This is a genomic window from Candidatus Methylomirabilota bacterium, from assembly GCA_035764725.1.
In the GTDB taxonomy this organism is placed as follows: Bacteria; Methylomirabilota; Methylomirabilia; order Rokubacteriales; family CSP1-6; genus DASRWT01.
Map to the genome: position 1 here is coordinate 56,534 of DASTYT010000049.1, position 47,204 is coordinate 103,737.

General features: G+C 70.8%; 45 protein-coding genes and 1 pseudogene (1 of these 46 cut by a window edge). 29 read left to right on the forward strand and 17 right to left on the reverse strand.

Annotation, left to right across the window (positions count from 1 at the left end):
- A protein-coding gene (gene phoU / locus VFX14_08535) for a phosphate signaling complex protein PhoU (protein HEU5189722.1) crosses the window boundary here: on the forward strand, positions 1–394 show its 3' portion. The gene continues 263 nt to the left of window position 1, outside the view; 394 of the gene's 657 nt are visible here — the last part of the coding sequence; its start codon lies off the left edge, out of view; its stop codon occupies positions 392–394.
- Between the two features lie 34 nt (positions 395–428).
- The gene (locus tag VFX14_08540) at positions 429–1,460 is read left to right on the forward strand and encodes a TIGR00730 family Rossman fold protein (GenBank protein HEU5189723.1); all 1,032 of its coding nucleotides are present in this window, start codon (positions 429–431) and stop codon (positions 1,458–1,460) included.
- A 25-nt stretch (positions 1,461–1,485) separates the two neighbouring features.
- On the opposite strand, the gene VFX14_08545 is transcribed toward VFX14_08540, so the two are convergent.
- Complete coding sequence (locus VFX14_08545) at positions 1,486–1,701, reverse strand: hypothetical protein (protein HEU5189724.1); 216 nt, start codon at positions 1,699–1,701, stop codon at positions 1,486–1,488.
- A 49-nt stretch (positions 1,702–1,750) separates the two neighbouring features.
- Between VFX14_08545 and VFX14_08550 the strand changes: the two genes are divergently transcribed.
- The 4 genes from VFX14_08550 to VFX14_08565 all read left to right on the forward strand — a co-directional run bounded on the left by VFX14_08550 (position 1,751) and on the right by VFX14_08565 (position 6,934).
- The gene (locus VFX14_08550; GenBank protein ID HEU5189725.1) at positions 1,751–2,638 is read left to right on the forward strand and encodes a DMT family transporter; all 888 of its coding nucleotides are present in this window, start codon (positions 1,751–1,753) and stop codon (positions 2,636–2,638) included.
- A 9-nt stretch (positions 2,639–2,647) separates the two neighbouring features.
- Entirely contained in the window at positions 2,648–4,369 is a 1,722-nt protein-coding gene (locus VFX14_08555) for an NAD+ synthase (protein HEU5189726.1), read from the forward strand.
- A 236-nt stretch (positions 4,370–4,605) separates the two neighbouring features.
- Positions 4,606–6,525, forward strand: coding sequence for a GspE/PulE family protein (locus tag VFX14_08560; protein HEU5189727.1), 1,920 nt, complete (start codon positions 4,606–4,608; stop codon positions 6,523–6,525).
- Positions 6,526–6,577: 52 nt separating this feature from the next.
- Entirely contained in the window at positions 6,578–6,934 is a 357-nt protein-coding gene (locus tag VFX14_08565) for a hypothetical protein (protein ID HEU5189728.1), read from the forward strand.
- Between the two features lie 69 nt (positions 6,935–7,003).
- Here the strand turns inward: VFX14_08565 and VFX14_08570 are convergent, their stop codons facing one another.
- The 4 genes from VFX14_08570 to VFX14_08585 are packed head-to-tail and all read right to left on the reverse strand — an operon-like array spanning position 7,004 to position 11,463.
- Positions 7,004–8,758 (reverse strand): ABC transporter ATP-binding protein, encoded by a 1,755-nt coding sequence (locus VFX14_08570; protein ID HEU5189729.1) that lies wholly within the window; start codon positions 8,756–8,758, stop codon positions 7,004–7,006.
- A complete protein-coding gene (locus VFX14_08575; protein HEU5189730.1) occupies positions 8,755–9,858 on the reverse strand; it encodes a glycosyltransferase family 4 protein in 1,104 nt (367 codons plus the stop codon). The genes VFX14_08570 and VFX14_08575 overlap by 4 nt, the downstream gene beginning before the upstream one ends.
- Positions 9,859–9,874: 16 nt before the next feature.
- Positions 9,875–10,954, reverse strand: coding sequence for a DegT/DnrJ/EryC1/StrS family aminotransferase (locus tag VFX14_08580; protein ID HEU5189731.1), 1,080 nt, complete (start codon positions 10,952–10,954; stop codon positions 9,875–9,877).
- Positions 10,954–11,463, reverse strand: a complete 510-nt coding sequence (locus VFX14_08585; protein ID HEU5189732.1) for a flavin reductase family protein — start codon at positions 11,461–11,463, stop codon at positions 10,954–10,956. Before VFX14_08585 ends, VFX14_08580 begins: the two co-directional genes overlap by 1 nt.
- A gap of 123 nt (positions 11,464–11,586) precedes the next feature.
- Here VFX14_08585 and VFX14_08590 point away from each other — a divergent pair, with 123 nt between their 5' ends.
- The 9 genes from VFX14_08590 to VFX14_08630 all read left to right on the forward strand — a co-directional run bounded on the left by VFX14_08590 (position 11,587) and on the right by VFX14_08630 (position 22,288).
- Positions 11,587–12,717, forward strand: a complete 1,131-nt coding sequence (locus VFX14_08590) for an Mrp/NBP35 family ATP-binding protein (GenBank protein ID HEU5189733.1) — start codon at positions 11,587–11,589, stop codon at positions 12,715–12,717.
- An 8-nt stretch (positions 12,718–12,725) separates the two neighbouring features.
- Complete coding sequence (locus VFX14_08595; GenBank protein HEU5189734.1) at positions 12,726–13,352, forward strand: LON peptidase substrate-binding domain-containing protein; 627 nt, start codon at positions 12,726–12,728, stop codon at positions 13,350–13,352.
- The gene (locus VFX14_08600; protein HEU5189735.1) at positions 13,345–14,064 is read left to right on the forward strand and encodes a PDZ domain-containing protein; all 720 of its coding nucleotides are present in this window, start codon (positions 13,345–13,347) and stop codon (positions 14,062–14,064) included. The genes VFX14_08595 and VFX14_08600 overlap by 8 nt, the downstream gene beginning before the upstream one ends.
- A gap of 121 nt (positions 14,065–14,185) precedes the next feature.
- Positions 14,186–15,316: a C4-dicarboxylate ABC transporter gene (locus tag VFX14_08605; GenBank protein HEU5189736.1), complete on the forward strand. Its 1,131-nt coding sequence runs from the start codon at positions 14,186–14,188 to the stop codon at positions 15,314–15,316.
- 78 nt (positions 15,317–15,394) lie between these two features.
- Positions 15,395–16,069 carry a TRAP transporter small permease subunit gene (locus VFX14_08610; protein ID HEU5189737.1) on the forward strand — a complete coding sequence of 225 codons (675 nt, stop codon included), beginning with the start codon at positions 15,395–15,397 and terminating at the stop codon, positions 16,067–16,069.
- The gene (locus tag VFX14_08615) at positions 16,066–18,126 is read left to right on the forward strand and encodes a TRAP transporter large permease subunit (protein HEU5189738.1); all 2,061 of its coding nucleotides are present in this window, start codon (positions 16,066–16,068) and stop codon (positions 18,124–18,126) included. Before VFX14_08610 ends, VFX14_08615 begins: the two co-directional genes overlap by 4 nt.
- 61 nt (positions 18,127–18,187) lie before the next feature.
- The gene (locus tag VFX14_08620) at positions 18,188–19,456 is read left to right on the forward strand and encodes an amidase (GenBank protein HEU5189739.1); all 1,269 of its coding nucleotides are present in this window, start codon (positions 18,188–18,190) and stop codon (positions 19,454–19,456) included.
- 43 nt (positions 19,457–19,499) lie between these two features.
- On the forward strand, positions 19,500–21,257 hold the full coding sequence (locus tag VFX14_08625; GenBank protein HEU5189740.1) for a carbamoyltransferase C-terminal domain-containing protein: 1,758 nt from the start codon (positions 19,500–19,502) through the stop codon (positions 21,255–21,257).
- Positions 21,254–22,288 (forward strand): class I SAM-dependent methyltransferase, encoded by a 1,035-nt coding sequence (locus tag VFX14_08630; GenBank protein HEU5189741.1) that lies wholly within the window; start codon positions 21,254–21,256, stop codon positions 22,286–22,288. The genes VFX14_08625 and VFX14_08630 overlap by 4 nt, the downstream gene beginning before the upstream one ends.
- Here VFX14_08630 and VFX14_08635 read toward each other — a convergent pair.
- Genes VFX14_08635 through VFX14_08670 form a run of 8 tightly spaced genes read right to left on the reverse strand, consistent with a single transcriptional unit; the run spans position 22,282 to position 28,046 of the window.
- Positions 22,282–23,229 (reverse strand): D-2-hydroxyacid dehydrogenase, encoded by a 948-nt coding sequence (locus VFX14_08635; protein ID HEU5189742.1) that lies wholly within the window; start codon positions 23,227–23,229, stop codon positions 22,282–22,284. The two genes, VFX14_08630 and VFX14_08635, sit on opposite strands and share 7 nt — an antisense overlap.
- Positions 23,226–24,212 carry an NAD-dependent epimerase/dehydratase family protein gene (locus VFX14_08640; protein HEU5189743.1) on the reverse strand — a complete coding sequence of 329 codons (987 nt, stop codon included), beginning with the start codon at positions 24,210–24,212 and terminating at the stop codon, positions 23,226–23,228. The genes VFX14_08635 and VFX14_08640 overlap by 4 nt, the downstream gene beginning before the upstream one ends.
- An 18-nt stretch (positions 24,213–24,230) precedes the next feature.
- Positions 24,231–24,476, reverse strand: a complete 246-nt coding sequence (locus VFX14_08645) for an Lrp/AsnC ligand binding domain-containing protein (GenBank protein HEU5189744.1) — start codon at positions 24,474–24,476, stop codon at positions 24,231–24,233.
- Complete coding sequence (locus VFX14_08650) at positions 24,476–25,408, reverse strand: creatininase family protein (protein HEU5189745.1); 933 nt, start codon at positions 25,406–25,408, stop codon at positions 24,476–24,478. Before VFX14_08650 ends, VFX14_08645 begins: the two co-directional genes overlap by 1 nt.
- A 2-nt stretch (positions 25,409–25,410) precedes the next feature.
- Positions 25,411–26,847 (reverse strand): lysophospholipid acyltransferase family protein, encoded by a 1,437-nt coding sequence (locus tag VFX14_08655; protein ID HEU5189746.1) that lies wholly within the window; start codon positions 26,845–26,847, stop codon positions 25,411–25,413.
- Positions 26,848–26,883: 36 nt separating this feature from the next.
- Positions 26,884–27,261 carry a DUF488 family protein gene (locus tag VFX14_08660; protein ID HEU5189747.1) on the reverse strand — a complete coding sequence of 126 codons (378 nt, stop codon included), beginning with the start codon at positions 27,259–27,261 and terminating at the stop codon, positions 26,884–26,886.
- Positions 27,262–27,268: 7 nt separating this feature from the next.
- On the reverse strand, positions 27,269–27,610 hold the full coding sequence (locus VFX14_08665; protein ID HEU5189748.1) for a YbjQ family protein: 342 nt from the start codon (positions 27,608–27,610) through the stop codon (positions 27,269–27,271).
- Positions 27,611–27,632: 22 nt separating this feature from the next.
- On the reverse strand, positions 27,633–28,046 hold the full coding sequence (locus VFX14_08670) for a RidA family protein (protein ID HEU5189749.1): 414 nt from the start codon (positions 28,044–28,046) through the stop codon (positions 27,633–27,635).
- A gap of 46 nt (positions 28,047–28,092) precedes the next feature.
- On the opposite strand from VFX14_08670, the gene VFX14_08675 reads away from it, so the two are divergent.
- Positions 28,093–29,361, forward strand: coding sequence for an acetyl-CoA hydrolase/transferase C-terminal domain-containing protein (locus tag VFX14_08675; protein ID HEU5189750.1), 1,269 nt, complete (start codon positions 28,093–28,095; stop codon positions 29,359–29,361).
- On the opposite strand, the pseudogene VFX14_08680 reads toward VFX14_08675, so the two are convergent.
- Positions 29,351–29,533 (reverse strand): annotated as a pseudogene (locus tag VFX14_08680) (Rdx family protein). The gene VFX14_08675 and the pseudogene VFX14_08680 overlap by 11 nt on opposite strands.
- 117 nt (positions 29,534–29,650) lie before the next feature.
- On the opposite strand from VFX14_08680, the gene VFX14_08685 reads away from it, so the two are divergent.
- Positions 29,651–30,607: a nucleoside hydrolase gene (locus VFX14_08685; GenBank protein HEU5189751.1), complete on the forward strand. Its 957-nt coding sequence runs from the start codon at positions 29,651–29,653 to the stop codon at positions 30,605–30,607.
- Complete coding sequence (rbsK, locus tag VFX14_08690; GenBank protein ID HEU5189752.1) at positions 30,586–31,509, forward strand: ribokinase; 924 nt, start codon at positions 30,586–30,588, stop codon at positions 31,507–31,509. The genes VFX14_08685 and rbsK overlap by 22 nt, the downstream gene beginning before the upstream one ends.
- A gap of 6 nt (positions 31,510–31,515) precedes the next feature.
- On the opposite strand, the gene VFX14_08695 is transcribed toward rbsK, so the two are convergent.
- Both VFX14_08695 and VFX14_08700 read right to left on the reverse strand, forming a co-directional pair.
- The gene (locus VFX14_08695; GenBank protein ID HEU5189753.1) at positions 31,516–32,646 is read right to left on the reverse strand and encodes a glycoside hydrolase family 3 N-terminal domain-containing protein; all 1,131 of its coding nucleotides are present in this window, start codon (positions 32,644–32,646) and stop codon (positions 31,516–31,518) included.
- Between the two features lie 35 nt (positions 32,647–32,681).
- Positions 32,682–33,494: a BtpA/SgcQ family protein gene (locus VFX14_08700; protein ID HEU5189754.1), complete on the reverse strand. Its 813-nt coding sequence runs from the start codon at positions 33,492–33,494 to the stop codon at positions 32,682–32,684.
- A 25-nt stretch (positions 33,495–33,519) separates the two neighbouring features.
- Here VFX14_08700 and VFX14_08705 point away from each other — a divergent pair, with 25 nt between their 5' ends.
- The gene (locus tag VFX14_08705; protein ID HEU5189755.1) at positions 33,520–34,806 is read left to right on the forward strand and encodes an MFS transporter; all 1,287 of its coding nucleotides are present in this window, start codon (positions 33,520–33,522) and stop codon (positions 34,804–34,806) included.
- Positions 34,803–35,912, forward strand: coding sequence for a patatin-like phospholipase family protein (locus tag VFX14_08710; GenBank protein HEU5189756.1), 1,110 nt, complete (start codon positions 34,803–34,805; stop codon positions 35,910–35,912). The genes VFX14_08705 and VFX14_08710 overlap by 4 nt, the downstream gene beginning before the upstream one ends.
- A gap of 4 nt (positions 35,913–35,916) precedes the next feature.
- Here VFX14_08710 and VFX14_08715 read toward each other — a convergent pair whose 3' ends face one another.
- On the reverse strand, positions 35,917–38,745 hold the full coding sequence (locus tag VFX14_08715) for a fused MFS/spermidine synthase (GenBank protein ID HEU5189757.1): 2,829 nt from the start codon (positions 38,743–38,745) through the stop codon (positions 35,917–35,919).
- A gap of 87 nt (positions 38,746–38,832) precedes the next feature.
- On the opposite strand from VFX14_08715, the gene aroQ reads away from it, so the two are divergent.
- The 9 genes from aroQ to VFX14_08760 form a co-directional block, all read left to right on the forward strand.
- Positions 38,833–39,348, forward strand: coding sequence for a type II 3-dehydroquinate dehydratase (gene aroQ / locus VFX14_08720; GenBank protein HEU5189758.1), 516 nt, complete (start codon positions 38,833–38,835; stop codon positions 39,346–39,348).
- Positions 39,341–40,408: a sigma-70 family RNA polymerase sigma factor gene (locus VFX14_08725; GenBank protein ID HEU5189759.1), complete on the forward strand. Its 1,068-nt coding sequence runs from the start codon at positions 39,341–39,343 to the stop codon at positions 40,406–40,408. Before aroQ ends, VFX14_08725 begins: the two co-directional genes overlap by 8 nt.
- 7 nt (positions 40,409–40,415) lie before the next feature.
- Positions 40,416–41,939, forward strand: a complete 1,524-nt coding sequence (locus VFX14_08730; protein HEU5189760.1) for an acyl-CoA carboxylase subunit beta — start codon at positions 40,416–40,418, stop codon at positions 41,937–41,939.
- A 31-nt stretch (positions 41,940–41,970) separates the two neighbouring features.
- On the forward strand, positions 41,971–42,720 hold the full coding sequence (gene cobS, locus VFX14_08735; GenBank protein ID HEU5189761.1) for an adenosylcobinamide-GDP ribazoletransferase: 750 nt from the start codon (positions 41,971–41,973) through the stop codon (positions 42,718–42,720).
- Positions 42,721–43,368, forward strand: coding sequence for a histidine phosphatase family protein (locus VFX14_08740; protein ID HEU5189762.1), 648 nt, complete (start codon positions 42,721–42,723; stop codon positions 43,366–43,368). It begins immediately after the preceding gene.
- Positions 43,365–44,918 carry an ABC transporter substrate-binding protein gene (locus tag VFX14_08745; protein ID HEU5189763.1) on the forward strand — a complete coding sequence of 518 codons (1,554 nt, stop codon included), beginning with the start codon at positions 43,365–43,367 and terminating at the stop codon, positions 44,916–44,918. The genes VFX14_08740 and VFX14_08745 overlap by 4 nt, the downstream gene beginning before the upstream one ends.
- 120 nt (positions 44,919–45,038) lie before the next feature.
- Positions 45,039–45,491, forward strand: a complete 453-nt coding sequence (locus VFX14_08750) for a prepilin-type N-terminal cleavage/methylation domain-containing protein (GenBank protein HEU5189764.1) — start codon at positions 45,039–45,041, stop codon at positions 45,489–45,491.
- Positions 45,488–46,966: a hypothetical protein gene (locus VFX14_08755; GenBank protein HEU5189765.1), complete on the forward strand. Its 1,479-nt coding sequence runs from the start codon at positions 45,488–45,490 to the stop codon at positions 46,964–46,966. Before VFX14_08750 ends, VFX14_08755 begins: the two co-directional genes overlap by 4 nt.
- Positions 46,967–47,055: 89 nt before the next feature.
- The coding region (locus VFX14_08760) for a leucine zipper domain-containing protein (protein ID HEU5189766.1) at positions 47,056–47,204 on the forward strand (149 nt) is incomplete at its 3' end.

Sequence of the window (47,204 nt, forward strand, 5' to 3'; positions counted from 1 at the left end):
CGATCTCGAGCGCATCGGGGACCAGGCGGTGAACATCGCCCAGCGGGCGCTCGAGCTCCACCAGGAGCCGCAGCTCAAGCCCTACGTGGACCTGCCGCGGATGGCGGAGATGGCCCAGCGGATGGTCAAGGAGAGCCTGGACGCCTTCGTGACCCGGGACACCGAGCTGGCGCGACGGATATGCGGCGAGGACGCTGCGGTGGACGCCCTCAAGGAGCAGATCTTCCGTGAGCTCCTCACGTTCATGATGGGCGACCCGCGGACCATTCCCCGGGCGCTGCGCCTCATCCTGATCTCGCGCTTCATGGAGCGCGTGGCCGACCACGCCACCAACATCGCGGAGATGGTGGTCTACATGGTCGAGGGCAAGATGGTGCGGCACACCCTGGCGTAGCGGCCTTCCGAGTCGCCGAATGTATACTCTGACCGTGAGTGCGGATCGACGCTATCAGCTCCAGTCGGAGCAGGGGAATCGTGCCGTCGACGCTCTCCTCGAGCAGCTCCGGGTCCCCGAGAGCTCGTGGCGCCTCTACGCCGAGATGCTCATCACCGTCCTCAAGATGTTCGAGGACGGCGCGGGGGTGGCGGACCTCAAGATCACCAGCGCCGCCCTCAAGGAGATGCGCTACGGCGTCAAGGTGTTCGCGCCGTGGCGCAGCGTGCCCAAGGTGACGGTGTTCGGCTCCGCCCGCACGCTGCCGGAGCACCCTGTATCCCGCCAGGCCGCGGCGTTCGGCCGCCGCATGCGGGAGGCGGGCTGGATGGTGATGACGGGGGCGGGGAGCGGCGTGATGGGCGCGGCCCAGGAAGGGGCGGGGCGCGAGCGTTCGTTCGGGCTCAACATCCGTCTGCCCTTCGAGCAGGAAGCCAATCCCTGGATCGCCGACGATCCCAAGCTCATCACGTTCAAGTACTTCTTCACCCGCAAGCTCTTCCTCGTGCGCGAGGCGCACGCGATGGCCTACTTCCCCGGGGGCTTCGGCACCGCCGACGAGGTGTTCGAGACCCTCACCCTCATCCAGACGGGGAAGGCCGCGCTGGCGCCGGTGCTGCTGGTAGACTCACCGGGCGGCAAGTTCTGGGAGGGCTTCGAGGACTTCATGCGCGAGTACATGGCCCGCGACGGCATGATCTCGCCCGAGGACCTGGCCCTCTACCGGCGCACCGACGACGTCGAGGCCGCGGTGGCCGAGTGCGAGCGCTTCTACCGCGTGTTTCACTCGCAGCGCTACGTGGGCGAGCGGCTCGTGTTCCGGCTGCGCCGGCCCCTGGAGGCGTCCACGGTGACGAAGCTCTCCGGGGATTTTTCCGACATCCTGAGCGGTCCCATCGAGCAGACGGAGGGACCGCTGGATGGCGAAGGGGGCGAGCTACCGGGGCTGCCGCGCCTCCGGCTGCCGTTCAACCGGCGCAGCTTCGGGCGTCTGCGCCTCCTGATCGACGCGGTGAACCAGGGCTAGGGATCGGCCGCCCCGTCCCGCCCGGCTACTCCTCCTCCGGCCGCTCCTCGGTGTACTGGCAGGCCGCGCACGCCCACGTGCGCAGCAGGGTCACGCGCTGGGAGTCGCGCCGCAGCGTCCAGGGGATGAGCTTGCGCGCCCCGCAGCGCGGGCATGCTTCGGTCTTCTGGCCCGGCTGCACCTCGAACGGGAGCCACGCGACTTTCCGGGGCAGCGGTGAGGGCTTCGCGGGTGGCGTCATGCGCGCGAGTATACCGTAGCGGCGGCGCCGCGGGCTATCATCGCACGCCATGTCTGCGGACCTGGTCCTCGTCGTCGCCAACGTGGTCTACGCCACGTCGTACGCCGCCACGCGCCTCACCCTGGACCATGTCCCACCCGCCACCCTCGCCCTGATCCGACTGGTGATCGGGGCCCTCGTGCTGATCCCGCTGGCGGTGGCGCTCCGGCCCGCCGCGGCGGCGCCGATCAGGCGCGCGGACCGCTGGAGCATCCTGTGGATGGGTGTGCTCGGCTTCGCGGGGGCCTTCGCGTTCTCGCACTGGGGCATCGCCCGCTCCACCGCCACGAACGCGGCGCTGCTCATCACAGTGGAGCCGATCTCGCTGATCCTCCTCTCGCCGTGGGCGCTGGGCGAGCGGCTCACGCGGCGGGAAGGACTGGGGGCGGCGCTGGCCCTGGCCGGCGCGGCGGTGGTGGTGGTCAACGGCATTCCCGGCCTCACCGCGGCGCTCGTGCCCCACTGGCGCGGGGACCTGTTGCTCATCCTCGCCGGCCTCGCCTACGCCGCGTACTCGCTATTCGGGCGGGGCGTGCTCGCCCGGCATCCCGCCATCGCGGTCACCGCGTGGTCCATCGCGTGGGGCGTGGCGGCCATGCTTCCGCTGGCCGCGCTCGAGTGGTCGGCGGGCGCCGAGCTCCGGCTCAACGGGCCGGCGATACTGGGGGTGCTCTACCTGGCCGTCCTCATCACGGCGCTGGGCTACCTCGCGTGGAACTGGGCGCTCGAGCGGGTGCCCGCGCCCCGCGCCGCTATCTTCCTCAACATCCAGCCGCTGGTGGGCGCGCTCCTGGGTGTCTACTATCTGGGCGAGCCCCTGACCGCGTTCACGGTGGCCGGCGGCGTGCTGATCCTGATCGGTCTGACTCTCACCGTCAAAACGCCGGGGAGAGGCTAGAATAGCGGCATGAGACGGGTCCGGGTCGCCCTTGCCCAGGTCAACCCCACGGTGGGGGCGGTCGAGTCGAACGCGCGCATGGTGATCGCGTGGATGGACCGCGCACGGGCTCTTGGGGCGGACGTGATGGCATTCCCGGAGCTGGTGCTCACCGGCTATCCTCCCGAGGATCTGGTCTTCAAGCCCGCCTTCATCGAGGCAAATCTGCGGGCGCTCGCCGACGTCGCCTCCCACAGCAAAGGCCTTACCGCGGTGGTGGGCTTCGTGGACAAGCGCGACGACATCTTCAACGCCGCCGCCATGCTCCACGACGGCGCGCACGTGGGGACCTACCACAAGCAGTACCTGCCGAACTACGGCGTGTTCGACGAGAACCGGTACTTCCAGGCCGGCACCGAGAGCCCGGTGTTCGCGCTCGGCGACCGCGTGCTCGCGGCCAACATCTGCGAGGACATCTGGTATCCCACCGGCCCGACCACCGTGCAGGCGCTCGCCGGCGCGGATCTCGTCATCAGCATCAACGCCTCGCCGTTCCACGCGGGGAAGGCGAAGTTCCGCGAGAAGATGCTGGCGACGCGGGCCGCCGACGACCTCGTGTGCCTCGCCTTCGTGAACACGGTGGGCGGGCAGGACGAGCTCGTCTTCGACGGCCAGTCGTTCATCTTCGACGAGAAGGGCGAGCGGGTGGCGCGCGGCCGCGCCTTCGAGGAGGACCTGGTCGTCGCGGACCTCGAGCTCGACAATGTGTTCCGCGCTCGGCTGCACGATTCCCGCCGCCGCAAGGAGAAGCTGCGGAGTGAGGGATCGGCGCGGCGCATCGCGCTGCCGCCCTTGGCCCCGCGCCCGCAACCCCCGCTCCCGCCGCGTGAGACTCCCGAGATCGGGCGGCTCGAGGAGACCTACCAGGCCCTGGTGGTGGGGTTGCGCGACTACGTGCGGAAGAACGGCTTCCGCCACGTGGCGGTGGGGCTCTCCGGCGGTATCGACTCGGCGCTGGTCGCCTGCATCGCGGTCGAGGCCCTGGGCGCCGCCAACGTGACCGGGGTGACCATGCCCTCGCCGTATTCCTCCGCGGGCACCCGCCGCGACGCGGCGCGGGTGGCGAAGCATCTCGGCATCGAGTTCCTGCGCCTTCCCATCACCGGCGTGTTCGCCGCGTATCGCCGCGCGCTCGCCAAGCCGTTCAAGGGCCTCAGGGAAGACGTGGCCGAGGAGAATCTTCAGGCCCGCATCCGCGGCAACTACCTCATGGCGCTCTCGAACAAGTTCGGCTGGCTCATCCTCACCACCGGCAACAAGAGCGAGATCGGGGTCGGCTACTCCACACTCTACGGCGACATGGCGGGCGGCTTCGCCGTCATCAAGGACGTGCCGAAGACGCTGGTCTACGAGGTCTCGGAGCACGTCAACGCGCGGGCCGGCCGGGAGCTCATCCCGCGCAGCATCTTCGAGCGGGCGCCCTCCGCCGAGCTGCGTCACGGCCAGACGGACCAGGACTCGCTGCCCCCATATCCCGTGCTCGACGCCATCCTCGAGGCCTACGTGGAGGGCGACCAGAGCCTGCCCGAGATCGTCGCCCAGGGCTTCGACGAAAGCACCGTGCGACGAGTCATCGCGCTGGTCGACCGGAACGAATACAAGCGCCGGCAGGGTCCCATCGGCATCAAGATCACGCCGCGCGCGTTCGGACGCGACTGGCGACTGCCGATCGTGAATCAGTTCAAGGAGTAGCCGTCGGCGACGTGTCGTGTCCGCGCGCATTGACAGTGTCCCCGAAAAGTGTCAGCCTGCAACAAAACTGGTCGCAACAATTCCTGTAGATCCGGCCGAAGTGAGGCCGCCCAGTCCAGTCAATCCATAGCATTTCCAGCCAGTTGACCGACCTTGCAGAGACTGCGTGGCATGGTACACGCCTTGCTACCCACCTCGTGGCGTTGCGGCAAACTCCCTAGAGAAAAGGCGGGTCCGTGAGCACAGACCAGCAGATCCCCGAAGTCGCGCCGGAGCAAGAGCCCGCCGCCGCGGCGCCGGAGCGGATCACGGTCGGTCTCGACAGCCTCCAGGACACCATCGCGCGGCTCGCCAAGCAGTTCGAGAACGCGCCTCGCCGCCGAGCCACCGACCATCCTCCCAAGCGCTACACTTCGAAGTTCGAGTACCTCGTCGAGCAGCAGCTGATCAGCCAGCAGGATCTCGACGCGGCCATCGCCGAGGCCAAGCGCGCCGCGACGCACGTCGACCTGATCCTGATGCAGCAGTACAACATCAGCAAGGCGCAGATCGGCCAGTCTTCCTCGGTGTTCTACCGGGTGCCGTTCATCGAGTTCGACGAGCGCCTCGTCATCTCGCCCGACCTCGTGCGCGAGATCAAGGTCGAGTACCTCAAGAAGAACTACTGGATCCCGCTCAGGCGCGAGGGGGGCGCGGTGGTCGTGCTGGTGGACGACCCCCACGACCTCGCCAAGGTCGACAGTGTCGAGCGGGCGCTCAAGAACCAGAAGGTCAAGCTCGCCGTCGGCTTCCGCAGCGACATCCTCCGCTTCATCGCGATCGCGAGCGGCGAGCAGGCCCCGCGGAACCCCAGCGCCACCGCCGAGTCCATCCAGGACATCATCGGGACGCTCAAGGCCGAGGACGACGGTTCGAGCGCCGCCGCCGACGGCCACGACGTCGCGGAGGTGGACGAGAACGACAGCGCGATCGTGCGGCTGTCCGGCCAGGTGATCCTCGCCGCCTATCAGGCGCGCGCCTCCGACATCCACATCGAGCCGTACGGGCCGCAGAAGGACACCATCATCCGGTTCCGCGTCGACGGGAGCTGCCAGGAGTACATGAAGCTGCCCGGGGCGTTCCGGCGGCCCCTCGTCGCCCGGATCAAGATCATGTCGCGGCTCGACATCGCGGAGCGGCGCAAGCCACAGGACGGCAAGATCAAGATCGCGCTCCCCGAGCGGGAAATCGAGCTGCGTGTCGCCACCATCCCCACCGCGCTGGGGGACGAGGACGTGGTGATGCGCATCCTCGCCTCCAACGAGCCGATCCCCATCGACAAGCTCGGGATGAACGAGCGGAACCTGGGCGAGATGAAGCGGATCTCGCAGCGTCCCTACGGGCTCATCCTCTGCGTGGGCCCCACCGGCTCCGGCAAGACGACCACGCTCCACTCCGTGCTCGGCTTCATCAACAAGCCGGACCGGAAGATCTGGACCGCGGAGGACCCCGTCGAGATCACCCAGTACGGCCTCCGCCAGGTCCAGGTGAACCCCAAGATCGGGTTCAACTTCGCCGCCGCCATGCGCGCCTTCCTCCGCGCCGATCCCGACGTGATCATGGTCGGAGAGATGCGCGACGAGGAGACGGCGTCGGTGGGCATCGAGGCCTCGCTGACCGGCCACCTCGTGCTCAGCACCCTGCACACGAACAGCGCCCCCGAGACGGTGGTGCGCCTGGTGGACATGGGCTGCGACCCCTTCAACTTTTCCGACGCGATGCTCGGGATCCTCGCCCAGCGGCTGGTCAAGCGCATCTGCGACGGATGCAAGGAGCCCTATCAGCCGACGCCCGAGCAGTTCGAGGAGGTCGTCCTGGCCTACGGCCGGGAAGAGTGGGAGACGCTCGGCATCAAGCACGACGGAGGCTTCAAGCTCTACCGCGGCCGCGGCTGCGACAAGTGCGCCAAGACGGGCTATACGGGCCGCGCCGCCATCCACGAGCTACTCGTGACCTCCGCGGAGATCAAGCGCCTCATCCAGACGCGGGCGCGCGCCACCGAGATCCTGACCGTCGCCCGGGAGGGGGGCATGACCACCCTGCTCCAGGACGGCATCAGCAAGGCCCTCGCCGGCGTCACCGACGTGAAGCAGGTCAAGGCGGTGGCGAACGCCTGATTCGCCCAGCTCGAGTGCAGGGAACGCAGCTCAACCCCAAGGAGATGTCGCGATGGCGAACATGGAAGGGGCCGCGTGGCCGGAGACGCGCGCCAAGGTTCAGAAGTGGATCGAGGACGGCCAGTACCTCGTGGGTCTCATCCCGGCCCTCGTCGAGGAGAATGAGCGCCTCCGCGCGTCGCTGGACTCGAGCGAGAAGGAGTTCGAGCGGCTCCGTCAGGAAGTCGCCAGCCTCCGCGGCGAGAGCGAGCAGTACCGCAACGAGCGCGAGGACGTGGCCGACGCCCTCAACAAGTTCATGAACGAGATGCTCCAGCTCGTGAACGAGGTGGCGCAGAAGTTTCGGACCCCCTCGCAGCGCACCAAGAGCCCGTTCGAGCGGGAAGGCTCCATCTCCCACCGGCCGTAGCGCGGGCGACGCGATGCCGCGCGCCCTCCGAGGCCGTCCGGGCCGGGTTCCCCCGCTCGGGCCGGATGGCTATCGCGAGGGCGCGGCGTCGAGCATCTGCAGGGCCGCCAGTCGGCGGTAGATTCCGTCCTCCCGCGCCATGAGCTCCTCGTGGCGCCCCACCTCGGCGATCCGACCCCCGTGCACCACCACCACGCGATCCGCGTTGCGGACGGTAGCGAGGCGATGCGCGATAACGAGCACCGTGCGCCCCTTCGTCAGCTCCGACAGGGCCTGCTGGACGAGGAACTCGCTCTCGGCATCGAGGTCCGAGGTGGCCTCGTCGAGGAGCAGGATGGGCGGGTCCTTGAGGAAGGCGCGGGCGATGGCGATGCGCTGGCGCTGCCCGCCGGAGAGCTTGACCCCGCGCTCCCCGACCTGCGTTGCATAACCGCTTGGAAGTCCGGCGATGAAGTCGTGGGCCTGGGCGAGGCGCGCCGCCCGTTCGATCTCCTCGCGAGTGGCGTCAGGCTTGCCGTAGCCGATGTTGTAGGCGAGCGAGTCGTGGAAGAGGAAGGTCTCCTGGGTCACGATGCCCATGAGGGCGCGCAGCGAGCCCACCGTGATCTCGCGGATGTCCCGTCCGTCCACCGTCACCCGTCCGCGGGAGGCGTCGTGGAAGCGGGGCAGGAGGTCCAGCAGGGTGGTCTTGCCCGCCCCCGACATGCCCACGAACGCCACGAGCTCGCCTTTGCGCACACGCAGCGAGATGTCGGACAGGGCGTCGGACTCCGCGCCGTGGTAGCGGAAGCTCACGTCCTCGAGCGCGATGGCGTCGTGGAAGCCGTCGACCACGCGCGCGCCCGGCGCGTCGGCGATGGCGGGCTCGGTGTCGAGGATCTCGAACACGCGCTCGACCGAGCCCATGGACTGCTGGACGGTGTTGGCCATGCGGGAGAGCTGGCGCACCGGCCCGTAGAGCAGGACCACCGCGGTAATGAACGAGAAGAACTCGCCCGTGGTGATGGCGCCCGCGAACACCCGGTAGCCGCCGTACCAGAGCGCGCCCATGATGCTGAGCGCCCCCAGCACCTCCATGAGGGGCTCGGCGAGCTGGTCGGTGCGATGGTCCTTGAGGGTCAGGCGGAGGAGCTGGTCGTTGACGCCGTCGAACCGCTGCTGCTCGAGGCGCTCGCGGCCGAAGGCCTTCACGATCTTGGTGCCGGTGAAGGACTCCTGAAGCACGACGTTGAGCTCGGCCACTTTCTCCTGGGAGCGCTTGTTGATCTTGTAGAGCTTGCGGCCCAGGGCCCGGACCGTCACCGCCACTGCGGGGAACACCGCCACCGCGATGAGGGCGAGCACCCACTCCCGCGCGAACATGACGGCGAGCAGCGCGACGATGGTGCCGAGTTGCCGCACCGCCATCACGAGCACGGTGGAGGAGAGGCGGGCGAGCCGGTTGACGTCGGTGATGACGCGCGCCATCAGCTCGGCCGAATGGAGCGACGTGAAGAATGCCAGCGGCATGCCCTGGATGTGCGCGTAGACTTCGCGACGGATGCGCGCGATCACCCGCTCGCCCACCGAGGCCATCAGATAGGACTGGCCGAAGCGCGCGGCTCCCTTGACGAGGTACACGGCGAGGAGGGCGAGGGGGATCAGCCTCAGCATGAGGAGATCGCGGCGGCCGAAGATCCCGTCCATGGCGGGCTTCACCAGCCAGGCGATCATGCCCTCCGCGGCGGACACCACCAGCGCGAGCACCGTTCCCACGGCGAGGATGCGCCAGTGCTCCCGAAGATAGGGCACGAGGCGGCGGAGCAGGCGCGCGTGGCCGGTCATGGCGCGTCGCCTTCGGCCTGCGCCACCAGACGCGCGTAGAGGGCCTCCGTGCGGTCCAGCTTGGCGGTGAGCGAGAACTGCGCCTCCACGCGCTTGCGCCCGGCCCGCGCCATGGCCTTGGCCCGCGCCGGGTTCTCCAGCATGCGCAGGATGGCCTGGCCGAGGGCCTCCGGGTTCCGCGGGGGCACCAGGACCCCCGTCTCGCCGTCGACGATCAGCTCGGGCATGCCCTCGAGGTCGGTGGCTACCACCGGTGTCTCCACCGCGAGCGCCTCGCGGATCGAGCCGGTGAGCCCCAGCCCCGCGTAGGAGGCGTCGACCACGAGGTCGCTCGCGGCGAGGATTTCCGGCACGTCCTCACGGTGACCGAGCATGGTGACTCCGGCGAGGCCGCGCGCCCGCGCCTTGTCGCCGAGGCTCACGATGCGGGCGCGCGGCGCCCCCACGAAGAGCAGCCGTGCGTGCGGCGCCTCGCGGTGCACCCGCACCATGGCGTCGAGCACGTCGTCGTTCCCGCGCCACGAGCGGATGCCGATCTGGGTGACGAGGACCTCACCGGCGGCGAGGCCCAGCTCCCGCCGCACCGGGGCGCCGTCCACACCGGGATGGAAGCGCGTGATGTCGGTGCCGGAGTGGATCACCTCGATCTTCTCCGCGGGGACGCCCGTCGCCACCAGCCGTCGCTTGATCGACTCGCACACCGCCACCACCGCGGTGACTCGCGGCGTGGTGTAGCCGAGCCGGTTCCAGCGGTCGAGGGGAAAGCTCACGCCGCGGTTCAGGATCAGGACGGGAATCCGCGCGAGCAGTCCGGCGAGGAGCGCGAGGGTCCGCGCCTTGCCCTTGTGGCAGTGGACGACCTGGATGCGGTGCTCCCGGAGCAGCTGGGCGAGTGCGAGGACGCCGCGAAGATCCAGGGCGTGCCGCATGGACAGGGCGGCGTAGGGAACCCCCGCGGCGTGGCACTTCTCCGTCCAGATCTCGCTCGGGCGCGTGGCCACCACCACGTGATGGCCGCGCGCGTGGAGCCCCCACGCCAGCTCGCGCAGCTGGATGGCCGCTCCGGTGAAGTAGTCCGGCTTGGGGTAGAGCTGGAGGATCCGGAGCGGCGTGGCCCTACCCTCGGAAGAACTCGCGGACGGCCGCGACGACCTCGTCCGCCTCGTCCTCGGTGTGGCCCGCCGAGATCGGGAGCGTCAGGATGTGCCGGACTATCCGGTCCGTGACGGGAAGATCGGGCGCCTTGAGGTGAGCGACCGCGGGCTGGCGGTGGCATGCCACAGGGTAGTGGATGCCGGTGGCGATGCCACGCTCCTTCAGGTACTTCGCGAGCTCGTCGCGGCGCGGCGTGCCCACCACGTAGAGGTGGTACACGTGCCGCGCGCCGGGCCGCTCGGTCGGCAGGCGAAGATCCAGCCCGGTGAGGCCGGCCACGTAGCGCGCGGCGAGGCGGCGGCGCTGGTCGTTCATGGCGTCCAGCCGACGCAGGAGCACGCGGCCCACCGCGGCCTGGATGTCGTTGAAGCGCAGGTTGAAGCCGACCTCGGCGTGCACGTCCTTGTTCAGCCGGCCGTGGTCGCGGATCTGGCGGCACCGCGCCGCCACCGCGTCGTCGTTGGTCACGATGAGGCCACCGTCGCCCATCACGTTGAGATTCTTCGACGGGTAGAAGGAGAACACGCCGGCGCGGCCGAACCCCCCGACCTTCTGGCCCTGCCACTCGGCGCCGTGAGCCTGCGCGCAATCCTCCAGCAGCCAGAGCCCGTGCTTCTCGCACAGCGCCTGGATGCCGGCCAGATCCGCGGCCTGCCCGTAGAGGTGCACGGGAACAAAGCCCACGGTCCTAGGGGTCACCTTGGCGGCGGCATCACGCACGTCCACGGTATAGGTGTCGTCCACGTCCACGAACACCGGCGTGGCGCCGGCGAAGCAGATCGCCTCCACGGTGGGAAACGCGGTGTGCGCGGGCACCAGGACCTCGTCGCCCGCTCCCGCGCCGAAGGCCTTCGTCAGCATCCAGATCGCCGCCGTCGCGCTCGAGGTCAGGATCGCGTGCTTGGAGCTGTTGTACGCGGCGAACTCATCCTCGAACGCGCGGCACTCGGGACCCAGGATGTACTGGCGGGAGTCGATGGCCTTGAGCACGGCCCCCTTGATCTCGTCGTCGATGGGGGGGCGGGAGAGCGGGATGGACATCAGCGCGAGCCTCCTGGAGTCCTCAACCGATTGTAGCGGCCCCGGTAATAGAGCAGGGGCTCGGGACCCTCATCGGCGCGGGATGACGCCGCCTCCACCTGGCCGACGAAGATGGTGTGATCGCCCCCCGGGTAGGCGTGGGCCGTGGAGCACTCGAGGTGGGCGAGGGCATCCGAGAGCAGGGGCAGACCCAGCGCGCCGTCCTTGTGCGCCACGCCCTGGAATTTTTCCGCCGCCGTGGAGGACTTGGTCGCGAACCGGTTGGAGAGGGCTTCCTGGCCCACCTCGAGAATGTTGATGGCGAACCGGTCGGCGTCTCGTAGGGTCTCGTAGCTCTGGGCGTTGTGCGCCACGCAGACCAGCACCAGGGGTGGGTTGAGAGACACCGAGGTGAAGGCGCTGGCGGTGAGCCCGGCCGGACGGCCCGCGGTATCCCGGGTCGTCACGATGGTCACTCCGCTCGCGAAATGACCGAGCACACGCCGGAAGTCGTCTGCGCCTAGCACCATGCTTTTCTAGCAGGTCCCGGCGATTTTTTCAACTTGCGCAAGGGCTTGGACGACAGTCGGACCGGCGTCCTCCTTGACGGTCCCCGACGTTCGCCCCTATGATGAGCGAGGGATGGTGAGACCATGAGCGCGCAGGGAAGCCCGTCGGTCACTGAGGCCGCGGTCCTCGAGGCACTCCGGGGAGTGAAAGATCCCGACGGGGGTAAGGACGTCGTGGCCCTCGGTCTCGTCCAGGACCTCCGCATCGGTCCGGGAGAAGTCACCTTCACCCTGGCGTTCGCCGGGCAGTCCCCGCAGGCCAAGGTGGCGCTCCACAGTGGGGCCACCCGTGCGGTGAGCGCGCTGCCCGGAGCGGGGAAGGTGAACGTGAAGATGGGCACCGCGGCGGGGGCCCGCCCCGCGCAGCCCGGGCACGCTCACGGCCAGGCCCAGGGGGGCGCACCCGCTCCTCAGCGGTCCGCCGAGTTCATTCCAGAGGTCAAGCACACGATCGCGGTCTCGTCGGGCAAGGGCGGGGTGGGGAAGTCCACGGTGGCGGTGAACCTGGCTCTCGCGCTGCGCCAGGGCGGCGCGGTGACCGGACTGGTCGACGTCGACGTCTACGGGCCGGACGTGCCGCTCATGATGGGCACGCGCGGGCGACCGGGCATGTTCGACAACAAGATCATCCCGGTCGAGGCGCACGGCGTGAAGATCATGTCCATCGGCCTTCTCGTGGACGAGCGGGAGGCGCTCGTCTGGCGCGGGCCGATGATCCACTCCGCAGTCCAGCAGTTCCTCCGCGACGTGGCCTGGGGCGCGCTCGACTACCTCGTGTTCGACATGCCGCCGGGGACCGGCGACGCGCAGCTCTCGCTCTCGCAAGTGATTCCGCTCGGCGGCGTGGTCATGGTCACGACGCCGCAGGACGTGGCGCTGCTCGACGTGCGCAAGGGGCTCGCGATGTTCCGGAAGCTCAACGTGCCGATCCTCGGCATCGTGGAGAACATGAGCTACTTCGTGGCGCCTGATACCGGTACGCGCTACCCCATCTTCGGGGAGGGCGGCGGCGCCAAGATCGCAGACGAGTTCGGCGTGCCGCTGCTCGGCCAGATACCGCTGGAGATGGAGACGCGGCGCGGCGGCGACACCGGGGTGCCGGTGGTGGTGGGCCAGCCGAAGTCCGCGCAGGCCGAGGCGTTCCGCGCGATCGCGGCCGCGGTGACCGCCCGCGTCGAGGCGCTGGCGGGGCTCGAGCTGCCGCGCCTCGGCTGACGCGGGTCGTGGCCTCCCGGCAACACCTGCCGATCTTCCCGCTTCCCGACCTCGTCCTGTTTCCGCACACGCTCCTGCCGCTGCACATCTTCGAGCCGCGCTATCGCGCGATGACCGCGGACTGTCTCGGGCGGGATCGCCGGCTCGCCATCGTGGGCCTCAAGCCGGGCTACGAGCCCGACTACCACGGGCGACCCGCCGTCTACCCGGTGGCGGGAGTGGGTCGCATCGTGCAGTGCGAGCGGCTGGCGTCCGGGCGCTTCAACATGGTGCTCCGTGGCGAAGGCCGCGTGCGGATCGCGCGCGAGCTCCCGACCGACACCCTCTACCGGATCGTCGAGGCGGAGGAGATGCCCGAGGTGGGGGCGGAGCGCGAGACGGTGCCTCCGATGGTCGAGCTGGCGCGGAAGACGTGCCGTCACATTCTCCACGCGGTCAAGCGCGCCACGCCCGAGATGGAGGCCGCCCTCGGGGAGCAGGTGGCGCCCGCCGTGCTGTGCGATCAGATCGCCTCCGCCCTCGTCCCAGTGCCCGAGGCGCGGCAGGCCCTTCTCGAGGAGGCGGACGTGGAGCGTCGGCTGCGGCGCCTCCTCACCGAGCTGTCCACCCTCCTCAAGCAGCTCAAGGATGGGTGAGCGGCGCCGGACGCGCGCGCGAGGGCTGCTCCTCGGCGCCCTCGTCCTGGCGCTCCTCGTCGGCGTGCTCCCGGCCAGCGCGGCGGAGCGGTCGGGCTGGCTCGGGGTCCGCATCCGCGATCTCTCGGAGCAGGAGATGGACGAGATCTCGAGCCGTCACGGCATCCGGGAGGGCTTCGGCGCCATGATCGTGGAGGTCCTGAAGGAGACGCCCGCGGAGCGCTCCGGTCTCCGAGCGGGTGATCTGGTGGTGGCCTTCCGCGACCGGCCGGTGGTCGACACGCGCGCGCTCGTGCGGTTGATCGGCGGCTCGGCGGTGGGCGAGACGGTGCCGCTCACCGTGCTCCGCCGCGACGAGGGCCGGCGGCAGCTTCGCGTACGCCTCGCCGCCATGCCGGACGCGGTCGCCGCCGACCGCATCGCGGGCGATCTCGGATTCTTCGTCCGTGAGCCCGAGGGCCAGCCTGAGCTCGGGGGCGCGCGGCCGCCGACCTTGCCCACGGTCACCGGTGTCCTCCCCGGCAGCCGCGCCGCGGGCGCGGGCATGCGGGTGGGGGACGTGCTCCTCGAAGTGGACGGCAAGGTGATCCTCACCTACGAGGCGCTCCGGAGCGCCCTGCTCGGCTGGACCCCCGAGCGGTCGTTGCCGATGGTGGTGCGCCGCGACGGCGAGCGCGTCGCGCTGCTGCTCCCCGGCACCACAAATCCTTGAACCGTCCCCCCTAGGTTACGGTTACAATACCGCCGGCTCACGCCACCGGATCGGCGTGTTCTCGCTCCGTGTGGACCTCTCTGTCCCGGACCAGGGTACCCACTCAACGAGGAGGGGCGACATGAAGAACGCGCAGGCCACCGTCGACAGTCCCCGCCGCAGGTTCCTCACCGGCTCCGCCACCGCCGCTCTGGGCGCGGCTGCGCTGGGCTTCCCCAGCGTCGTGAAGGCGCAGGGCCCCACCCACTTTCGCTTCCAGAGCACGTGGCCGCAGAAGGACATCTTCCACGAGTACGCGCTGGACTTCGCCAAGAAGGTGAACGACATGACGGGCGGCGATCTCAAGATCGAGGTGCTGCCGGCCGGGGCCGTGGTGCCGGCTTTCGGCCTGCTCGACGCGGTGTCCAAGGGCACGCTCGACGGCGGCCACGGGGTGCTCGTGTACCACTACGGCAAGCAGACCGCGCTGGCCCTCTGGGGCTCCGGCCCCGCGTTCGGCATGGACGCCAACATGCTGCTGTCCTGGCACAAGTACGGCGGGGGCAAGCAGCTCCTGACCAAGCTCTACCAGTCCATCGGGGCCAACGTGGTGTCGTTCCCCTACGGGCCGATGGCGACGCAGCCGCTCGGCTGGTACAAGAAGCCCATCACGAAGGCGGACGACTTCAAGGGACTCAAGTTCCGCACCGTGGGCATCTCGATCGACGTGTTCCAAGGCATGGGGGCGGCGGTCAACGCGCTGCCCGGCGCCGAGATCGTTCCCGCCATGGACCGTGGCCTGTTGGACGCCGCCGAGTTCAACAACGCCACCTCCGACCGGGTGCTCGGCTTCGCCGACGTCTCCAAGGTCTGCATGCTGCAGAGCTACCATCAGAACGCGGAGCAGCTCGAGATCAGCTTCAACAAGGGGAAGTTCGACGCGCTGCCCGACAAGATGAAGGCGATCGTCGAGAACGCGGTGGAGGCGGCCTCCCAGGACATGTCGTGGAAGGCCATCGACCGCTACTCGAAGGACTACATCGAGCTGCAGACCAAGGACAAGGTGCGCTTCTACCGGACGCCGGACTCCGTGCTGCAGAAGCAGCTCGAGATCTACGACCAGGTCGCCGACAAGAAGTCGGCGGAGAACGCGCTCTTCAAGGAGATCATCGAGTCGCAGAAGGCCTTCGCGGCGCGCGCGGTGAAATGGGATCTCGACACCAACGTCAGCCGGCGCATGGCCTACAACCACTACTTCGGCAAGAAGAGCTGATCGCCCCGTGACATCTCGTCCCGCCCGCCCGCGTCGTCCGGCCCCCACCGGACGGCGGGGGCCGCGGCGCCGCGCCTGATGCCCTTCATCCACTTCGTCGATCAGATCAGCTACTGGTCCGGCAAGGCCTTCGCCTGGCTCATTGTGGCCCTGACGTTCGTGGTCTCGATCGAGGTGTTCAAGCGCTACATCCTGAACGCGCCCACCGCCTGGATCTTCGACTTCAATAACATGCTGTACGGCACGCTGTTCATGATGTGCGGCGCGTACACGCTGGCCCTGGCCGGCCATGTCCGCGCCGACTTCGTGTACATCTATATGAAACCCCGGGGCCAGGCGAGCCTCGACCTCATCCTCTACTTCCTCTTCTTCATCCCCGGGATCCTCGGCCTGATCTACGCCGGCTACGACTTCGCGGCGATCTCGTGGCGCATCGGCGAGCACTCGACGGTGACGGCGGAGGGTCCGCCTGTCTACCACTTCAAGTCGGTGATCCCGCTTGCCGGCCTTCTCGTGATGCTCCAGGGCCTGGCGGAGATCGTCCGCTGCGTCGTGTGCATCCGCACCGGCGCCTGGCCGGCGCGGCTCGAAGACGTCGAGGAGATCGACGTCATCGAGACCCAGCTGAGCCAGAGCGCGTACGTGGACGAGGAGTCGCGGCGGCAGGCCATGGCCGGCGCGCACGCGATCGACGAGGCGGCCCGTCATCGTACCGTGGTCGACGACACCGAGCGACAGAGCCGGACCCCATGAGCGAGCCCTGGCTCGGGCTCACCATGCTGGGGCTCATCGTGGTGGCCATCATGATGGGCTTCCCGACCGCCTTCACCCTGATGGGCCTGGGGATGATCTTCGGCTATATCGCCTTCTGGGCCCCCGGCCAGCACTGGTACGACAACCGGATCTTCGACCTCGTCGTCCAGCGCACGTACTGGGTGATGACCAACGACACCCTGCTCTCGGTGCCCTTATTCGTGTTCATGGGCTATATCATGGAGCGGGCCGCGCTCGTGGACCGGATGTTCCACGCGGTTCAGCTGGCGTTCCGCCGCGTGCCTGCCTCGCTCGCCGTCACGACACTGCTCGTCTGCGCGTTCTGGGGCATCGCCTCCGGCATCGTGGGCGCGGTGGTCGTCCTCATGGGTGTGATCGCGATGCGGCCCATGCTCAATGCCGGCTATGACGTGAAGCTGGCGTCGGGGGCCATCACCGCGGGCGGCACGCTCGGCATCCTCATTCCACCGTCGGTCATGCTCATCGTCTACGCGGCGGTGGCGGGCCAGTCCATCGTCAAGCTCTACGCCGCCGCGATGCTGCCCGGCTTCTTCCTGACGTTTCTCTACCTCGTCTACATCCTCGGTTGGGCCATCATCAATCCCAAGATCGCGCCCAAGCTGTCGCCCGATCAATACCGGGTCACAGTGCCCGAGTACCTGAAGGCCCTCGAGCCACGCCCGGGCGGCAGCATCGTGCCGGGTCTGCTGCGGGCGGCGTTCCGTCCGGGTGTGGGGCACTATCGCTCGATCGTCCAGGATGTGTTGATCGCGTCCGTGCCCGTCCTCCTGACGGTGGGCACCCTGACGGCGACCTGGTGGTACGTGGTGATCTACAACGCCCCCGAGGCTGGCGCCGTCGCGGTGGCCCCGGCGCCCTCCCCGGCATCCAACCCGGCCTCCGTCAAGGTCGCGGCGCCTCCCGCCGCGCCCCAGGCCGCCAAGGACGACAAGCCTCAGGAGCTCGGCGCGGCCGCCACCGAAGAACAGCCCGAGGAGCTGGGCTCGGCCGGTGATGCGACGGAAGGCACGAGGGCGGCGAAAAGCGAGGGACCACCCGAGGAGATGTCGTCCTTGCGTGACCCCACCCTCGTTTCCAGCGCGGGGAAGATCCCCGCGCACTTCTACGCCTGGTTCTGGGGGATCACCGCGGCGTTCGGCGTGCTCCTCCTCGTCTATTTCGCGCGGATGGACGGCGAGCAGCTGATGATCCTGCGGGAGCTCTGTATCGCGGTGGTCCCGCTGGGCGTGCTGACGGTGGTCGTCCTCGCGGTGATCCTGCTCGGAATATGCACCGCCACCGAGTCGGCGGCGATCGGCGCGCTCGGCGCCATGTACCTGGCGGTGATGGCGCGCTTCCAGCGGCCGGTCCTCTGGTGGAGCCTGGTGGGCCTGATCGGCGGCATCGCGCTGGGATGGTACGAGGGCGAGAACTGGGCCTCTCTCCTCGTGGCGGGCTCGATCGGCGGAACGCTCGTCGGCACGGTGGTGCCGGGACTCTGGTACCTTCGCACGTCCCGGGAGCTACGGCTCAACATGAAGGAGTCCACCTTCCTCACCGCGAAGACGACGGCCATGGTGTGCTGGCTATTCGTGGGCTCCGGTCTGTTCTCCGCCGTCTTTGCGCTGCACGGCGGGCAGGGGGTCATCGAGCGTTGGGTGCTCTCGATGAATCTCTCCCCCTTCGGCTTCATGTTCCTCGCCCAGGTCATCATCTTCGTGCTGGGCTGGCCGCTCGAGTGGACGGAGATCATCGTGATCTTCTGCCCGATCTTCATCCCGCTCCTGAGCCATTTCGAGATCGACCCGATCCTGTTCGGCACCATGGTCGCGGTGAATCTCCAGGCCGCGTTCCTCTCGCCGCCAGTGGCGATGTCGGCCTTCTACCTCAAGGGCGTGTCGCCCAAGCACGTGACGCTGAACCAGATCTTCGCGGGCATGATGCCGTACATGATCATCGTGTGCATCTGCCTGGCCTTCATGTACATCTGGCCAGGCATGACCCTCTGGCTGCCGGAGTTCCTCTACGGCAAGTGAACCGTCCGCCCTCCACGCGCTGAATGCCGCGGACGCGGCCCGCCTCATCCGCGAGGGCAGGATCACCTCGGCGGAGCTCATCAGCGATTGCCTCGCCCGCGTGGCGAAGGTCGACGGCGAGGTGCAGGCCTGGACATTCCTCGATCCCGAGCATGCGCTCGCCCAGGCCCGCGCGGCCGACGACGCACGGCTCAGCGGCGCGCCCACCGGGCTCCTCCACGGGATCCCAGTGGGGATCAAGGACATCCTGGACACGGCGGACATGCCGACCGAGAGCGGCTCGGTGCTCCACGCCGGGCGCACTCCCTCGCGGGACGCGCACGCGGTGGCCCGGCTGCGCGCCGAGGGCGCGGTGATCATGGGCAAGACGGTGACGACGGAGTTCGCCGCCCGGGCGCCGGGCAAGACGCGCAACCCCCACAACCCGGCCCACACGCCCGGAGGCTCGTCCAGCGGCTCGGCGGCGGCGGTGGCAGCAGGCATGGTCCCGCTCGCGCTGGGTAGCCAGACCGGCGGGTCGACGATCCGACCGGCGTCCTACTGCGGCGTGTACGGGTTCAAGCCGACGCACGGCCTCGTCTCCCGGGGCGGGATGTTCCAGCTCTCGCGGAGCCTCGACCACGTGGGTCTCTTCGCGCGCGCCATCGAGGATCTGGCCCTGCTCCTGGAAGTCGTGGCCGGGCACGACCCCGGTGATCCCGACACGCGGCCCCGGCCCCGCGTGCCCTTCCGCGCGGTGGCCGCGGAGGCGCCGCCGATCACGCCCCGACTCGGCTTCGTGAAGACGCCCCGCTGGGGTGACATGGACGACGACGCCCACGAGGCGTTCGGCGAGCTGTCCAACGCCCTCGGGGAGGGGATGGTCGAGGTCGAGCTCCTCGCCGACCAGGCCTGGGAGTGGCATCGGCTCACCATGGACGTCGAGCTCGCCATCAACCTGGCGCGCGAGTGGGAGCACGGGCGTGACCGGCTTTCGGCCTCGCTCCGCGCGCGAATCGAGAGCGGCCTTGCCGCGCGGGCTTACGACTACCTCCGCGCGCGGGCGGCGGTGCCCGCGCTCCTGGCGAGCGTGACCGACCTGTTCGAGCAGCAGTTCGACGCCCTGCTGACCCCGGCGACCTTCGGCACCGCGCCGGCGGGCCTCGAGTCCACCGGCGATCCGGCCTTCTGCTCGGTATGGACTCTGCTGGGCGTCCCCACGCTGAGCGTTCCCCTCATGCGGGGGGCCAACGGGCTGCCGCTGGGCGTGCAGCTGGTGGGGCCGCGCGAGGGCGACGGCCGCCTGCTCCGCACCGGCCGCTGGCTGGTCGAGCGCCTCACGCGCGACTGATTGCCGCCGGGCCGCGCCGGGGCCCCTTGATACAATGGCGCAGATGATCGTCCTCGGCATCAACGAGACTCACTGCGCGACCGCGGCCATGCTGCAGGACGGGCACATCATCGGCTGCGCGTCCGAGGAGCGCTTCTCCCGCCTGAAGAACGACGCGGGCTATCCGCGCCGGGCCGTGGACGCCCTCCTCGCCGAGCTCGGGATCGCCCCATCCGAGATCGATCTCGTGGCCCTGGGCGGCGCCCGCGCCGCCTCCCGGGAATGGCTCAACCGGGTGCTGCACGACGAGGTCTACGCCCGCGAGTACTACGGCGTGGCCTGGCCCTCCCCGCGGCGGGCCCTCGCCAAGAAGGTCCGCAAACTCGGCGCCCGCTTCGGCCTGATGGACGCGGCCCGCGGCAAGTTCGGCATCCCGCAGCGTGAGCGCCTCGGGCTGGTCACCGACCACCTGGGCATCGCCGCCGACCGCATCGTCTGCCTCGATCACCACGCGTGTCATGCCGCCGCGGCCTACTTTGGCTCGGGCTTCGGAGGGCGGGAGGCGCTGGTGCTCACCAACGACAACTCCGGTGACGGACTGTGCGCCACCGCCTCCACCGGCCGGGGGCTCGAGCTGACGCGGCACGAGGCCACGGCGAGCGCGCCGGGCTCGCTGGGCGCGTTCTACTCGTTCGTGACCCTCGCGCTCGGGATGAAGTTCGGTGAGCACGAGTACAAGGTCATGGGGCTCGCTCCCTACGCGCCGGAGAAGTATGCCGCGCGGGCGGAGGCCGCGCTGCACGAGGTGTTCGGGATGGAAGCCGGCCGCCCCGCGCGCTTCCACTGGCGAAAGCCCGGCGAGCGCTACGGACTGCTCGTGCGCGCGACCCTCGGGCTGCGCTTCGACTGGGTCGCCGCGGGGGCCCAGCGCCTGCTCGAGGGTGTCCTGCTCGAGTGGGCGCGGCTCATGCACACGCGCCATGGCGGCGGCCGCGTGGCGCTGGGCGGCGGCGTCTTCATGAACGTGAAGGCCAACATGCTCCTCGCCCAGGAGGACTGGGTAGAGGACCTCTTCGCCTTCCCCTCGTGTGGCGACGAGTCGAACGCGGTGGGCGCGGCCTACCTGGGCTATCTCGCGGAGTGCCGGCGCCGGCAGCTTCCCGCCGCGCCCGCGCCGTTCGGCCCGGCCTATCTCGGCCCCTCGGTCAACGACGCCCACGCCGAGACGGTGATCCAGGAGCGCGACCTCCACGCCCGCTACAAGGTCGCGTTCCACGACCGCATCGAGGAGCGCATCGCGGAGCTCCTGGTCACGGACGGTGTGGTGGCGCGGTGCGCGGGGCGCATGGAGTTCGGCGCGCGCGCTCTCGGCAATCGCTCGATCCTCGCGAACCCCGGCGATCCCCGTGTCGTCGGGCTCATCAACCGGATGATCAAGAATCGTGACTTTTGGATGCCCTTCGCCCCGACCGTCCTCGCCGAGCGCGCGGCCGACTACCTGGTGAACCCGAAGCGGCTCGCCTCGCCGTACATGATGCTCGCCATGCCCACGACGGCGGCCGGGCGCGCCGCGCTGCCCGCGGCCATCCATCCCCAGGACGCGACGGCGCGGCCCCAGATCCTCGAGCGGGACTGGAACCCCGAATACCACGCGGTGATCCGCGAGTTCGAGCGGCGCACCGGGACGGGAGCCGTGCTCAACACCTCCTTCAACCTCCACGGCGAGCCGGTGGTCGCTTCCGCCGCCGATGCGGTGGACACCTTCGAGCGATCCGGCCTCCCGCACGTCGCCATCGGACACTGGCTGATCTCGAAGAAGTGAGCGCGCCGGGTCCGCACGCGCGCGCGCCCCGCACCGTCGACTCGCCCTGCTTCCTCTGCGGGACGGCGACCGCCGATCCGGTCTGGCAAACCGACGACCGCGCCTTCGCCGTCCCCGGCTCCTACACGGTGGCCCGCTGCCGCGCCTGCGGGTTCCTCTATCAGCGCCCGCGGGTGGCCGACGACGACCTCGCCGCCTGCTATCCCGATCGCTACCCGCGCCATCCCGAGCCCTCGCCGCGCGTGCCCCTGAAGGGCTCGTCGGGACGCCGCCGGGCCGCGCGGTGGGCCCTTGCGGAGGGTCTCGGCTATCGCGGCCTCGCCCCGCCGCGCGCCGGCCTCCTCACGCGCATGCGCGGGCGCTGGCTGCTCCGACGGATCCGATGGGACTGCCCACCGTGGACGGGGCAGGGACGCTACCTCGACGTGGGATGCGGCTCGGGCGGCGCGCTCGGCGTGGCGCGGGCGCTGGGCTGGCGCACCGCGGGGATCGAGGTGGATGCGGAGGCCGCCGCCCGCGCCCGCGGCTTCGCTGACGAGCTCCACGTGGGCGACGCCTTCGGCGCCCCGTTCGAGGGGGGCCGCTTCGACGTCGTGAGCGCATTTCACGTGCTCGAGCACGTGCCGGACCCCGTGGCCCTGCTCCGCCGCATGCTCGCGTGGCTGGCCCTGGGCGGGCTGCTCATCGTTGAGGTCCCCAACGCGGGCGGCCTGGGCGCCGCGCTGTTCGGGCGCGCGTGGTCGGGCCTCGAGCTGCCGCGCCACCTGTCCCACTTCACGCCGGCCAGTCTCGAGCGCGCGGTGCGGGCGGCCGGCGGGCGCATCGTGTGGCAGCGCCAGCAGGCCAAGCCCCGCCACTATCTCTGGAGCCTGCGCCTCCGGCTGCGAGATCGCCGCCGCGAGCGGCTCGCCCGGGTGACCGAGTGGCGCCCGGCTTACGGTGTGATGAAGCTCGCCCTCGAGCGGGCCCTGCCCCTGGTGGCGAGGGCCGGCCGCGGCGAGGCGATCCGGATCGGGGTCAGGCCTCAGTAGCCTCGCCCGCGGTCGGCCACGTGGCGCAGCGCGCGGCCCGCCAGGTAGCGGCGCAGGTTGTCGGCGAAGATCGGTGCGATCTCGGCGGGTGTGCTCGGTCCCGAGATGTGCGGTGTCACCACCACGTTGTCCAGTCCCCAGAACGGATGGCCGGGCGGCAAGGGCTCCTCGCTGAAGACGTCGAGCACGGCGCCCCCGATGGCGCGCGCCTCCAGCGCGCGCAGGAGGGCCGCCTCATCCACGACCGCGCCCCGCGCGAGATTGATCAGCCAGGCGCCCGGCTTCATGGCCGCGAGCTGGGCGGCGCCCAGGAGCCCCCGGGTCGCCGGAGTGAGCGGCACCGTCACCGCCACGAAGTCGGCGTCGCCGAGCACGCGGGTGAGGGCGGCGGGACGCACCACGCGATGCGCCTCGGGCGCCCCGCGTCCGCTCCGGCTCACGCCGATCACGCGCATGTCGAACGCGCGCCCGAGACGGGCCACCGCGCGCCCGATGTCCCCGAGTCCCACCACGCAGAGCGTGCGGCCGCGGAGTCGCGTGGGATCCGTCGGCTTCCAGTGGCGCGCGCGCTGGAGCGCTCGGAAGTGCTCCATCTTCTGGGTAGACCAGAGCGCCCAGCCGATCGCGTACTCGGCCATCCAGGGGCCGAAGATCCCGGCCGCCCGGGTGATCACGATGTCGTCACGGAGGCCGGGAACGAGGAAGCGCTCGACGCCCGCACCCATGACCTGGATCCAGCGGAGCGCGCGCGCCTGCGGCAGGAGATCGGGCGGGAAGCCCCAAGCATAGAGGATCTCCGCGTCCGCCACGTGCCGGGTGGCGGCCTCGGGCGTCCCACACACCGCCACGATGAGCGACCGTCGTGGCGGATGGATCAGCGCCGCGTAGGCGTCGGCCTCGTCCGGGTGATAGACGAGGATGAGGCGGGGGGCGGCGCTCACGCGCCGAGCTTGGCGAGGAGCCGATCCTCGAACGTGAAGTCGACGGGGCGATCCGCCATGCCCTGCGCGCGGTACCAGTCGAGGGTCTGCCGGATGGCGCCGGCCAGCGTGTAGCGGGGGCGGATGCCGAGCTCGTTCCGGAGCTTGGTCGTGGAGTGCACGGCATGGCAGTCGTAGACGAGGTTCTGGCCGAAGACGAGCCCCGGCCTATCGAAGGCCTTGAGCAGCGCCGGATCGAAGTGACGGAAGGTCACCGGGCGCCCCATGGCTTCGGCGATCAGCTCGACGAAACCCACCTGACTCACCACATCCTCGCCCATCACGTTGTACGCCTGCCCGTACGCGCGCGGGTCGCCCAGCATGGCCGCCATGGCCTCGCCGAGGTCGGCCACGTGGCCGAACTGCCGCAGCCAGCCGCCGTGGCCTGGCACGAGGACGGGCCGGCCGCGCGCGAGGCGGTCCATGAAGAAGGTCTCGTTGTTGCGGGTGTTGAGGGGGCCCATCACGTGCGTCGGCCGAACGATCGTGACCGGCCATCCCTCGCGGCGGTGGCGTTCGAGGAGCGCGTTCTCTCCGGCGATCTTGTGTCGTGCGTAGTCCCCCCAGTACTCGCCCCGCGGCGTGTCCTCGGAGTAGGGGATGGGCAGCGCGTGGTCGTAGACGCGACAGGTCGAGACGAAGAGGAGATGCGGCCGCCCCCGCAGCGCGCGCAGTAGCGCCTCCACGTCCTCGCCCAGCGTGGGCGCGTAGGTCACGTCCACGACGCCGTCGAAGGCCTCGCCGCCGAGGAGGCCGGGCAGCGCGGCGTGATCCTTGCGATCCCCCGCGATGACCCGCGCGCCCGCGGGCAGGCGCTCCGGATGGCGGCCCCGGTTGAACACGGTGACGGCGTGGCCGCGCTGTTGCAGCGACTGCACGAGGTGCAGGCTGATGAACTCCGTCCCACCGAGCACGAGCACCCGCATGACGCGGGATTTTAGCACGCGGCGGGGAGCAGCCGCTCAGCCGATGGCCACCGCCACGCACGTCGTGGTGCGGGTCACGCCGTCGACGGTGCCGATCGACTCGGTCACCAGGTTGCCGATGGCGTCGAGGGACGCGCCGTCCACGACGGCAATGAAGTCGTAGGGACCGGTGACCGCGTCCATCGCGACCACCGTGGCCTTGGTCCCCTTCACCTTGGTCAGCGTCTTCTTCACGTTCTTGGTCTTGCCGGCGGCAGTCTCGATCAGCACGTAGGCCTTCATCACGCGTCTCCTTTCTCGGGGCGGCGGGTTCCCCACCACGCGGCGAACACACCCGCCGCGACCGCCGCGCCCACGACGGGCCAGAAGTTCGTGCGGAGGAACGGGAGCGTCCAGAAGGGCGAGCGGCGCTCGTGGGGCTTCACCGTGCCGTCGAGCAGCCCGTTCACCAGGCCGAGGCCCTCGGCGAGCAGCACCGCGCTGGTCGCCCGAGCGAAGGCGGGATTGGCCAACGCGGGATGCCCGACATAGCCCTGGCCGCCATTGCGGAGGGGATAGTTCGGCAAGAGCCGTCGCGGCAGCGAGTAGCGCGCGGCGGGCAGGTCGCGATAGTGGCTCGCGACGAGGTCGGGGCGCAGCCACAGCATGAGGGAGGTTTCCCAAAGCCCACCGTGCGCGTCGTCGGCGAAGGCGGCCCGCTCCTCCGCGGAGAGCTCGCGCCCGAGCGCCTCCTCGATGGCGGGAACATAGCGCCCGCGCAGGAACTGCCACGCGAGATAGCCGCTGACCGAGGCCATGGTCACGCGATGCCGGCGCGACACGATCGCGGAGGCCTCCTCGAGCGCGACGAGGTGTCCCGGGCCGCCATGGCCGTTGGCGACCACGATCCAGCGAAAGCCCGCCCGCGCCAGCGAGGCGCCGTAGTCCACCACCGCGTCACGGACCACCCGCTGGCGGATCCGGATGGTCCCGACAGTGTCGAACGTGAACGAGCCCAGGTGCAGCGTGGGCGCCAGCACCGCCGCCCAGCCGGGCCGGCCGGCGGTGACCCGCTCCGCGAGCGCCTCGGCGAAGTGGCGCGCTGCGAAGGCGTCCACACCCACTGGCAGATGCGGCCCGTGCTCTTCCAGCGGGCTCACGGGGAGCAGGACGAGGGTGCGGTGGCGATCCAGCGCGTCGAGGGTGGGCGTGGACATCTCTTCCAGCCGGTGCACGGTCAAAAGCTGCTCCCCCTGGTCGCGGCGAGGTAGTCGTTCTTGGCGCGCTCGAGCTCGGCGATGATCTCACGGCGCTCGTCGAGCAGCCTCGAAGCGGCTTGATGGCGGACGAGCCCCATCGCGCCCAGGCGGATCTGGCTGCGCAGCCGGCCCACGCCGCCGAGGTAGCGGTAGGCGAAGAGTCCCGAGAGCGGCAGTGAGATGGCGAAAGCCGCGGCCCAGAGCGCGCCCATCAGCCGCCACACGAGCCAGGTCTCGAGCCCCCAGAACAGCGGGATCGCCACCACGCTCGCGAGCAGGCGCGTGGTAGCGTAGTCCGTCTCCTTGCGGGCGAATCGATGGCTGATCATGCGCGGGATGAAGTAGGGGAGCCCATTCACGAGCACGCCATAGAGGAACAGGGGCAGCCCGAGCCCGACCCACGAGCCTCGCTGGAGACGAACGCGCAGGCGGGGCCGGCTCAGCCGCGCCCGCACCGCCTCGTCGCGCACCCGATAGGTCCACAGCAGCCCGCGATAGCCCTGGATGCGCTGCCACAGGGCTTCCACCCGGTCGGGCTCGCGCTCGGCGAAGTGCTGGGCCGCTTCGGCGATGGCCCGCGAGAGACGGATGGTGTCGATCTGTCCGAGCGCGAGACCTCGCTCCTCGTGCAACTCCCGCACGAGCTCGCCGCGGTAGAGGTCATCGACGGCCCGGATCAGCGCCGCCCAGTCCAGCCGGCTCACGCTGACGACCAGCGCCTCCATGGCCACCTGGACCGAAGTCGTAAGGGCTTCCACCGCCTGCGCGGGGTCGGTGCGGTACCGGTCGATGTAGGGCGCGAGCCTCATCGGCTCCCCGAACATCACGAGCACCCGGCCGCGGAACGACTTGCGTGCCTCGAAGGTCAGCCCGACCGGCACCAGCGCGAGCGAGGGGCCGCCCGGCTCGTCGCCCCGCTCCCGTCGCGCCTCGTACTCGAGCGCGATGCGCGCCGCGCCCGTCTTGATCCGCTGCACGCGCGGCTCGGCGTGGGTGGTGCCTTCGGGGTAGATCCCCACCAGCCCGCCGGCGGCCAGGGTGCGGAAGCAGGCGGTGAAGGCGTCCACGTTCCGCTCCGCGCCCACCACGCCCACGCCATTACCCGGCGCGGACACGTCCTGCTTGCGGTAGACGGGGATCGCGCCGCACGCGTGGAGGAAGCGGGCGACCAGGGGATTGCGGAAGAGCGCGGCGGTGGCGAGAAAGTGAACCTTCCGGTCGAGCGCCGCGGCCACCAGGAGCGAGTCGATCAGGTTGTTCGGGTGATTGATACAGAGCAGCACGGCCCCCGCCGTGGGCACCCGATCGGCATGGCGCAGATCCACCGCCTTGAAGAAGAACCAGATCCAGAAGCGGCCGACCGCCCGCACCGTTGCGTAGAGCGCGCCGGTCTCCTCGCGCGAGGCTATGTCCATGGACTCAATGAGTCTCCATACTTTGTGATCATGGCCTCAGGATCTGGATGAGGCTCGCTTGAGCACGCCGGCCAGGACGGTCCGGTGGCAGCGCGCGGGATCCGCGCACGAGCAGAGGAGGGTGAGCGGCCCCCGCTTCGCCAGCGATCGGAGCTCGGCGAGGGCCTCGGAGGCCGGAGGCTGCTTGAGGCCGGCCAGGTAGCGACGCCGGAGCTCGGGCCAGCTGAGGCGGCCCGCGTGCCAGAGGCGGAGGTTGCGCAGCTCGGCCCCCAGGTCGCGCAGCCAGAGGTCCACCGCCGACTTCCGGATCCCGCGCGGCCAGAGCCGCATGACGAGCACGCGCGTCCCGTCCGCGCGGGAGGCCGGCTCGTAGATTCGCTTGGTGCTGACCCGGGAGCGCGCGCGTCGGCCCATCGGGCGCCTACCGGGGCAGGGCCTCGACCACCACGGCGGTGCCATATGCGAGTACCTCGGTCACCCCGGTGGCGATCTCGTTGGCGTCGTAGCGCATGCCGATGATGGCGTTGGCGCCGAGTCGGCTCGCGTGCTGAATCATCAGCTCGAAGGCTTCCTCCCGGGCGTGCTCGCAGAGCTCGGTGTAGAGCGAGATGTTGCCGCCAAAAAGCGTCTGGAGGGAGGCGCCGAGATTGCCGATGACGCTGCGCGAGCGGACCGTGATCCCGCGCACCACCCCGCGATTGGCCACGATGCGATAGCCCTCGAAGTCGAAGGCGGTGGTGACCCAGGCGGCGGTGACGGACATCCGGGCCTCCTCCCCTCCGAGGCTAGCCGACCACCGCGACGGCCTCGATCTCGATCGCGCAACCGCGGTCCTCGTCGTAGAGCCCCTTGACCTCGAGGAAGGTCATGGCGGGGTAGTGGCGTCCGAAGTACTCGCGGTACACCGCGCCGATCTCACGGCCGCGCGCCTTGTACTCCGCGGTAGACAATACGTAGATCGTCAGCTTGACGATGTCGGTGAGCTGGCCCCCGCGCGCGCCGACCGCAGTGCGGAGGTTCTCCATCACCTGGCGGAACTGGGCCACGAGATCGCCCTTGCCGACGACTTCGCCCTGGCGATCCACCGCCACCTGGCCGGCGATGTAGAGGGTCTTGCCGCCCTGCACCTCGTAGGCGTGCGAGTAGCCCACGGGCTTCATGAGACCGGGTGGATTCACGGATTCGAGGATCTTGTACATGGGCGCCTCCCGTCGTGAGCGGTGCGCGATTATACTACCCGCGCTCATGGCCCGGCGCTTCGAGAAGGCCTCGCTCGCGGACGCGGTGGGCCGTCTGCGCCCGCGCATGCGCGTGCTGCTGCCGGCGGGCTGCGGCGATCCTCGCGCCCTCGTCGCCGAGGTGCTGGCCCAGGCCGATCGCCTCGCACCCCTCACGCTCATGGGCGGGCTGCGCCTCGACGACTATCCCATGGCGGCGGCCGCCTACGCGGGCAAGGTGCGCTTCGCCACGTGGCATCACTCGCCGCGGCTGCGCGATGCCGAGGCGCGGGGCGACGTGGATTTCGTGCCCGCGCGCTACTTCGACACCGTCAGCCTCTTCGCGGAGGGCGGACGGTGGGCGCCGGACGCGGTGCTCGTCCACGCCGCGCCGCCCGATCGGGGCGGCTGGCTCTCGCTGGGCGTCTCGGTGAGCTACGCGCTGCCCGCGGCACGGCGCGCGCCGCTCGTGATCGCGCAGGTCAACCCCCGCATGCCCCGGACGCTCGGGAATGCGTTTCTGCACCGCTCGCAGGTGGATTGCTGGGTGGAGGTGGACGAGCCGCTGCTCGAGTATCCGCCCACGCCGGTGGGGCCGGTGGAGCGCGCGATCGGCGCGCACGTCGCGAGCCTCGTGCCCGATGGCGCCACGCTCCAGGTCGGCGTCGGCGCGATCCCGCAGGCCGTCCTCGAGGCGCTGGCGGGCAAGCGCGATCTCGGCGTCCACTCGCTGCTGGTGGAGCCCATGCTGGCCCTGATCGAGTCCGGCACCATCACCAACGCGTGCAAGCCCTTGCATCGGGGGCGCATGGACGTGGGCGAGATCATGGGCACCGCGCGCCTCTTCGCATGGAGCGCGGAGAATCCGGCGGTGAACATGGAGCCCTCCGACATCGTCCACGATCCCGAGGTCGTCGGCCGGCTGGGAGCCTTCGTGTCCGTGAACTCGGCGCTCGAGGTCGACTGCCTCGGTCAGGTCAACGCGGAGAGCGTGGGCGGACGGCAGATCGCGGGGATCGGCGGCCAGTTCGACTTCGTGCTGGGCGCCGCGCGGGCGGTGGGCGGCCGTGCGGTGATCGCGCTGCCGTCCACGGGGCGGGACGGTCAGGTGTCCCGGATCGTCCCGGCCCTGGGCACGGCGGGACGGGTGACGTCGCCGCGCTATCTCGCCGACTACGTGGTCACGGAGTTCGGGGTGGCGGCCTTACGGGGACAGAGCGACGCCGGGCGGCGTCGCGCGCTGCTCGCGATCGCCCACCCGGCGTGGCGGGAGCGGCTGGAGTCGGCTACGACTTGAGCGTGTCGATGGAGGCGAAGATCTCGGCGTTCTCGGGGAAGCGATATGTTTCCTGGTTATTGTAGACTCGCTTCCCGTCGATGTCGACGAAGAAGACGCCGCCCATGCTCTCCACGAGGTGCGCGGTGATCCCGTACTTATCCTTGATGGCGGCCTGCAGACTGGAGGCCTGGGGTAGATAGTTTCACTCGCCGCAGTACGTGATCACGATCTTCATCGTGTCCTCCTTGAAAGTGGTGTCGTGTCCATGATAGCGGGGCATCCCGAACCGAGTCAATCCGCGAAGCCGGTGCTCATCGATACCGACCCCGGCATCGACGACGCCTTGGCGCTCTGCCTGGCCTGGGGCACGCCGGGGCTTGCCGTCGAGGCCGTCGCCACCGTCGCCGGCAATGTCTCGATCGACCTGGCCACTGCCAACACCGCGCGGCTCCTCGCGGCGGCCCGCCCTCCGCGGCCGCCGCGCGTGGCGCGCGGGGCGGCCTCGCCCCTCCGGCAGCCTCTCGTCACGGCGGCCCACGTCCACGGCGATGACGGCCTCGGGAACGTGAACCGGCTCGTGGACGCGGCGGGGCGTCCCCGCTACCCCGTGCCGTCTCTGGATCTCGAGCGTATCGACGCCGCCGACCTCATCCTCGAGACCGCCGATCGCTTCGGGAGCGCCCTGATCCTGATCGCGCTGGGACCGCTCACCAACCTCGCCCTGGCCCTCCGCCGCGACGCCGCCCGGCTGCGCCGTGTCGGGCGCATCGTGGTGATGGGCGGGGCGGTCACCGCGCCGGGCAATGTGACGGCGGCGGCCGAATTCAACTTCTACGTGGATCCCGACGCCGCCGCCGAGGTGCTCGCGGCCGGCCTGCCCGTGGACCTGGTGCCCCTCGACGTCACGCGGCAGGTGGTGCTCGGCCGCGCCGATCTCGAGGGCGCGCTGGGCGCGCCGCGCGACGGGGTGGGGCGCCTACTCCTGGACCTGGCCGCCTACGGGTTCGAGCGCTGGAAGCCCGGCATCACGCTGCACGATCCGCTCGCGGTGGCGGTGGCCGAGGATCCCTCGCTGGTGGGCTGGACGCCGTTACACGTGGTGGTCGAGACGGAGTCGCCGCTGACGCGGGGCCTGTCGCTGGCCGATCGGCGCGAGCGGGCCTACGATCGCGCGCCCGCCAACTGCCGCGTCGCGCTCACGGTGGACGCGCCGCGCGCGCTCGCGCGCGTGCTGGAGGGCCTGTGCCGCGCGTCTGCGTCGTAGGCTCCGCGAACGTCGATTTCACGGTGGCTCTCGAGCGCCTGCCGAGCCCCGGGGAGACGGTGTCGGGCGGCACGCTGCTGAGGAATCTCGGGGGGAAGGGCGCGAACCAGGCGATGACCGCGCGGCGGCTGGGCGCCCAGGTGCGCCTGCTCGGTGCCGTGGGCGATGACGCCTCGGGCGCCGAGATCCGCGCGCGCCTCGGCGCCGAGGGCATCGACGTGGAGGGCCTCGTGGCGGTGGCGGGGACGGCCACCGGCACCGCGCTCATCTGCGTCGACGCGGCGGGCCGGAACCAGATCGCGGTGGCCCCCGGCGCCAATCACGCGGCGACGGTGGCCGCGCTGGCGCCGCATACGAGCTCGATTCGCTGGGCGCAGGTGGTGGTCTGCCAGCTCGAGCTGCCGCTGCCCGTCGTCGCGTGGGCGCTCGGCGAGGCGCGAGCGGCGGGCGCGGTGACGATCCTGAACCCGGCGCCGATGCGCGAGCTGGAGCCGGGACTCCTGGCGCTGGCGGATTATCTCACGCCCAACGAGGGCGAGGCGGCGCGCCTGGCCGGGGCGGCGGTGAGCGATCTCGCCTCCGCGCGGGCCGCCGGCGAGCGCATCCGCGACAACGGAGCCGGCATCGTGATCCTCACGCTGGGTGGCCAGGGCGCGCTCGTCTGCGGCGCCGAGGGCGCGGTGCACTTCCCCGCGTTCCCCGTGACCGTCGTGGACACCACCGCGGCGGGGGACGCGTTCAACGGGGCGCTCGCCGTCGGCCTGGCCGCCGGCGGGACGCTCGAGCAGGCGCTCCCGCTGGCCAATGCCACGGCCGCCCTCACGTGCATGGCCCGCGGCGCCCAGGACGCGCTCCCCAGCCGCGCCGACGTGGAGCGATTCCTCGCCGCCCTCAAGCGTTGATGGGGATCAGGGCGGGGGAATGCGCGCGCGCAGCGCGTTCACCCGCGTGAGGGCGGCCTGCACGGTGCCCCGGGTCAGACGGCCCTCGTCGAGCGCTCGCTGGATGGCGCCGATCACGCGCTGCGCCGCCCGCGGCTCGCGCTTCACGGTGTTCTCCGACACCAGCAGCACGTCCGCGCTCGCGCCCAGCGCCAGCAGTGTCGCCTCCTCGAGGCCGTAGTTCTGGGTGATGGCGCCCATGAGGAGGTCGTCGGAGACGACCACGCCCTTGTAGCCCAGGCGGGCGCGCAGCACGCGCTTGATCGTGTACCAGGACAGCGAGGCCGGGTGCCACGTGTCGAGATGACGGTTGAACACGTGCCCGGGCATCACGGCATCCGCCAGCCCTTCCTTGATCAAGGCGCGGAACGGGACCAGCTCGACGTCGAGATTGGCGGTGTCGGTCACGTCGGTGAAGCCGTGATGCGAGTCGCCGACGCTGCTTCCGTGGCCGGGGAAGTGCTTGAGCGCGGTGAGCACGCCCGCCGCGTGCATGCCGCGGATGAAGGCGCGGGCATGGGCGGTCACCTGCTCCGGGTCGCTCGAATAGGTGCGACCCAGCGCGACCACCGCCGGGTTCGCGGGATTCACCGCCACGTCGACCACCGGCGCGAGGTTCCAGTTGACCCCCGCCTCGCGGAGCCGCTCGCCGAGCCGCCGCGCCTCCTGTTCGGTGAGCGCGACCTGCGCGCTCTCCCCCATGTCCTGCGCCGAGGGAGCGGGCGGATAGCCGGCGCGCATCGAGAGGCGGAGCACGCTTCCGCCCTCGGCATCGGTGGCGATCAGTAGCGGGCGGCCCGTGCACCGCTTCGCCAGGGCCTGGGCGTCCGCGGTCAGCCGCGCGAGCTGCTCGGGATCGGTGATGTTGCGGGGCGCACGCGTGGCGGCGTCGCGCTCGAACAGGATGATGCCCCCCACGCGCACGTCGCAGATGAGCGCGCGCAGCTCGTCGTTGCCCTCCACCGTCGTCCCGCGGAAGCCGACGAGCAGCAGGTCGCCCAGGGGCAGGCGTCGGGGAGCCGCGCCCGGGCCCGTGCCGGCGCAGCCGTCCGTGATCAGCAGCACCGCAAAAATCAGGGACGCGAGGCGGCGGGACACGCGGCCGCCCGTGAGGCGCGCGAGCGCCCCGAGTCTCAGCGGGCGCTCCGGGCAGCCTCCACGAGGCGCCGCACCCGGGCGGCATCCACGGGATTGCTCACGAGGCCGTCACGCTTGACCGCGGTCCCCACGATGAGACCGTCCGCGACGGCGAGCAGCTCGCCGGCGGTCTCCGCGGTGACGCCGCTGCCCACGAGGAGCGGGACCGCGCCCACCGCGTCGCGCACGCGCTTGAGATCGCCCGGCTCGGTGGGGGAACCGGTCGCCGCGCCGGACACGATGAGGGCGTCGGCGAGCCCGCGCTCCACGCAGTCACGCGCCTCCTGCTCGATCGAGACCTGGGCCAGGGGCGCCGCGTGTTTCGTCTGCACGTCGGCGAGGATCTTCACGTCGGCGCCGAGGAAGCGCCGAGCGCGGAGCAGATCGTGGGCGCCGCCCTGGATGATGCCCTGGTCGGTGAGCACCGCGCCCACGTGCACGTTGACCCGGATGAATCGGGCACCTGCCGCCAGCGCCACCGCGAGGGCGGACACGCCGTCGCTGCGCAGGACGTTGACGCCGAGGGGCAGCCGCACCACGCGCGCCACCTCGCGGGCCGCCGCCACCATCGCCGCCACCGTCTCCGCCCCGACGCGGCCGCCCGTGAACGGGGCGTCGCCGAAGTTTTCCACGAGGAGCGCGTCGACGCCGGCGGCGGCCAGCGCCTCGGCGTCTCGGAGGGCGGCGGCGACCACGCCCTCCATGCTTCCGGCCCAGCGCGGGCTGCCGGGCAGGGGCGGCAGGTGCACCATGCCGATCACGCCGCGCGGCACTCCGATGATCGCCGCGAGCCCCGGACGAGCCGACATGTCGAGATGATATCATTTGCTTGAAATGACTCCTCGTGAAGGGCCCGAGCCGGCGCGCGTCTTCTACGGCTGGTGGGTGGCCCTGGCCTTCGTGGTCACCGTGTTTCTGTCGACGGGCATCCGGTTCACGGTGGGCCCGTTCCTCAAGCCGATCGTCACCGACCTCGGGCTGGATCGAGGGAGCTTCTCCCTGGTCGTCTCCCTTTCACTCTTCCTCTACGGCGCGCTGACGCCGGCGGTCGGTGCGCTCGTCGACCGGATCGGATCGCGCGCGGTCTGCGCCGCGGGTGGTGTGATCATCGCGGCGTCGCTCGCGCTGTCCGCGCGCATGACCAGCTACTGGGAGTTCGTTCTCTACTACGGCGTGCTCGCCTCGCTGGGCCTGGCCGCCACCGGCCACGTCGTCGCCTCGGCGACGCTCACGCGCTGGTTCGTGCGGCGCCGCGCCACCGCGCTGAGCGTGGTGGGCGCCGCCGGCATGGCCGGGATCTCGCTGCTGGTGCCGGTGGTGATGTGGGCGATCCTCACGTTCGGCTGGCGCGGCGCGTGCCTCCTCCTCGGCACGACCGCGCTCGCGGTGATCCTCCCCCTCTCGCTGCTGGTGCTCCGGGATACGCCGGAGGCCTTGGGTCTCACGCCCGACGGCGATCCGGCCCCGCCGGAGGGCGCGTCCGTCGCCGGCCTCGAGCGGACTCGCGTCGGGGCGGCGCTGCGGACTCCCGCCTTCTGGCAGCTCGCGGGCGGGCTCAGCACGTGCGGCTTCTCCATGAGCCTAATCGCCTCGCATGGCGTGCCCATGCTGACGGATCACGGCTTCCACGCCATGACCGCGTCCTCCGCGGTGGGACTGCTCGGGCTCACGAGCATCGGCGGTGCCCTCGGCGTCGGCCTGCTCTCCGACCGCATCGGCCGTCAGCCCGTGCTCGCCGCCCTGTACCTCGTCCGGGCGGCCGGGTTCGCGCTGCTCTTCCTGGTTGGAGATCCCGCCCTGCTCCTTGCCGTGGCCGCGCTGGGGGGCGTGGCGATGTCCGGGAGCATCGCGCTCACCTCGTCGATGACGGGAGACCTGTTCGGACGGCTCTCGGTCGGCTCCATCTTCGGCACGATATTCCTCGCGCATCAGACGGGCTCGGCGCTGGGCGCCTGGCTCGGCGGCGCGCTCTTCGACGCCACCGGCGGCTACGGGGCGGCGTTCGCGGTCGCCTGCACGCTGCTGCTGATCGGCGCCGGGCTCTCCCTCACGATCGGCGCGGCGGCGAATCCGGCAGAGCGGACGGTGCCGGCGCCGCGTCCCGTCGCCGGCGGCCGGTGAGGACCAGTCCGCCGGCGCCCACCTCGCTGCCGGCTCGCCTGCGCGCCCTCCTGGCGCGGTGGTCGGGGCAGGCGGAGCCCCCCAAGCGCGCGCTCGTCCTGGCCGGCGGCGGGGTGATCGGCGGCATGTACGAAGTGGGCGCGCTGGCCGCGCTCGACGAGGCCCTCCCCGGCTTCCGCGCGAACGACTTCGACCTCTACGTCGGGTCGAGCGCGGGCTCGGTGGTGGCCGCGCTCATGGCCAATCAGATCCGTCCCCTCGACCTCTACGCGATCCTCGACGAGAGCCGGGAGGACGCGCTCAACTTCCACAGCGGCTCGGTGTATCAGCGCGGCGCGATCGCCGACGCGGGGCGTAGCTTCCTGCGGCTGATCTGGGCGGTGGGGAAGCAGCTGACCACGAACTTCCGGCTCGACTGGCCCGACATCCTCGCGCGGAGCCGGCCCGACATGCCCGCGGGCTTCTTTTCCGTGCGGCAGCTCGAGGACTTCATCCGGCGCGCGTTCGCGACCAGGGGGCTCGCCAACACCTTTCCCGAGTGTCCGCGGCCGCTGCTCATTCCCGCGATGGATCTGGACCGCGCCCGCCGCGTGGTGTTCGGCACGGGCCGCTTCGTGGACACGCCCATTTCGGAGGCCATCGCGGCGTCCTCGGCCATCCCCGGCTTCTTCGAGCCCTTCCGCGTCGACGGACGCGACTACGTGGACGGCGACGTCGGCAACACCGGACATGCCGACCTCGCGGTCGAGGCGGGCGCGCGCCAGCTCGTGATCATCAATCCGCTGGTGCCCCTCCGCTCGGACGGCGAGGGGCCGGTGTCGCGCTATCTCCGAGGGCAGGGGCTCTACGGGATCCTGGAGCAGGTGGGCCGGATCAACAGCCAGAGCCTGCTCGAGCTCGGGTTGCGCGAGCTGTCCTTGCGCCATCCGAGCCTCGAGATCCACCTGGTGCAGCCGTCCAGCGGCGACACGCCGCTGTTCGGGCCGTCCATGGGCTTCGAGGCAAGCCGCCAGGCGCTCCGATTCGGCCGCGAGTCCGTGGGCGAGTGGCTGAGGGGCGAGGGGAACGGGCTACGGCGCGCCTTCGCATCCGCCGCGGTCCGCTGAGTCGTCAGCGGAGCACGAGCGTCATGGCCACCGGATCGTCAGTCGGCCGCCACTGGCCGCCGCGCTCCTCCCACGTCCGGTAGGCGACCAGGAGCTTCTTGATGGCGACGTTCTCCGGGGCCAGCGCCGCCGCGCGCTCGAAGGCGGCGCGCGCGCGGGCCGTGTCGTAGATGCGGGCCGCCGCGGCGCCGAGCAGATACTGCGCCCGGGGGCTCTTGGGATCCGCGGCCGCCGCGCGCTCCGCGAATTCGAGGGCGCGCCCATAGCGGTTGAGCCGAAGCGACGCGGCGGCCGCGCCCTCCAGCGCAGCTGCGTACCCGGCGTCCCGCGCCAGTGCGTCCTCGAACTGCGCGAGGGCCTGTCGCATCATCGCCTGCCGCGCGAGGGCGAACCCGACCGCGGTCCGGGCGTCGGGCGTCGCGAGGAGCGCCTGACCCTCGCTGGAGAGCAGGGGCAACGCGACGCGCTGGGCGCCCGTGACGAGCATGCCGTTGCTCTCGGCGGTGTTGAGATAGAGGGACCGCGGAGCGGAGAACTCTAGCGGAAGACGATCGTCGGTATTGAGCTGGGCGTCGGCGACGAGGCGCGCCGTGTCCTCGGTGCCGAGCCGGAAGTAGCTCAGGAAATCGGGCCAACCGGGTGTCGGGCCGAAGAGGCGCCGCGCCGCCGGATTGCCAGCGAGCCGCTCCTGCACGGCGCGGAGATCGACGGGACGCGGCTCGACCGATCCCACGAGGAGGAAGTCGCCGGGGGTGGCGGCCCAGACAGCCGTGGCGCGAAAGACCGAGGCGAAGGTGCGGATCACCATCTTCAGGTCCTCGGCCTCGAGCGCGTACGCCTGCACCCACTGCACCATCACGCCGCCCGGCTGGAGGCGGTCGCGCGCGTGCTGGAACATCTCGACGGTGAAGAGCGATGCGAGCCCGCCGATCCAGGGATTGGAGGGCTCGGACACGATCACGTCGTAGCGGCGGGGCGTGATCAGCAGGTAGTTCCGCCCATCGGCGATGGAGACGTGGACCTTGGGGTTGTCGAGCACGTTGGCGTTGAACGCGCCGAAGAAGCGCGCGGCCTCCACCACCGACGGCTCGATCTCCACGAGATCGAGCCGCTCCAGCGGATAGCCGGTGATGGCGCCCGCGGTGACCCCGCTGCCGAGGCCGATGACGAGCGCCTGCTTGGTCGTGGGATGCAGGAGCATCGGCAGATGGCCCAGCATGAGCTGGGTGACGATGTCATAGCTCGTGGAGGCGTCGGTCTTTCCGTTCACGCGCAGGAAGAGGTTGTCGCTCTCCTGGTGGACGGTCACGGTGGCGGTCGGGCCGTCACGGTAGTAGAGGATCTGCTTGGGGACGGCGCGCGTCCTGAATTGCTCCCAGCCGAGGCGCTGGTACTGCTGCGCGTACACCGCCACGCCGCTCGACAGCACGTCCCGGCTCCACGCGGGAAGGAACCAGGCGCCCCCCGCGAGGGCGATGGCGAGCGCGGCGGCGAGCTGTCGCCGGCGGCGCACGGGGCGCGGCGGGCCCAGGAAGAGGGCGACAGCGAGCAGCAGGTTGCCGACCAGTGCCGCCCGGAACGACGCGTGAAGACCCAGGGCGGGGATCAGCACCAGGCCGGCGAGCGCGCTCCCCGCGATGGCGCCCAGCGTGTTCACGGCGTAGGTGCGCCCCACGTCCTCGCCGGCACGGCCCGCGCCCCCGGCGGCCGCGGACACCGCGCACGGAAACGTGGCGCCGATGAACAGCGTGCCGAGGAGCAGGGCGGCGATGGAGACCACGATCTGGGTGAGCTGAACCGCCGCCGGGGCATCCGAGTGGGCGAAGCCCCGGAGGAACAGGGCGGGGAGGCGATCGTACACGAGCATCGCTCCGGCGGTGGACAGCGCGATCGCCATCTGGAGCACGGCGAAGCGTCCGGGCGTGGCCGGGCGCCGGCCCCGTATCCACGAGTAAAGGGCGCTGCCACCCGCGATGCCGATGAGGAACGCGAGGAGCATGGCGGTGAACGCATAGGTGGAGCTTCCGATGATGAGGGCGAGCGCGCGGGTCCACCCAACCTCGTACACCATCGCGATGGCGCCGGAGACGCCCAGGGCGAGCACGGTCGCGCGGCCCTCGGGGGTGAGCGGAAGCGGCGCGGTGACGTCGACGGCGAGCACGGGAGCGGGCTCGGGGCGAAACCGCGCGTACCCGATGGCGAGCGCACCCACCACGAGATTCGCGGCGGCGGCGCAGGCAAGACTCCATCGATTCCCGATGGCCGGAAGCAGCAGATAGCCGGCGACCGCCACTCCTGCGACCGCGCCGAACGTGTTGATCGCGTAGAGGACGCCGACGGTGCGACCCAGCCGGCCGGGATCCCGCGTCAGCGCCTGGGCGAGCACGGGAAGCGTGCCCCCCATCAGGGTCGTCGGCACGAGGAGCACGAGGCCGACGAGGACGAACTGCACGAGCGTGAAGGTGCCGTACGAGAGGGCCAGGCCGCGGGCGAGAGCGAGGTAAGCCGCCGCGGCGGCCGCGAGAAGCAGGGGCAGCAGCGCACAGTAGACGCCGATCCCCACCTCGAGCCAGCCGTAGGCCGCGATGAGGTTCTTGAGCCGCGGCGCGCGCCGCGCGAGCAACCAGCTGCCGAGCGCGAGCCCCGCCATGAACGCCACCAGCACCGTGGTCGTGGCGAGCACGGTGTGACCGAACACGAGCCCGAGCATCCGCATCCAGACGATCTGGTAGACGAGGCCCGTCGCGCCGGAGAGGAAGAAGCAGATCGCGAGGAGGAGGAACACACGGGCATGAGCGGCGTAGGGGGGAGCCGGAGACTCGGCGGTCGCCATGGATGGGCTGCCACGACGATACCGCAGCCCACTGCTGAGTTCCAAAGGTTGCTGCCCGCGGTCGGCGCGGTGTATCCTCCGCCTGCGATGCCGACCCCGCCGGGCGTTGATGTGCTGGTCCTGCACGGGCCCAATCTCAACCTTCTCGGGACACGCGAGCCCGCGGTCTACGGCCGCACCTCCCTGGCCGAGGTGGACCGCCTGATCGCCCGCCACGCGGCCGCGCGCGGGACCCAGGTCACCTGCCGCCAGTCCAACCACGAAGGGCAGCTGGTGGAGTGGATCCAGAGCGCCGCGGCGGAGGGGTTTCACGCGGTCGTGATCAATCCGGGCGCGCTCACGCACTACTCGGTCGCGCTGCGCGACGTGATCGCGGCGGTGCGCGTGCCCGTGGTGGAGGTTCACCTCTCGAACATCCACGCGCGGGAAGAATTCCGCCGCCACTCCGTGACGGCGGCGGCCGCAGCGGGCCAGATCTCCGGCTTCGGCCCGTCGAGCTACGTGCTGGGACTGGACGCCGCGCTCCTCCTCGCAGGTCGCGCGGCCGCCGCGTCGCGTCCGCGGGCCCGACGTCCGGCCAAGCGGCGCGCGCGCGGTGAATGACGTCCCCGACACCCCCGTCCAACCGTCGTCCCGACACGTAGCGGAGCCGGACGAGGGGGACCTCATCCGCCGCTGCCAGGCCGGTGACGTGGCGGCGTTCGAGCCGCTCGTCGAGAAGTATCGCGGCCGCGTGTGGCGGCTGGCCTACCAGGTGCTACGGGATCGGGAAGAGGCGCTCGACTGCGCCCAGGAGGCCTTCGTACGCGCATTCCAGTCCTTATCGAGGTTCCGCGGCCAGTCCGCCTTCTACACGTGGCTGTTCCGGATCACGCTCAACGTGGCCACCGACCGACACCGCGCGAGGGGGGCGCGGGCGCGCGCCTTCGGCGCCGAGCGGGTGACGGAGGACGAGTGGGCGCGCAGCGCGACGGATGCCGGCCCGCGCCCCGACGAGGCGGCGGCGGGCATGGAGCGGCGCGAGCGCATCCGGCGGGCCCTCGATTCCTTGCCGCCCAAGGCACGAACGATTATCATGCTCAGTGATATCGAGGGGTTGTCCTACCGTGAGATCGCCCAGGTGCTGGATTGTCCCATCGGAACGGTGATGTCGAGGCTTCATAATGCGCGCCGGAGGCTCCGCGCGGCGCTCGGCCCCATGCTTGCCGCGCTGCTGTGGCTCGGCCTGACGCTCGTGCCCGGGCTGGCCGACGCCGAGCAGATGATCCGCTTCGGGATCCGCGTGCTCCAGGCCTCGTCCCCCGAGCGGCCCACCCCCGTCAGTCCCGAAGCCGAGGCCGACGAGCGCCTGCGGAAGATCCTGCCGCGCCTGCGGACGCTGTTCCGCTACACCGACTACACCACGCTGGATCGACAGCGCGCGGAGGTGCCACTGGGCACCCAGCAGCGCTTCCCGCTGCCCGGCTCGCGGCAGCTCGAGGTCACCCCCGATCAACTGCAGGGGCAGTCGCTCCGCATGAGGGTACGTCTGCTGCGCGGCGAGCAGCCCGAGCTCCGCACGATCATGTCGGTGGCGCCGGGCGCCCCTGCCGTCCTGGGCGGCCCGCCCCACGGCGACGGCGTGCTCATCATCATCCTGTGGGCGAATCCGAATCCCGACTGAGCGCCCGGTGACCGAGGAGCGCTACTTCCGCGAGCGGGCCCGCATCGAGCAGGGCCACCTCAAGTACCGCGACAAGCTGAAGGACGAGGGCAAGCTCTTCGTCCGCGACCGTCTCCGCCTCCTGCTCGATCCCGGCGCCGAGTTCCAGGAAGACTTCCTCTTCGCCCGAAACCAGGAGGCGGACACGCCCGCCGACGGCGTCGTCACCGGTGTGGGCACGGTGGGCGGGCGCGCCGTCTGCGTCATGGCCAACGACTACACCGTGAAGGCGGGGTCGTGGGGCGAGAAGACGGTCCAGAAGATCGTCCGCATCCAGGAGCGCGCCCAGCGCCTGCAGATCCCCCTCGTCTATCTGGTCGACGCCGCCGGAGGGCGGATCTCGGAGCAGATCAAGATCTTCCCCGGGCGCTATCACGCGGGGCGCATCTTCTACAACGAGGTCCAGCTCTCCGGCGTGGTGCCGCAGGTGTGTATCCTCTTCGGTCCCTCGCCGGCGGGCTCGGCGTATCTTCCCGCGCTCACCGATCTCGTCATCATGGTGGACGGCAAAGCCAGTCTCTACGTCGGCTCGCCCCGGATGGTCGAGATGGCCATCGGGGAGAAGACCACGCTCGAGGAGCTGGGCGGCGCGCGCATGCACTGCACGGTGTCCGGCTGCGGCGACGTGCTGGCCCCCTCGGACGAGGAGGCCATCGCGCTGGCGCGGCGCTATCTCGCCTTCATGCCCGACTCCTATCGGGCGCGGCCCGCGCGGGTCACCCCGGCGGGGGCGCGCACCGGACGCCCCATCGAGGAGATCGTCCCCTTCGACCAGCGGAAGTGGTTCGACATGTACGAGGTCGTCGATCGCGTCGTCGACGAGGGCTCGTTCTTCGAGGTCAAGCGCCTTTTCGCGCCCGAGATCATCGTCGGTCTCGCGCGCCTGGACGGACGTGCGATCGGCATCGTGGCGAATCAGCCGAAGGTCAAGGGCGGCGTCCTGATGGTGGACTCGTCCGACAAGGCGGCGCGGTTCATCAACCTCTGCAACGCCTTCAACAGTCCCCTCGTGTATCTGGCCGACGTCTCCGGCTTCATGGTCGGCAGCAAGGTGGAGCGCGCCGGCATCATCCGCCATGGCGCGAAGATGGTCTTCGCGACCTCGCAGGCCACCGTGCCGAAGATCTGCGTCGTCGTGCGGAAGTGTTACGGGGCCGGGCTCTACGCGATGTGCGGGCCCGCCTTCGAGCCGGACGCCGCCCTCGCGCTCCCGCAGGGCCAGGTGGCCATCATGGGCCCCGAGCCCGCCGTCAACGCCGTCTACTACAACCGGATCATGGAGCTGCCTGAGGCGGAGCGCGCCGCCTACGTGAAGGCCAAGCGCGACGAGTACGCCGAGGACGTGGACATCTACAAGCTCGCGTCCGAGATGCTGGTGGACGGGATCGTGGCGGGGCGCGAGCTGCGCGCCGAGCTGATCAAGCGCCTCGCCTACGCGGAGTCGAAGCAGCAGGAGTTTCCGACCCGCCGCAACCCGATCCTCCCCGTCTGAGGCCGCGCCCGGAATCGGCGGGGGCCACGCCGTGACGAGCCTCGTCCTCGCGATTCGCTTCCTCACCGTCGTGCCGGTGCCCGGACGCGCGGGGACCGATCCGGGCGCGCTCGGCCGCGCCGCCTGGTGGTTCCCGCCCGTCGGTCTCGTCCTTGGGCTCGTCCTCGCCGCCGCCGATTACGGGCTCTCCCGCCTGTTCCCGCCGCTGGTGACCGCGCTGCTCGTGGTGAGCCTCTGGAAACTGCTCACCGGTGGCCTGCACCTGGACGGGCTCGCGGACTGCCTCGACGGGCTCGCCGGCCGCGATCCCGCGCACCGGCTCGCCATCATGCGGGACAGCCGGATCGGCGTGTTCGGCGCGCTCGGGCTCGTGCTCGTCGTGCTGCTCGCGTGCGGAGTCCTCACGGAGCTGCCCGTCGCGGCGCGGGGACCAGCCCTGCTGCTGGCGCCCACGGTCGGCCGTCTCGCGCCGCTCGTCGTGGGCGTGATCATGCGACCGGCCACGCCGGCGAGGGGATCCGGGGCCGCGTTCATCGATGCGCTGCCGGGCTGGGCCCCGCTCGTCCACACCACGGCGGTCCTGGTCCTGGGCGCGCTCGTCCTCGGGCCATTCGGGCTGGTCGTCGTGATCGCAGGCCTCGGCATCGCGCTGCTCGCGACCTGGGCGCTGGCCCACGGCCTCGGCGGCGCCACCGGCGACGTGCTGGGCGCAGGCGTGGAGCTGGCGGAGCTCGGCGTGCTCCTGGCGGCTTCGGCCCACGCGCGGCTGGGCGGGTTCTAGATGAGCACCGTGGTCTACCTGGTGCGGCACGGCGCCGTGGTCGGCGCGGAGACGCGGCGCTTCATCGGTCATCTGGACGTGCCGCTCTCGCCGCACGGCGAGCACCAGGTGGCGGCGGTGGCCCGCCGCCTCGCCGCGGTGCCCCTGGTCGCGGTGTACTCGAGCGATCTCGTACGCACGCGCCGGAGCGCCGACCTGGTCGCCGCGCCCCATGGCCTTCGCCCCATCGCCGTCGCCGGTCTTCGCGAGTTCGCCATGGGGCAATGGGAGGGGCTGACCGCCGAGGAGATCCGCGCCCTCGCCCCGGACGCCTTCGCCGCCTGGATGGCGGACGTGGGACGGTTCCAGTTCCCCGGCGGCGAGAACCTCGATCAGGTGGCGACGCGGTCCTGGGCGGCCTTCGAGGACATCGTGGCCGCGCACGAGGGGCAGCGCGTGGCGATCGTGGCGCATGGCGGGAGCCTGCGGGCCATTCTCTGCCGCGCCCTCGGGATGGGGCTGGACCGCCTGCTCGCCCTGGGCCAGGACTATGCGGGGCTCTCGATGCTGGAGCGCCCGGCGGGCGCCTGGAGCCTGGTGCTTCTGAATCACCACGAGCCCCTGGCGCTCGTCGGCGAGCCGGAATCCCGGGGCAAAGGCGCCCGGTGATCACGCGCCGGCATTTGCTCGGCCTGGGGGCGGCGGCGCTGACCGCGCGGCCCGGGCGCGTCGGCGCGGACACCCCCGTCCGGGGCGGGACCCTCAAGGTGATCGGGCCCGAGCCGTGGACGTTCGATCCCCACGCGCCTCACGGGGGCGACATCGCGGCGCTCGTGGGCTCGCTGGTCCGACGCCCCCTTTTCAAGCTGGCGCCCGACTTCACGCTCCAGCCGGATCTCGCGCTCAAGGCCGACATCTCCCGGGGTGGGCGCACCTATACGATCGCGTTGCGGCCCGGGGTGCGATGGGACGATCGCGCCCCGCTGCGCGGCCGCGAGGTGGTGGCCGAGGACGCGCGGTACTCGCTGGAGCGTGCGCTACGGCGGGCGCCTCTAACGGCGCGGCTCGGTCCGGTGGAGGCGATCGAGGCGACCGACCGCCATGTGCTCCGGATCGACCTGGCCGATGCCTTCGCGCCGCTCCTCGCCGCTCTCGCCGAGCCGTGGGCCGCGGTGCTGCCGCGCGAGCTCGAGGATCGCGCGGGCGAGCTCCGGACGGCGGAGGCCTTGGCCGGCTGCGGTCCCTTCCTCCTCGAGCGCCACGAGCCGGGTGTCAAGGCGGTGTTCGCGCGGAACCCCGGCTATCACACGAGGCAGCGGCCCTACCTCGATCGTGTCGAGTGGCTGTTCATCAAGGAGCGCGCCACCCGGCTCTCGCTCTTCCGCGCGGGGCAGGTGGATCTCCCGTTCCACGACGGCGGCCTCACGCGCGCGGAGGCCTCAGACCTGCGCCGGACGAATCCCGCGTACCCCGTCGCGTACTGGGACGGGCTGGGCGGCCGCCGGTTGGCGCTCCGCGCCGATCGGTCGCCGCTGGGCGACGCGCGAGTGAGGCGCGCGTTGGCCCTCGCCATCGACCGCAAGCGCTGGGTGAGCGAGCTGCTGGATGGCCAAGGGATCGAGGATTCCGGGCCCGTGCCTGCCGCCTTGCGCGAGTGGAAGCTCTCGGGACGCGCGCTCGGCGACGGCGCCCGCTGGCTCGCACACGATCCCGCGCAGGCGCGGCGGCTGCTCGACGAGGCGGGGCTGCCCCTCCGGCAGCGGATACGCTGCGCGGTGACACCGGGCGGCCCCGACGCGGCCGCCGAGCTCGATCGGCTGATCGCGAGCTTCAGGGACATCGGCGTGGAGCTTCAGCCCGTCGCGGAGGAGCCGGGCCGGGTCGAGGACGCGAGCTGGGGGCCGGTCGAGCCGGCCACCGAGGTGGACGGTCATCTCTACGGCGCCTACCGCTCGGGCCAGCCCGCGAACCGCAGTCTCGTGTCGGATCCGCGGCTGGACGAGCTCCTCGACGCCCAGCGCCGCGCCCGGTCTCGGCGCGAGCGGAAGGCGCTGATCGACGAGGTGCAGCGCCTCGTCGCCGACCAGGTCTACTATCTCTTCCCGCCGGCGCCGCAGCAGATCGCCTCCTGGGCTCCCTGGGTTCGCGGATATCAGCCGCGCGCCGCGATCGATCCGGGAGCGCAGCTCGAGTCGGTCTGGGTCACGCGACGCGGCTGAGCTCGTCGTCGAATTCCCGCCCACTCCTGATTCTCCCCGGATACAGGGGGTGTCCCCGATCGTGCCCACCTTGTGCGCCGCCGCTTCGCCTGCTACTGGTCCGGCACGGAGGACCAGGGCATGGCGATGGAGGCTCCGAGTCGGCGCGCGTCCGGGGAGACAGGCTTCACCCTGATCGAGATCATCGTCGCGGCGGCGGTGATCGGGGTGGGATTGGTCGGCGTGGTGGCGGGCTTCCTTCATGCCGTCGGCGGGCTCGAAGCCGGCCGCCAGCAGACGACCGCCGTCTTCCTCGCCGAGCAGCGCCTGGAGCAGCTCAAGGCCGTCGCCCTCGCCGATCTCCGCCACATCACCGCCGCCCGCTATTCGCCCGAAGGATACGGCGGCATCGTCAGCGAGGGGCAGGCGATGCCGGCCTACCGTCGCACGGTGACGATCACCGATGCCCCGGGGGGACTCGCCGGCGCGAAGCTCGTGGACGTCGACGTCTTCTATCGGCCGGTGGTCGGCTTTGGCGTGCTCGCGTCCGAGCGCTCGGTGCGGCTATCCGCCCTCCTCGCGTCGCGCCGATGAGGGTCCCCTCCGATCAACGCGGCGCCGCACTGCCGCTGGCGATGCTCTGCCTCGTCGCGCTCAGCGTGATGGTGCTCACGCTCCTGAGCCTCTCGGGCGTGGAGCCCCAGATCGCGCAGAACCTCACTGATACCGCCCGCGCCCGCTATCTCGCGGAGTCCGGCATCGAGTGGGCGTTCAAGCAGGTCGCGGCCTCGCCGGTCGGGGAGAACGGCGTCTTCGGCGCGAGCCTCTTCGCCGGCCCCGACATCGTCCCGGACACCGCGGACGATCAACAGCCCTCGGGCGTGCCGGGTCAGAACATCGCCGCGATGCTCACCGCGCTGAGCGCGCCGAGCCGGCTTCCCTCGCGGAGCGCTGCCGAGGGCGTGTACTCGGTGACGGTGCGGAACGACATTCTAGCCGGCGACGACAAGCTCACCGGCGTCGCACTGGACCCCGGCGACAAGCTCACCGATCGCAACGGCATCGTGATCGTGACGTCCACGGGGACCTATCGGAGCGCCACCCGCACCATCCAGGTGGTGATCAAGCGGGTCGGGATCCCGCCGTTCCCGGGCGCGGTGAACATCGCCGGCGACCGGGCGGAGCTGTTCCTCGGCAGCGGCAGCGCGGCCAGCGCAGACCGCGTCGACATCGACGGTCGCGACTACGACCGGAGCGGCGCCGAGAGCACCGCGAACCCGACCCGGCTCGGCATCCAGACGCAGCCCGGCGTCCAGTCGGATCTCGACATGTCGTACGAAGCGAGGGTCGAGACGCCGTTCGACGACGCGAACGTCTGCACCGGCGGTGACTGCAGCGCCGGGACGAGGGTCGCCAACCGTGCCGCGCGTCTCGGCGTCGTCAAGGGCAAGGATCAGTCCTCCGGCTCGGTCACGAGCGGACTCGGCGCCATCGGCCCCGACGCCTCGCTGAACCCGACCGTCATGACGAGCTTTCTCTCGCAGATCGTCTCGAATCCGGGCACCCAGGTCCTGAGCAGTACGGCGGCATGTCCCCTCGTCATGGCGGGAGGCGCCGGGGCCACGACGAGCACGCCCGCCGTGACCAATGGCTGCGGCCTGAGCCAGGCGGTCAACCTGGGGACGACGGGGGATCCCAAGATCGTCTACGTCCGGGGAGACCCGGGCGCTTCGACGTCGCTGACGGCCCTCACCCTGAGCGGCATGATCCAGGGAGCGGGCATCCTCATCGTGGAGGATGGTGATCTCCAGCAGCATGGAAGCCTGCGCTGGGACGGTGTCGTCATCGTGACCGGCCCGCAGGTCTCCATTGCGTTCCGGGGTGGCAGCACCACGACGATCTACGGCGCGCTCACCAGCATCGAGACACGTCCGAGCGCCGCGTCAGGACCGTACAGCGTCTTCATCGACGACGAGCTGGACTTCCGGACACGCATGAGCCGGCAGAACCTCGACATGGCCCAGCAGATGCTGGCGCTCCACACGATACTCAGCTGGAGGGAGCGCTAGGTGTGAACCGTCAGGAGGTTGTTCATCCGGGCCTCTTTTGCGAGGTTGGTGGTTGCGAAGCGACCAACACCGCAAGGACGGAGGCCCAGATGAACATCCATAAGAATGCCCGGACGACGCCGCGGAGTCGAGCCCAGATCGTGGCCCGGGTGCGCGGAGGGCACGAGGCGGCCGCGGCGGTGGCCACCGCCGTCGGGGTGAGCGAGCGGACCGTGCGGAAGTGGGTGGCCCGCTACGC

Coding starts and splice junctions, on each gene's coding strand:
- VFX14_08545 (HEU5189724.1), bottom strand. CDS start 1,701: ATGACGCCACCCGCGAAGCCCTCACCGCTGCCCCGGAAAGTCGCGTGG.
- VFX14_08550 (HEU5189725.1), top strand. CDS start 1,751: ATGTCTGCGGACCTGGTCCTCGTCGTCGCCAACGTGGTCTACGCCACG.
- VFX14_08555 (HEU5189726.1), top strand. CDS start 2,648: ATGAGACGGGTCCGGGTCGCCCTTGCCCAGGTCAACCCCACGGTGGGG.
- VFX14_08565 (HEU5189728.1), top strand. CDS start 6,578: ATGGCGAACATGGAAGGGGCCGCGTGGCCGGAGACGCGCGCCAAGGTT.
- VFX14_08570 (HEU5189729.1), bottom strand. CDS start 8,758: ATGACCGGCCACGCGCGCCTGCTCCGCCGCCTCGTGCCCTATCTTCGG.
- VFX14_08580 (HEU5189731.1), bottom strand. CDS start 10,954: ATGTCCATCCCGCTCTCCCGCCCCCCCATCGACGACGAGATCAAGGGG.
- VFX14_08585 (HEU5189732.1), bottom strand. CDS start 11,463: ATGGTGCTAGGCGCAGACGACTTCCGGCGTGTGCTCGGTCATTTCGCG.
- VFX14_08590 (HEU5189733.1), top strand. CDS start 11,587: ATGAGCGCGCAGGGAAGCCCGTCGGTCACTGAGGCCGCGGTCCTCGAG.
- VFX14_08600 (HEU5189735.1), top strand. CDS start 13,345: ATGGGTGAGCGGCGCCGGACGCGCGCGCGAGGGCTGCTCCTCGGCGCC.
- VFX14_08605 (HEU5189736.1), top strand. CDS start 14,186: ATGAAGAACGCGCAGGCCACCGTCGACAGTCCCCGCCGCAGGTTCCTC.
- VFX14_08610 (HEU5189737.1), top strand. CDS start 15,395: ATGCCCTTCATCCACTTCGTCGATCAGATCAGCTACTGGTCCGGCAAG.
- VFX14_08615 (HEU5189738.1), top strand. CDS start 16,066: ATGAGCGAGCCCTGGCTCGGGCTCACCATGCTGGGGCTCATCGTGGTG.
- VFX14_08625 (HEU5189740.1), top strand. CDS start 19,500: ATGATCGTCCTCGGCATCAACGAGACTCACTGCGCGACCGCGGCCATG.
- VFX14_08645 (HEU5189744.1), bottom strand. CDS start 24,476: ATGAAGGCCTACGTGCTGATCGAGACTGCCGCCGGCAAGACCAAGAAC.
- VFX14_08655 (HEU5189746.1), bottom strand. CDS start 26,847: ATGGACATAGCCTCGCGCGAGGAGACCGGCGCGCTCTACGCAACGGTG.
- VFX14_08660 (HEU5189747.1), bottom strand. CDS start 27,261: ATGGGCCGACGCGCGCGCTCCCGGGTCAGCACCAAGCGAATCTACGAG.
- VFX14_08665 (HEU5189748.1), bottom strand. CDS start 27,610: ATGTCCGTCACCGCCGCCTGGGTCACCACCGCCTTCGACTTCGAGGGC.
- VFX14_08670 (HEU5189749.1), bottom strand. CDS start 28,046: ATGTACAAGATCCTCGAATCCGTGAATCCACCCGGTCTCATGAAGCCC.
- VFX14_08675 (HEU5189750.1), top strand. CDS start 28,093: ATGGCCCGGCGCTTCGAGAAGGCCTCGCTCGCGGACGCGGTGGGCCGT.
- VFX14_08700 (HEU5189754.1), bottom strand. CDS start 33,494: ATGTCGGCTCGTCCGGGGCTCGCGGCGATCATCGGAGTGCCGCGCGGC.
- VFX14_08705 (HEU5189755.1), top strand. CDS start 33,520: ATGACTCCTCGTGAAGGGCCCGAGCCGGCGCGCGTCTTCTACGGCTGG.
- VFX14_08715 (HEU5189757.1), bottom strand. CDS start 38,745: ATGGCGACCGCCGAGTCTCCGGCTCCCCCCTACGCCGCTCATGCCCGT.
- aroQ (HEU5189758.1), top strand. CDS start 38,833: ATGCCGACCCCGCCGGGCGTTGATGTGCTGGTCCTGCACGGGCCCAAT.
- VFX14_08740 (HEU5189762.1), top strand. CDS start 42,721: ATGAGCACCGTGGTCTACCTGGTGCGGCACGGCGCCGTGGTCGGCGCG.
- VFX14_08750 (HEU5189764.1), top strand. CDS start 45,039: ATGGCGATGGAGGCTCCGAGTCGGCGCGCGTCCGGGGAGACAGGCTTC.
- VFX14_08755 (HEU5189765.1), top strand. CDS start 45,488: ATGAGGGTCCCCTCCGATCAACGCGGCGCCGCACTGCCGCTGGCGATG.